Annotated in this window: 47 protein-coding genes; 3 read left to right on the forward strand and 44 right to left on the reverse strand. The window is 71.1% G+C overall.

Features of this window, described 5'->3' with window-relative positions; translation table 11 throughout:
- The coding region (locus IEZ11_RS47115) for a hypothetical protein (protein WP_229713835.1) at positions 1-1551 on the forward strand (1551 nt) is incomplete at its 5' end.
- Between the two features lie 74 nt (positions 1552-1625).
- Here IEZ11_RS47115 and IEZ11_RS47120 read toward each other — a convergent pair.
- From IEZ11_RS47120 to IEZ11_RS47225, 22 genes are all read right to left on the reverse strand, one after another.
- Positions 1626-5042 carry a LysM peptidoglycan-binding domain-containing protein gene (locus IEZ11_RS47120; protein ID WP_189269263.1) on the reverse strand — a complete coding sequence of 1139 codons (3417 nt, stop codon included), beginning with the start codon at positions 5040-5042 and terminating at the stop codon, positions 1626-1628.
- On the reverse strand, positions 5042-5494 hold the full coding sequence (locus tag IEZ11_RS47125) for a TadE/TadG family type IV pilus assembly protein (protein WP_189269264.1): 453 nt from the start codon (positions 5492-5494) through the stop codon (positions 5042-5044). The genes IEZ11_RS47120 and IEZ11_RS47125 overlap by 1 nt, the downstream gene beginning before the upstream one ends.
- Positions 5494-5937: a TadE/TadG family type IV pilus assembly protein gene (locus IEZ11_RS47130; RefSeq protein WP_189269305.1), complete on the reverse strand. Its 444-nt coding sequence runs from the start codon at positions 5935-5937 to the stop codon at positions 5494-5496. The genes IEZ11_RS47125 and IEZ11_RS47130 overlap by 1 nt, the downstream gene beginning before the upstream one ends.
- A gap of 14 nt (positions 5938-5951) precedes the next feature.
- A complete protein-coding gene (locus tag IEZ11_RS47135; RefSeq protein WP_373295074.1) occupies positions 5952-6377 on the reverse strand; it encodes a TadE/TadG family type IV pilus assembly protein in 426 nt (141 codons plus the stop codon).
- A complete protein-coding gene (locus IEZ11_RS47140) occupies positions 6377-6616 on the reverse strand; it encodes a hypothetical protein (RefSeq protein WP_189269266.1) in 240 nt (79 codons plus the stop codon). The genes IEZ11_RS47135 and IEZ11_RS47140 overlap by 1 nt, the downstream gene beginning before the upstream one ends.
- Positions 6617-6658: 42 nt before the next feature.
- Entirely contained in the window at positions 6659-7543 is an 885-nt protein-coding gene (locus IEZ11_RS47145) for a type II secretion system F family protein (protein WP_189269267.1), read from the reverse strand.
- Positions 7540-8493: a type II secretion system F family protein gene (locus IEZ11_RS47150; protein ID WP_189269268.1), complete on the reverse strand. Its 954-nt coding sequence runs from the start codon at positions 8491-8493 to the stop codon at positions 7540-7542. The genes IEZ11_RS47145 and IEZ11_RS47150 overlap by 4 nt, the downstream gene beginning before the upstream one ends.
- Positions 8490-9962, reverse strand: coding sequence for a TadA family conjugal transfer-associated ATPase (locus IEZ11_RS47155; RefSeq protein WP_189269269.1), 1473 nt, complete (start codon positions 9960-9962; stop codon positions 8490-8492). Before IEZ11_RS47155 ends, IEZ11_RS47150 begins: the two co-directional genes overlap by 4 nt.
- Positions 9952-10779, reverse strand: coding sequence for a CpaE/TadZ family protein (locus IEZ11_RS47160; protein ID WP_189269270.1), 828 nt, complete (start codon positions 10777-10779; stop codon positions 9952-9954). The genes IEZ11_RS47155 and IEZ11_RS47160 overlap by 11 nt, the downstream gene beginning before the upstream one ends.
- Positions 10779-11396: an SAF domain-containing protein gene (locus IEZ11_RS47165; RefSeq protein ID WP_229713841.1), complete on the reverse strand. Its 618-nt coding sequence runs from the start codon at positions 11394-11396 to the stop codon at positions 10779-10781. The genes IEZ11_RS47160 and IEZ11_RS47165 overlap by 1 nt, the downstream gene beginning before the upstream one ends.
- A 111-nt stretch (positions 11397-11507) precedes the next feature.
- Complete coding sequence (locus tag IEZ11_RS47170) at positions 11508-12398, reverse strand: ATP/GTP-binding protein (protein ID WP_229713842.1); 891 nt, start codon at positions 12396-12398, stop codon at positions 11508-11510.
- Complete coding sequence (locus IEZ11_RS47175) at positions 12344-12943, reverse strand: hypothetical protein (RefSeq protein ID WP_189269273.1); 600 nt, start codon at positions 12941-12943, stop codon at positions 12344-12346. The genes IEZ11_RS47170 and IEZ11_RS47175 overlap by 55 nt, the downstream gene beginning before the upstream one ends.
- Positions 12944-13724: 781 nt before the next feature.
- A complete protein-coding gene (locus IEZ11_RS47180) occupies positions 13725-14639 on the reverse strand; it encodes a replication-relaxation family protein (RefSeq protein ID WP_189269274.1) in 915 nt (304 codons plus the stop codon).
- Positions 14630-17263 (reverse strand): ATP/GTP-binding protein, encoded by a 2634-nt coding sequence (locus IEZ11_RS47185; RefSeq protein ID WP_189269275.1) that lies wholly within the window; start codon positions 17261-17263, stop codon positions 14630-14632. The genes IEZ11_RS47180 and IEZ11_RS47185 overlap by 10 nt, the downstream gene beginning before the upstream one ends.
- Positions 17239-17619, reverse strand: coding sequence for a hypothetical protein (locus tag IEZ11_RS51600; RefSeq protein WP_229713843.1), 381 nt, complete (start codon positions 17617-17619; stop codon positions 17239-17241). Before IEZ11_RS51600 ends, IEZ11_RS47185 begins: the two co-directional genes overlap by 25 nt.
- 278 nt (positions 17620-17897) lie before the next feature.
- A complete protein-coding gene (locus IEZ11_RS47195) occupies positions 17898-19046 on the reverse strand; it encodes a C40 family peptidase (RefSeq protein ID WP_189269277.1) in 1149 nt (382 codons plus the stop codon).
- Positions 19043-21922 (reverse strand): hypothetical protein, encoded by a 2880-nt coding sequence (locus tag IEZ11_RS47200; RefSeq protein WP_189269278.1) that lies wholly within the window; start codon positions 21920-21922, stop codon positions 19043-19045. The genes IEZ11_RS47195 and IEZ11_RS47200 overlap by 4 nt, the downstream gene beginning before the upstream one ends.
- Position 21923: 1 nt before the next feature.
- A complete protein-coding gene (locus IEZ11_RS47205) occupies positions 21924-22274 on the reverse strand; it encodes a hypothetical protein (protein WP_189269279.1) in 351 nt (116 codons plus the stop codon).
- A complete protein-coding gene (locus IEZ11_RS47210; protein ID WP_189269280.1) occupies positions 22271-24955 on the reverse strand; it encodes an ATP-binding protein in 2685 nt (894 codons plus the stop codon). The genes IEZ11_RS47205 and IEZ11_RS47210 overlap by 4 nt, the downstream gene beginning before the upstream one ends.
- Positions 24952-25524 carry a hypothetical protein gene (locus tag IEZ11_RS47215; RefSeq protein ID WP_189269281.1) on the reverse strand — a complete coding sequence of 191 codons (573 nt, stop codon included), beginning with the start codon at positions 25522-25524 and terminating at the stop codon, positions 24952-24954. The genes IEZ11_RS47210 and IEZ11_RS47215 overlap by 4 nt, the downstream gene beginning before the upstream one ends.
- A complete protein-coding gene (locus tag IEZ11_RS47220; protein WP_189269282.1) occupies positions 25521-25862 on the reverse strand; it encodes a hypothetical protein in 342 nt (113 codons plus the stop codon). The genes IEZ11_RS47215 and IEZ11_RS47220 overlap by 4 nt, the downstream gene beginning before the upstream one ends.
- A complete protein-coding gene (locus tag IEZ11_RS47225; protein ID WP_189269283.1) occupies positions 25859-26788 on the reverse strand; it encodes a conjugal transfer protein in 930 nt (309 codons plus the stop codon). Before IEZ11_RS47225 ends, IEZ11_RS47220 begins: the two co-directional genes overlap by 4 nt.
- 697 nt (positions 26789-27485) lie before the next feature.
- Here IEZ11_RS47225 and IEZ11_RS47230 point away from each other — a divergent pair.
- Positions 27486-28925, forward strand: a complete 1440-nt coding sequence (locus IEZ11_RS47230; protein ID WP_189269284.1) for a hypothetical protein — start codon at positions 27486-27488, stop codon at positions 28923-28925.
- On the forward strand, positions 28922-30376 hold the full coding sequence (locus IEZ11_RS51605; RefSeq protein WP_229713845.1) for a hypothetical protein: 1455 nt from the start codon (positions 28922-28924) through the stop codon (positions 30374-30376). The genes IEZ11_RS47230 and IEZ11_RS51605 overlap by 4 nt, the downstream gene beginning before the upstream one ends.
- A gap of 146 nt (positions 30377-30522) precedes the next feature.
- On the opposite strand, the gene IEZ11_RS47240 is transcribed toward IEZ11_RS51605, so the two are convergent.
- From IEZ11_RS47240 to IEZ11_RS47345, 22 genes are all read right to left on the reverse strand, one after another.
- Positions 30523-31776 (reverse strand): DNA cytosine methyltransferase, encoded by a 1254-nt coding sequence (locus tag IEZ11_RS47240; RefSeq protein ID WP_229713846.1) that lies wholly within the window; start codon positions 31774-31776, stop codon positions 30523-30525.
- Between the two features lies 1 nt (position 31777).
- Positions 31778-32875 carry an adenine nucleotide alpha hydrolase family protein gene (locus IEZ11_RS47245; protein ID WP_189269286.1) on the reverse strand — a complete coding sequence of 366 codons (1098 nt, stop codon included), beginning with the start codon at positions 32873-32875 and terminating at the stop codon, positions 31778-31780.
- A gap of 84 nt (positions 32876-32959) precedes the next feature.
- Positions 32960-33790 (reverse strand): hypothetical protein, encoded by an 831-nt coding sequence (locus IEZ11_RS47250; RefSeq protein WP_189269287.1) that lies wholly within the window; start codon positions 33788-33790, stop codon positions 32960-32962.
- A 254-nt stretch (positions 33791-34044) separates the two neighbouring features.
- Entirely contained in the window at positions 34045-34485 is a 441-nt protein-coding gene (locus tag IEZ11_RS47255; RefSeq protein WP_189269288.1) for a hypothetical protein, read from the reverse strand.
- Between the two features lie 150 nt (positions 34486-34635).
- Positions 34636-34890 (reverse strand): hypothetical protein, encoded by a 255-nt coding sequence (locus tag IEZ11_RS47260; protein ID WP_189269289.1) that lies wholly within the window; start codon positions 34888-34890, stop codon positions 34636-34638.
- A gap of 29 nt (positions 34891-34919) precedes the next feature.
- A complete protein-coding gene (locus tag IEZ11_RS47265; protein ID WP_189269290.1) occupies positions 34920-35852 on the reverse strand; it encodes a hypothetical protein in 933 nt (310 codons plus the stop codon).
- A gap of 249 nt (positions 35853-36101) precedes the next feature.
- Positions 36102-37283: a hypothetical protein gene (locus IEZ11_RS47270; RefSeq protein WP_189269291.1), complete on the reverse strand. Its 1182-nt coding sequence runs from the start codon at positions 37281-37283 to the stop codon at positions 36102-36104.
- Positions 37280-38152 carry a Mom family adenine methylcarbamoylation protein gene (locus IEZ11_RS47275; protein ID WP_189269292.1) on the reverse strand — a complete coding sequence of 291 codons (873 nt, stop codon included), beginning with the start codon at positions 38150-38152 and terminating at the stop codon, positions 37280-37282. Before IEZ11_RS47275 ends, IEZ11_RS47270 begins: the two co-directional genes overlap by 4 nt.
- A gap of 82 nt (positions 38153-38234) precedes the next feature.
- Positions 38235-39227: a deazapurine DNA modification protein DpdA family protein gene (locus tag IEZ11_RS47280; RefSeq protein ID WP_189269293.1), complete on the reverse strand. Its 993-nt coding sequence runs from the start codon at positions 39225-39227 to the stop codon at positions 38235-38237.
- Positions 39228-39340: 113 nt separating this feature from the next.
- Positions 39341-40831 (reverse strand): hypothetical protein, encoded by a 1491-nt coding sequence (locus IEZ11_RS47285; protein ID WP_189269294.1) that lies wholly within the window; start codon positions 40829-40831, stop codon positions 39341-39343.
- Positions 40832-40869: 38 nt separating this feature from the next.
- Positions 40870-41493 carry a hypothetical protein gene (locus IEZ11_RS47290; RefSeq protein WP_189269295.1) on the reverse strand — a complete coding sequence of 208 codons (624 nt, stop codon included), beginning with the start codon at positions 41491-41493 and terminating at the stop codon, positions 40870-40872.
- Positions 41494-41578: 85 nt separating this feature from the next.
- Entirely contained in the window at positions 41579-43147 is a 1569-nt protein-coding gene (locus tag IEZ11_RS47295) for a ParB/RepB/Spo0J family partition protein (RefSeq protein ID WP_189269296.1), read from the reverse strand.
- A 290-nt stretch (positions 43148-43437) separates the two neighbouring features.
- Positions 43438-44682 (reverse strand): DUF6573 family protein, encoded by a 1245-nt coding sequence (locus tag IEZ11_RS51610; RefSeq protein ID WP_229713847.1) that lies wholly within the window; start codon positions 44680-44682, stop codon positions 43438-43440.
- A gap of 92 nt (positions 44683-44774) precedes the next feature.
- On the reverse strand, positions 44775-45386 hold the full coding sequence (locus IEZ11_RS47305; protein ID WP_189269297.1) for a hypothetical protein: 612 nt from the start codon (positions 45384-45386) through the stop codon (positions 44775-44777).
- Between the two features lie 102 nt (positions 45387-45488).
- Positions 45489-46385 carry a class I SAM-dependent methyltransferase gene (locus IEZ11_RS47310; protein WP_189269298.1) on the reverse strand — a complete coding sequence of 299 codons (897 nt, stop codon included), beginning with the start codon at positions 46383-46385 and terminating at the stop codon, positions 45489-45491.
- Between the two features lie 130 nt (positions 46386-46515).
- Positions 46516-47688 carry a hypothetical protein gene (locus tag IEZ11_RS47315; RefSeq protein WP_189269299.1) on the reverse strand — a complete coding sequence of 391 codons (1173 nt, stop codon included), beginning with the start codon at positions 47686-47688 and terminating at the stop codon, positions 46516-46518.
- Between the two features lie 55 nt (positions 47689-47743).
- Positions 47744-48550 carry an LPD29 domain-containing protein gene (locus IEZ11_RS51615; RefSeq protein ID WP_229713849.1) on the reverse strand — a complete coding sequence of 269 codons (807 nt, stop codon included), beginning with the start codon at positions 48548-48550 and terminating at the stop codon, positions 47744-47746.
- A gap of 80 nt (positions 48551-48630) precedes the next feature.
- Positions 48631-48888, reverse strand: a complete 258-nt coding sequence (locus IEZ11_RS47325; protein WP_189269300.1) for a hypothetical protein — start codon at positions 48886-48888, stop codon at positions 48631-48633.
- Positions 48879-53045: a DUF3560 domain-containing protein gene (locus IEZ11_RS47330; RefSeq protein ID WP_189269301.1), complete on the reverse strand. Its 4167-nt coding sequence runs from the start codon at positions 53043-53045 to the stop codon at positions 48879-48881. Before IEZ11_RS47330 ends, IEZ11_RS47325 begins: the two co-directional genes overlap by 10 nt.
- A 125-nt stretch (positions 53046-53170) precedes the next feature.
- The gene (locus IEZ11_RS47335; RefSeq protein ID WP_189269302.1) at positions 53171-53806 is read right to left on the reverse strand and encodes a hypothetical protein; all 636 of its coding nucleotides are present in this window, start codon (positions 53804-53806) and stop codon (positions 53171-53173) included.
- Positions 53807-53920: 114 nt separating this feature from the next.
- A complete protein-coding gene (locus IEZ11_RS47340; protein WP_189269303.1) occupies positions 53921-54205 on the reverse strand; it encodes a hypothetical protein in 285 nt (94 codons plus the stop codon).
- A gap of 38 nt (positions 54206-54243) precedes the next feature.
- Positions 54244-54807: a hypothetical protein gene (locus tag IEZ11_RS47345; protein ID WP_189269304.1), complete on the reverse strand. Its 564-nt coding sequence runs from the start codon at positions 54805-54807 to the stop codon at positions 54244-54246.
- Positions 54808-55580 lie beyond the last annotated feature (773 nt).

The raw sequence follows: 55580 nt of genomic DNA on the forward strand, positions 1-55580 counted from the left end.
GCCGAGCAGACCGCCCGCAGCCTCCCCACCCCGAACGATCAGGCGAGGGTGCTGACCGAGGTGGCAGGAGCGCTCGCCAAGACCAGTGACCATGGACGGGCCGTCGCGCTGGCCACGGACGCCGAGTACATCGCCCGCACCCTCCACGACAAGGTGTGGGTGCTGACCAAGATTGCCAAGGCCCTGGCCAAGGCTGGTGAGCATGGACGGGCCGAGCAGATGGCCTGGACCCTTCCAGGCCGGTACCAGCGGGTGCGGGCGCTGACTGAGGTGGCCGTGGCGCTGGCCAAGGCTGGTGAGCATGGACGGGCCGAGCAGATGGCCTGGACCCTTCAAGACCGGTACCAGCGGGTGCAGGCGCTGACTGAGGTGGCCGAGGCGCTGGCCGTCGCCGGTGACCATGACCGGGCCGTCGCGGTGGCCGACGACGCTGAGCGTCTCGCCCGCACCCTCACCGACCCGGACCGGCAGGTGCGGTCGCTGATCCGCGTGACCCAGGTCGCTGGCCGCGAACGGGCTGAGCAGATCGCCCGCACCCTTCCCGAGCCGTACCAGCGGGTGCGGGCGCTGACTGAGGTGGCCGTGGCGCTGGCCGATGCCGGTGACCATGAACGGGCCATCGTGGTGGCCAACGATGCCGGCCAGATTGCCCGCGCCGAATATGACCCGCACGCGCAGGTGGCGGACCTGGCCAAGGTGTTCGTCGCGCTGGCCAAGGCCGGTGATCATAGACGGGCCGTGGTGGTGGCCAGCGAAGCCGCGGAGCTCGCCCGCACCCTCCCTCGGTTGTACCAGCAGGTGTTCGCACTGACCGCGGTGGCCGTAGCGTTGGCCGAAGCAAGTGATCACGGACAGGCCATCCTGGTGGCCGACGAAGCCGCGGAGCTCGCCCGCGCCCTCTCTGACCCGAACCAACAGGTGCGAGCGCTGGTTGAGTTGGCAGGAGTGCTGGCCGATGCCGGTGATCGTGACCGGGCCGCTGTGGCTGCCGGCAAAGCAGAGCAGATCTCCCGCACCTTCTCGGACTCGTACTCGCGGGCAAGGGCGCTGATTAAGGTGGCCGTGGCGCTGGCCGATGCCGGTGATCACGGCCGGGCCGTGGTGGTGGCCGGTGACGCCGCGGAACTCGCCCGCACCGTACCCGACCCAGACCATCAGGTGCGAGCGCTGACTGAGGTGGCGAGAGTGCTGGCCGATGCTGGTGATCGTGACCGGGCCGTGGTGGTGGCCGGCGATGCCGAGCAGATCGCCTGCACCCTCACCGACAAGGCAACCCAGGCACGGGTGCTGACTGAGGTGGCCAGGCTGCTGGCCCAGGCCGATGGCCATGAACGAGCCGAGCGTCTCGCCCTCTCCCTCACCGACCCGCACCAGCAGGCGCGAGCGCTGACCCAAGTGGCCGGGGAAGTCGGTCTGCCGCGAGCTGAGCACTTGTTGGCGAAGGCATTCGCGCTAGGGCCGTGGACGACGCCCCTGCCCGTGTTGGCAAAGATCTCCCCGCAGGAGGCGCTCCGAGTCGTTGACGCGGTGTACCCAGACGATCCTTCATGAGCCGCGAAGAGCGCCGCCACGGCTCAGACCGTGAATGCGCTTCTACACCCGCCTGTGTATCACTCGTCAGGCAGCTACAGGGCCTTGCGCGCAGCCCCGCCCGAAGCGTTCAGGAGCTCGTGGATGAGCTGCGAGGTCTCGATCTCCAGGGAACAGTCCAACGCGCGGTTGACCTGCTGGACACGGGAGATCGCTGTATGCAGCCCTTGCCGGTTCCCGGCCGCGTGCTCGATCCGTAGCCAGTCCCGGTACAGGAGCTCTGCCGTGTCGTCGACTTCGAGACCGGTCGCGATGGCCTGCCGGGCGGCACTCAGGTCATGGTGCGCACCGGCAGGCGTGCGGTAGGTGGCCACGGTGTGCGCCACGTCGATGATGCGCGTGACCATGTCCTGCAGGTGCGGCTCAGCCCAGGGGAGCGGCTTGCCCCCGAACGGACGGCCGCGGACCAGGGCGAGCGCCTTCTCCAGATCGGTGAGACCTGAGGGTCCCAGCGGCAGAGCGCGTTCGACGAGCTGCAGGAAGCGAGTCCAGTCACAGCGCACCCCGGGAGCGAGCCGGTACGGGTCCTCCCCGGAACTGCGGCGCGGCACGTAGGGGTTGCCGGTGGGGTCGTTGCCCAGGGACCGGCGCAGGCCCTGCATGCGCGCGTTGAGGGTGCTCGTCGACCAGGGGCTGACGGGGTCCATGTCGTAGCACAGTACGTCCGCGCTCCGGCCCGGCCGGAAGAACAGCAGCGCCGCGAGCTGGGCCATCCTCGGGCCGTGGCCGGTGTTGTCGACATCGGTCACTTCGAGGGGACCCAGCACCCTGATTTCTGGGGCATGCAGGTCACGCGTCTCGCACTCAGCCCCGCCGGGCGGCGCGCCGTCAGTGGCAGCAGGGTCGGTGTCGGCTTCGGTGCCCGCGCGGCTCTCGGCGCGCGGGGCCGCGGGCACTGAGGGGGACGGCTCGTGCTCATCCTTAGCCTCCGCCGCCGGCGCGGCGGTGGGCAGGAGACGCAGTCCCGACGGATCGGTGGTAGCGGCGAGCAAGGCAGGGAAGACCTCGCCGCTCACGTCTGCTGCCGCCACCTCGGGGGGAGGTGCGGTCGTCTTGGGATCGGCGGCCGCCGCAGGTGCGAGCGGCTGCACCGTGTTGGCCTCATCCGGGACGTCCTGCCACGGGCCCTCTGCCGGGTGTGCCGGCTGCGCGGACACGTGCAGTGCCGTGGTGATCTGAAGGTATGAGGCGTGCTCCAGGCGCTGCACTGTGATCTCGGTGCCAGCGGAATCGAGATGCTGCGGTTCGCTGACCGAGGCGTTGAGGATCTCCGCGTCCGGGAAGTACGCGGCCGCCGAGCTCGCCGGCGCGATGAGGGTGACGGGGACCGTGCGGGACTTGTCGATGATGTCGGCGAACTGCCAGGCCAAGTCGGCGTCCAGAGATGACGCGCACAGCAGCAGGTAGGGCTGGCGGCTGGTCTCCGGCATCTGATGCGCCTCCAGCAGGCGTTCGCCAACGTCGCGGAGCGCGTGCGCGGCCTGCCGCATGTGGGCAATGCGCGCGGTGGGCAGCAACTGCGGCAGGTCCTCTCCGAAACCGATCGTGACGATCTCGACCTCGCCGGCCCACGGGCTCATCCCGAGTTCCAGAGCGAGCGAGGTGCAGACCTCGGTGATGTGGACCGGATTGCCGTCCAGCAGCAGGGCGGGCAGCCGGGCGAGGTTGAGCAGCAGCAGGTCACCCGCTGCGGTGCTGCCGATCGTGACCAGCCCGGGGTACGGGGCCGGTACGTTGCGAGCGGCGTCCTCGTCCAGGAGGACGGCGCCGGAGTCCAGGACCCACCAGCCGCCTTCTCCGGACGCGAAGGGCGCAGGCGGATCGTGGGCCAGGTCCTCGGGCAGTACCTCGACGGTTCGCGCGCCAATTCGCGCGGCCCGCAGCGGCGGCAGGGCCGCGGACTCGTCCGACGCGAGCTGGTGGGCGAGGGTCCGCAGTGCTACGTCCAGCCGGACGGCTCCGCCCGGTTCGGCGGCCGCCGCCAACGTGGCCTCGGCAGGAGAGGTCTCTGCCGCGATCGCGATCGTCTCGCCGGGCCGGCGGCGGCGGCGCTGCAGTGTCCGCCGCAGAGCGAGAGCACCAGTGACAGCGGCGGCCAGAAGGGCACCGGCACCGAGCGCGGTGCGCAAGTCCAGCGGGCCGTCGGCCGGTGCCGATGTCGGCGACGGTGCGGTTGCGGGGGAGGAGGCCGCAGAGCCCGACTCCGACGCCGGAGGTGATGCGGGTGCGGAGGCGCTGGTGCTGGGCTGAGGCGTCGCGGTTGCCGTTTCCGAGGGGGAGTCCTGCTGCTGCCCGGGCTGTTCAGCTGGCCGACTACTCGGCACGCTGGGAGCCGACGACTTCGGCGCGGTGGTGTGGCCCCCGGGAGTCTGCTCACCCCCGCTGCTCGGCGCCTGCTCGGTGCCCGGCTGCTGGGCGCTCGGGGGAGCGGTCTCCGGGTCCTGGCTGTCGTCTCCCTCTCCGGTGCCCGTGCCGAGGGGCGGCTCGGTCCGATCGGGCTCAGCAACGGGCACGGTGATCTGCTGCCCCGGATAGATCATGTCCGGGTCGGTGATTTCGGGGAGGCCGTGTGGCTGTGGCCTGCCCTTGCTGGCGTCGAACAGCTCTTGCCAGGCGCCGCCGTCGCCGAGTTCGTCCTGCGCGATCTTCGACAGGTAGTCGCCCGCGTGGACCGTGACGACGTGCTCGCCCCCCTCGCCGACGGCCGCAGGCTCCCTGCCGAACTGCGTACGCACCCCTGGCGCCGTCCCCGCGGTGTCGGGCATCTGAAGCTGCCAGCCGGGCTGGAGGAAGCTGTTCGCACGGAAGACCGTCCCGTCAACCATGGTGTGGCCCTCGTTCAGGTCGGCGATCTCCCGCCACCGCTCGCCGTCCCCCAGCTCGTGCTTGGCGATGCCCCACAGGCTCTCCGCAGGCCGCGTCTCGCGCACCGTGTACACCGGTCGCGACGTCGACGTCCTCGCGCCGGCTGGCGAGGACTGCTCGGTCTGGGTGGCCGAAGGGTGGGCTGTCTGGCCGGGGATGCGGGCTGCGGAGGTGGCCGGCGCGGCCTGGGCAGACGAGGCGAGGGCTGAACTCGTGGGCAGCAGCACGAGGATGCTGCCGATCAGAAGGGCGGCGGCGCGCTGGGAGGCGCCCAGGCCGCGCGGGGCGTGCCAGGTCCGGCCGCGCAGCTGGGCGACCAGCTCGCGTACGGCGCAGAACGCGAACTGCGCCCACCCGGTCCAGCCCACCACAACGAGCAGCAGCAGGAACGCCGCGCCGGTGTCCTGCCGGTCGAGCAGGTGCGTGACGTCGTCGTGGGTGGACGCCCAGATGATGGGGGTGACCCAGGCGAGCAGCAGTGGCAGACCGCCGACCGCACAGGCCAGCACCAGCAGACTCACTACGGCCTTGAGTAGCCGGGCCAGGGTGCGGACCGCCGCCGCGGCGGGGGAGGGGGTGGTGCGCATCAATTTCCTTCTGGAGCGGTGACGCCGTGCAGGAGGGTCGCCGTGCCGTGGCCGGTCACCGACAACGAGCCGATCCCGACCGCCGACAGGAACGAGGTGGCGTACGAGCCGGTGACCGTGACCGTGAGGGTCTTGCCGTCGCCGGACACGCTGACCGTGCCGGTGGCGCCGGCGGAGCGCAGGTAGGACTGGGCTGCGGCGGAAGCGGCCTGCGGGTCGACGACGATCGCCTTCCCGCTGATCGCGTCGGCGGGATCGATGGCCTGCCCGCCGGCCCGGGCGGCTTCGCCGGCGACGTAGTCGGCGCGCTCGGTGGCCCGCATCTTGCCGCCGCCGTCGACGGCGACGCCGATGATCCCGATGAGGGCGACGACGCAGATGGCGACGAACACGGTGACAGCGCCCCGGTCGTCGAGCCGAGCCCGGCGAAGGCCGAGTTGAGGGAAGATCATCAGTCACCCCGCTGCCGGTACTGGTCCACCACCGAGGTCGCCGACGCCGTCAGCGTCTTCGCCCCGGGAACGCCGGGAAGCAGGAGGTCGGACAGGTTGACCGTGCAGACCACGGTCGCGGTGACCGTGCCGACCTGCCCCACCGGCACACTGAGGCCGCTCGTGTTGATGCTGACCTGGGTCGACGCGCACGTGATGCCCTGATCATTGAGGGACTCGGCGGCCGCCGCCCGGGCGGCGCTCTGGGCGGCGTCGGCGGTGCGGTGGATGGATGCCTCGCGCGCCGCGTCCTCGGCCGCAGCGTCGATCTTCGCGCCCGAGGTGACGATCCTGCCGCCCGCGATCGCCATACACAGGAGCATGATCAACGCCGGGAGGACGATCGCCGCTTCAATGGCGGCACTGCCCTCGTCGCTGCGCAGCCTGCGTGCCCAACGGGCCACTGATCGCACGTGCTTCACCCTCCGGGGACGGTCCAGCGCTCCACCGGGCCGGACGCCGACTGCGTGATCGTGAGGCCCGGGACACCCGGGATCATCGACAGGGCCGTGCCGGACACCTGGACGCGCACCCGCTGCCCGGTACTGCTCGCGGCGACGCTGTAACCGCTCAGGCTGTCCCCCGCGGTGCGGCCCAGCACGCTGCGCGCCTGGGCGGCGCCGTCGGCGGGGCTCGACTGGTAGGCACGCGCGGCGGTCAGGCCCTCGCGGGCAGCCGTGAGGGCGATCTGCCGTGCGTAGTACCACATGGAGGCCTGGATGACGGCGACGGTGGCGAGCAGCACGAACGGGAACACGATCGCCATCTGGATGGATGTGTCCCCGCGGTCATCATGCCAGCGCCGCCCCTGCCACCAGTCCGTCAGCCGCGTGGGGGGTCTCATCACAGGCCGCTGAGCTTGCCGTTGTACTTGGCGATCACCACGGCGATGGTCCCGGCGATCAGGACGGCGCCGGTGACGGCGGCCACCCAGATGATGACGGTCGTGGTGGAGATGTCGCCACGGTCCGGCCGGCGGGCGGCCTCCTCAAGACCCTCCTGCACGCGCGTAGTCACGCGGAGGACCGCACCGTTGGCGCGTGCCCACACGGCACGGCGGGTGCGGGCTGCGGTGTACTTCATGTTCCGGTACCTCTCTTGAGCGTTGAACGAGTCGGGTTGGTGTCAGACGGTCAGCATGCGGATCACCGCGGGGAAGGCCATCAGCAGCATCACCAGGACGGCCAGGAGGGCCCCCGGGGCGGTCATTTTTTCGCTGGCCGTGTTCGCCTCGGCGGCCTGATCAGCGAGGAGTTCGGCGTTGAGGGCAGCGGTACGGGCCCGCAGCGCCTTGTAGACCGCGGCGCCGTCGGTGGCCGAGCCCCGCATGATGTCGGCGACGTCGTCCAGGACGGGCAGGTTGTACTCGGCGGCCAGTTCGGTGAGCGCCTGGTACGGGGGGATCTTCTCCAGCCGAGCCCGGCGCAGCGCACCCTGCAGATACAGGAAAGGCCAGCCCTCGCCGACCGCGGCGGCCTTCTCCAGTGCCTCGGCGGGGCCGGCGTCGGCGGCCCGCTTGAGCGCGACCAGGTCGAGGTAGGCGGACAGCGCGTGCGCGAATTCCTCCCTCGCCCGCTTGGCCTGGTCCCGCACGGACAGATCCGGGGTGATGAACAGCAGCGCCGCAAGGATGAGCCCGACGACGCCGGGCACGTAGAACGGGAGGCCCACGCCCGCGATGATCCACGGGATCGTCGCGATCACCGGGCAGAGCAGGCCCAGGGCGGCGAGCGCGGTCTTCTTGAGCATGAACTGGCCCGGCCTCTGGCCCAGCAGGGCCAGGTTCGTGGTGGGGACCCGTACGCCCGGCAGACGTTCGAGGCGGGCCAGCAGCCACCGCCCCCACACCTCGTCGCGGTCCAGTTCCGGCTCGGGCATCGTCAGCGTCGCCGGGGCACTCCGCGTGAGGGCCGGGCCCAACGCGGGCTGTGGCTGAAGGAGTTCCCGGATCAGCAGCGCGAAGCCGGCGCCGACCGTACCGCCGGTGAGCACAACGGGGATCAGATTCACGGGATGGCTCCTTCCGGCTCCCGGGCGATGATCGGCAGGTCCGGCTCGGGAGCAGGTGCGGGCAGCCGGACGGCGCTGGCTGGGTCGGTGACCAGGAAGCGGGGGATGCGGCGGAAGTGGCCCAGCTGCCGCATCAGGGCGAGCACGCCGACGAATCCCGCCGTCAGGAAAGCCAGAACGAGCTGTCCTAGGAGCGTGGAGTACGGCTTCGTGTAACTGGGAACGAAGAAGCCCGCGACCACCACGCCGACGGTGATGATGGTCATCCACCGCACCGTCGTCCTCGGTTTGGCCCGGTCGGCCTCGATGGCGCGCTTTCGGGCGACCTCCTCGCGGACGGTGTTCGACAGGTCCTCCAGCGCCTGAGCCAGGCCCGGGCCACGGTCGTTGACCGAGAGGATGAGCGCGGCGGTCACCTTGTCCGCGGTGACGTCGTCCAGTTCGTCGGCGAACGCACGGAGCGCTCCCTCAGGGCGCCACCCCAGGCGCAGCCGGTCGGACAGGCTGACGATCTGGGGGGCCAGTGCGTCCGGTGCCCCCTGACGGCTGGTGATCATCGCCTGTTCCAGGCCCATGCCCAGGCGCAGCAGGCCGGCCAGCCGCTGCGTCCACTCACTCAGGCCCTCCAGCTGCCCGATCCGGTCCTTGGCCATCTGCGCGGGGGTGATCAGCCACGGCACCCCGACGACGGCCGCGCCGAGCAGGGCGCCGCCGACGAAGTTCCCCGAGACGAGCCACACGACCACGAAGACCACGACGGCCGCGATGCTGAGGGTTCGCCGACGCAGCCGGGCGTCCTCGCTCTGAGGGTGCGAACTGTGCAATGCCGCCTGCCAGCGCCGGCGCAGCGGGGCCCGGCGTGGAGCCGTGGTGCCCACGAGACCCGTGATGACGCCGATCAGCCCGCCGACCACGGCCATGCCGCTGAGCAGCGCGAACAGCAGGATCATCGGTGGACCCCCACCTTCAGCGGCAGCGGCGCCGGCCAGGCCCCGTACGGCTGCTGGAGCAGCGACGAGTCGAAGCCGACGCGGCGCAGGTCGTCGATGCACCCTGGGTCCATGCGGGGCACCGCCCGCATCTCGCCGAACTCGGTGCCGGGGGAGAAGACCGAGTTGGTGGCGGGCCGGCCGTTCTCGCCGATCCCGGTGAGCTCCAGGACGTGGGAGACGTAGCGGTGGCGGCGGCCGCCGATCTGCGTCTCGTCGGTCATGTCGACGTACACGATCATGTCGAGGCCGTTGGCTGTCTGCCGGTATGCGAGTTGCTCAGAGAGGTTCTCCTGGGCAAGCGCGTACAACTCGGCGATCCGGTCGAAGATGATGTCCGGGCGCCGCGCGTGGATCGTGCACAGGTTGCCGCCCGACCCGTTCGTCAGCGCCTGCATCATCGCGACGACCTCGGGGCCGCGGACCTCGCCGACGACGATCCGCTCCAGCGACATCCGCAGCGCCGGATGCATCAGGTCCAGGAGCGTGACCTCGCCGGCGCCACGGCCGGTGACGTCCTTCTCCCCGTTGGACTCGCGGCCCACCAGGGAGACGACCTGCCGGTGGTAGCCGTTGGCGTGGGCGAAAATTTCGTCCTCGGTCTGGATGGTCGCGAACCGGGTCTCCGGGTCGAATTCCTTGAGCATCGCCCGCAGCAGCGTGGTCTTCCCGGCCTTCTGCTTCCCCGCGATCATGATGTTCTTCTCGGCGCGGACTGCCGCACCGAGGAACTCCCGCAGGATCGGGTCGATGGTGCCCAGCCGGACCAGGTCGTCGAGATTCGCTTGGGAGACCCGGTGTCGGCGGATGACCGCATAGGTCATCGGCCCGAGCCCGGTGATGGCCTGGAGACGGGAGCCGTCCGGCAAGGACAGCGCGAGGGTGGGGCTCGCGGTGGAGATGGTGCGCTCGCTGTGCCCGGAGCCCCGGGCCAACTCCCTCAGCAGCTCAAGGAGTTCCTCTTCGGAGTCGGCGATCGGGGCGACCTGGCGGCGTTCGCCGTCGCCGTAGTCGAGCCAGACCTCGCGGGGTCCCTGGATGATGATGTCCTCGACCCGGTCGTCATCCAGATACGGCTGGAGCCGGCCGGCGCGGAAGAGGATGTCGTACACGGCGCGGCGCAGGGCCTCGTCCTGCTGCGGCGTCATCGCCGCGGCGTCCGACCACAGCGCGACGGCCTCGGCGATCCAGTTCAGGCAGCGCTGCTCTTCGCTGGCCCGGTCCATGCCGGGCTGGGACTTCAGGAGTTCCTCACGCTGCTTGGCGACCTGGGACGCGATCTCACGGGCCACCCGGTGGTCGACGGTGACCTGCGGCGCCGCCGTCCCGAGGACACCGAGGCTTGCAGCCGCACCGGCAGGCGCAGGCGTGCCGGTGGCCTGGGGCAGTGGTGCCACGGTGGGGTCGGGGTGCAGGGGCCTAGCGTGCACGGGTCACCTCTTCGTCTGCGGCGTGCGGGCCGCGTGGATCGAGGCGGGCCCGGCGCAGCGCTGCCCGCTGGACCAGCGCGGTACTGCCCGCGCGAGCGGCCTTCATCAGCGGCGACTTGGTGAAATGGCGCGGCTGCTCGGTGCCGTCGGACAGCACGCGGGCGTCCTTTGGCGCGTACGGCAGCGTGGCCACCACGGGCACCTGCAGCACGCGCTGTACTTCGCCCGCGGGATACGGTCCTTCGCTGATCATCAGCACGCCGACGTCGCCGACGCGTTCCTCCAGCGCACGGACCCGGCTCTCTGCCGCCTGCAGACAGCGCAGGGTGTTGCGGACCACCACGAACGTGGCGTCGGCCTGCTCGGCCAGTACCCCCGAAGGTCCGTACGCTCCGCGCCGGCCGAGGTCAATCAGGACGTCGTGACCGTGGTCCGCCTCGATGCCGCGGAACATCCGCGCCAGCAGCTTCCACACCTGACCGAGGCTCGCCGACTGCGCGGGATCGGTGATGCCGGGCAGCAGCAGCCGGTCATGCGGGGACTCATTCTTCCCGTCGTCGCTGCTCAGATCGATCAGCTGCCGCCAGAAGGCCTCGCCGAACTCATTCTTGCGCGCGGCGACACTGAGGTTGCGCAGACCGTACCGGTCGCCGAGCGTGCCCTGCAGCAGCCCGTGCAGCACGGCCCCGCCGTCAGGGTCGCACTCGGCCAGGATCATCCGCCGCTCCGCCTCCAGCGGCCACGACAGCAGCAGAGCGAGGGCACTCGTGGTCACGCCCGGTGCTCCGCTGCACCCGGCGAGCGCGATCACTGCCATCAGCTGCCGTCCGGAGCAGCGAGAACCAGGCGCAGGGTGCCGGCCGACTCCCACGCGGCGGCTGTGGGACCCTCGGCGGCGGCCGTGGCCACGTCGACGACCACGATGCCCGTACCAGGAGCGGCGTCCGACGCCTTCACGACCCGGCCGTCGATCGTCCGCGGCGCAGCATCGGAGCCGGTGCCGGTGTCCGTCGTCCCCTGAGCCGGAACGTGCACGAGCTGCACCTTCTGGCCCGGCACCAGAGCGGTAGCCGGGATCTCCTTGGGCTCCAAGCCGATCGGCACCAGCTGCTCGCCTGCCTTCACCAGCGAGTCCTTCGTCACCTGGGAAGGAGCCAGCAGAGAGCCCGGCTTGAGCTCCACGGCGGCCCGCTTGCCCACCACCGACTTCACGTTGTCGGCGCGCACCGCCTTGACTGCCGGGTCCAGGGCGACGGACGCCCTGCCCAGGTCGTCCTCGGTGAGGACCTGGCCGACCTGGACGTCCTTGACGACGGTCACAACGTCCGTGCGGTTGCCGACCTGGAGCAGCAGGACGGCAACTCCGGCGCCTCCGGCGGCGATCAGCGCCAGAGACAGGGCGATGACACCGGGCCGTCGCCTGCGCGCTGACACCCGAGGAGGCGCCACGGGGCCAGCCACGCGTCCTTGCTGGGGGACTCCGTTCGAGCCAGCTGTCTCTGCACGTTCTTGGGTCTTGCTCACCGTTCTGTCCTTCCGGCGGCTTTACCTGACGACCTGTACTTCGCCGACTGCCACCTGCACATTGGTCTGCCGTACCTCAGTGAGCTGGCCGGCCTGTCCGCCGCCCTGCCAGTTGATCGTCCATCTTGAGGTCGCTGTGACCTTGAACTTGCCGTTGGCCGACGAGGTCTTGGAGTACACGTGTCCGCAGGTCGGCGACTGGGCCATGCCCTCGGACGATGTGTAGGGAGTGCCGGGGCCGTTACAGGCCACGGAGGAGCCGTCGCCCATCGACCACACGATCTTCGACACCTTCGCGGTCGCGGTGACGGTGACCCCGCCCGCGGTGGCCGAGGCGGTGTTCGGTCCGAAGGTTGTGACGCTCTGGTTGACCCACATCCACATCGGGACGCCCACGGTGTAGGTTCCGGCCGCGCGGGGGCTGGCGATGTCCGGGCCGAGCAGGGTCATGGAGTCAACGGCGCGCCGCGCCAGCTCCTGAGGGTCGACCTGTGGGGCAGGGGCCTGGCCGGTGGGCACGACAACCCAGCCGTCGTCGGTGCCCCCTCCGGTGTTGATGCACTCCTTGAAGTACAGGTCGTGCGTCTTGGGGTCAGCTCCGTTCCAGGCCGGGTGGTTGGCCGGAGGTTTCGGATCGACCTTGGTGTACTTGCACTGCACCTTGCTGTCGCTGCTGCTTCCGCCCCCGGTGCCGCCGGCCTGCCCGTCGCTGCCACCGGTGTCGCCGCCGACACCGACGCCGACACAGAACTTGATGACATGGCACTTGCCCGCGCCCACATCGGGGTCGCCGTCGGCGTGCGCGATGCCGGCGGACGCGAGTACGAGGGCGCCGCTGACTAAGACGAGACGCCGGGTCAGCAGGTTTGATCTTGAGCGGTCAACTTCGTGACCATCCACTTCGTCCCCCACTTTTCAAGCGTCGCGGTGCTGACGTATTTGGTGAGCCGCGTCGTTGGCAGCGGAACCTTCTTCTTCGAGGCCTTATCGATCAGCGTCCAGTTCGTGGTGTCGACGCAGTCTGCGACCGTGGCCACCGGGATCTTGGCGGCGGTCACTTTGACGACCTTCGGATGGATCACCGGTTTTCCGGTGGTCACCTGTCCGGCCTCCCGCATCGCTGAGAGGTCGCTCTCTATGTCGGACAGAGCCTTGAAGGTGGTGTTCTTCGTCAGGTCGGTGCCTGCCGAGGAGGCCTTGCTGTAGGCCTCGGTCTGCGCGTGCCAGGAACTGGTGTAGGCCGCGAGGACGGCGGTGTCCTCGGATCCGGCGGTGGAAGCCGCGGACGGCGAGGCGGCCGATGGGCTGGAGCTGGGCTTGGACGATGTGTCCGAGTCGCCGCTGCTACAACCGGCCATAGCCACCAGGCTGCTGGTGATGAGCAGCGCGGTTGCGTACTTCCGGGTGTGAACAGCGGCGGTCCTGCGCCCCTTGGAGCGTCGATTCATTGCTGTCACGTGGTCTCCCCGTACGACGCGGTGCGGTAGACCGCTGCCCCTGACCTCCGGCATGCGGCTGCCCAGAACCGCGGCCTGGTCCAGCTGCGGTGATCCGTTTGCGTGATCGCAAGGTTACGCATATGCCAGTCAACTTCCCAGCGTGATGTTTGAGTTGACGTGCGCAACTCAGGACGTAATCGGTCACTTTCGAAACCGGATGTCGCTTTGTAGTTCTGTGGCTTCTTCCGTTACGCCCATCTGTTGTCGGACGTGTTCGTACAGTCGAACGGACCCTGTGGCTCCGTATGTGGTGAGAACGAGATCGCCAAACGGTGGTTCTTCTGGCGGTCTGCCCGAGTGGGCTACTGGCACCGCTCGGGGCCCCGCGGGCTCGACTCGCCCGCGCGGTGGGGGAGTTGCCATCCTCGCGACTTTCGGGGTGGCGGCCATACGGTGATCACGTCACCGTCGAGGGTGACGCGCCGGCCGGGGAAGCGGTCTCGTACGGCCCCCAGATCGGTGAGTGTGAAGTCGCCGCTCCCGCGGAGTACGCACGCCTCTCCGATGTGCGCGACGTCCAGGGTCCGGGTCGGCCATCGGATGTCGGATCCTGCTTCGTGCGTGCGAATGCTGTCGATGTCATGCGACATGTGGCGTGTCCCAACGCAGTTGTCGGGGGCGGTGGTTTCAGAGCCGACGTGGTTGTGCACAAGTAAACTAGATGTTCGCTTGCGCAAATCTCAAGTGGTTTGGGTGCGCGATTGCGAGGCTGTGACAGCCAGAGCCTGAGAACACGCCGTCACAGCTCGGTCCACGACCGGGCCGTGCCACCGGCCAGCGGAACCCACACATCAGAAGTGGGGCCGTAGCCGTCCAGGTCTTCCAGCACGGCTGCCCCCAGCGGCACCTCCCGGGCCAGATCAGCCACGATCGGGTGGTGGGCGACCATGGCCTTGAGGTCGCTGATCCGGTTGTCCATGGTCCGGCGTGAAGCACCGGTCAGCACGACCAGTACCCGGGGGAACACCGGGTACCAGCGCAGCCACCCGGGGTTGCCCGCCTGCCGGCGTCGGCCGACGGGCTGCGGCTCGTACGTCCACAGCCTCGCGTACTCGATCAATTTCGCCGCCAGGCGTTCGCTGCTCATGGTGGAGCGGTCGACCTCGACGAACGCCCGCAGTTTCCGCCGCTGCTGGCCCTCGATGAGGGTGTAGTGCATGACGGCGTCGGCGACGACCCGCTCGCCGTCTCCGATCGAGTGGAACACCTCGGGGGTCCAGTCCAGGTGACCGTGCTCGTCGCCTCGGCGACGGGCATCGGCGACGAAGCCCAGATGCGCACGCAGGACGGTCAGGGTGTGCGGGGTCTTGAGGGAGGCGGCCGTCGCCGAGGTGATCGGGTACGGCGGCCGGCCTCGCAGTGCCGGCCAGTCCCTCGTGAGGCGGGCGCCCCTCGGCGTGAGGTACCAGACCCGGGTGCGGCTGGACTGCGGCAGCACGACGAAGTCGACGAGGCGGTCTGCGAGCAGATCGTTGAGCTGCTCGGAGACCGACTGGCGGGAGCGGTCAGGCCGCAGCAGCACGTGCAACTGGCTGGTGGAGGCCATGCGGTGCTGGGCGAGCGTCGCCATGATCTGGTGCTTGAGCGGTTCGACGGTGCTGGGCGTGAGACCCGGCGTCGCACGCTTCTTGTTCTGGGCGGTGGTCAGTTCCATTCGTTTTCCTTCTCCTTCGACAGGGGGACGGCAGAGCCGTCAGAGGTGTGGTCGGCGAGGAAGGCGATGACGCGGCCGAGCTGTTCGCCGGCCCGGCCGGTGAGCTGGTTCAAGGGGAGGGCCTGGGCGTTCGCCTGGGCGGCCTGCTCCAGCGCGGGGACCTGCTGCGGGCGGGCCTGGGCCGCGAAGACGTCATCGAGATGCGGCCCGCGCAGCTGAATGGGACCGACACGGCGGCCGTGCACGCTCATGGAGACGTAGTGCTCGAACCTGTCCAGGCTGGCCACGCGGTCAGGGCTGGGATCGTCACCCCACTCGGCAGTGACCGGCGCGATCGCCGACTTCGAACCGGCGGTGGTGGCCAGGGTGGAGGCGTTCTGCATCAGAGACAGCCGCACCGCGCTGGGGAGCCGGGGCAGCAGCTGGGTCATGCCGTGGATGTGGACCCTGTACTTGCGCAGGTCCTCGAACATGGCCGCGATGGTTTCCGGGGCCGCGCCGGTCAGGGTGATCAGCTCGTCGAGGTACGGGCGGAAAGGCACCCGCTTGTCTTCCGGAGTGTCACGTCGGGAGCGCGCGGCCCGCAGGAGGTCCCGGGCGAGCAGAGCGGTCAGCAGGCGGTCGGTGGGCCCGTTGCCGCCCGGGCACACCCACACGACCATCCGGGAGTCCATCGCGGTGCGGATGTTGTAGACCCCGGCCGGCTGCCCGAGGAAGGCGCGGGTGACCGGATTAGCTGCGAGGCGGGCGATCGGGTTGAGGACCACGGCGAACGCGTCGGGCGGCAGGGTCGGGAACACCACCTTCCACCATGCGCGGCTCTCCTCGTCCAGCCGACCCGCCACCGCAGCGAGCGCGGCCTTGCGGAAACCCTCGTCGGTGAGCAGGGCCCGCACATGGAAGATCGTGGCCTGGGCGTCGGGCCGGCCGGCCAGGCAGGCCACCTCGTTCACCGCGACCAGTACGCTCAGCGCGGCGGTCAGGATGGTCAGCGCCCGCGGGGCGGTCGCGTCGTCCCAGGCCAGCGCGGAAGCGTAGGCGTCAGCGACCGCCTCGACTACCTCGTGCGCTGCCTGCCCGTGGTGCATCCCGAGCGGATTCCACGAACTCACCCGCGGGTTGGTGCCCAGACCGTTGAGGTCGACCAGCGCGATCCGCTGCATCAGGGTGTCGTGGGCGAGGAACGGCATGGCCCGCGGCCACGAGTCGCGGTGAGGGTCGACGACCATCAGCCCGCCGCCCGCATGCGCCCAGCCGATCGCCTGCGCCAAGGCGCGCTCCGTTTTCCCGCCGCCGGCCCGGCCGACTCCGACTTCGAACAGGGTCTCCTCGGCATAGGTGGCCACCAGCCGCTCCCGGCCGTCCGGGCCCCGGTAGATGCCCTGCAGCAGCAACTCGGGATCGCCGAACGCGAAGGTCGGCAGGTCACCGGCGAGGACCGGCAACCGGCAGTGAGCCGTTGGCGGCTTGAGCAGGCCAGTCAGCTCATCCAGCCGCACCCAGTTCGCGCGGGGCGGCTGGCAGTGCCCCAGGTCCCAGCGGCGCTCGAACCCGCTCCGTGTGGGCCAGTGGTCGGCGCCGAGCCGCCACGGGCCGAGCCGCCAGCCGCGCATGGCCCACCTGGAGCGCCCGCCGAACACATCGAGGGCGGCCTGGAGCTGGGCGAGCCGCGCTTCGGCGCGGCCCTCGGTGTTCGAGGCGCACATCACCAGCAGCTGGACCCGTACGAGGTGGTCGTCCTCAGCGAGCTTGCCCAGCGCCTCGGCGGGCTCCACCCGGCGCGGCACCGGCGGCATCACCAGGCGACGCCCGGCACCGGCGGTCGGCCTGTCCGTGAGCAGCTGCTGCAACTGCCATCCCAACGAGTCCTCGATGCCGGAGGCGTCCTGCCGCAGCCAGCGCGCGGCCCGCTGGGCCTCCCGGCGCTCGGACCGGCGGGCGGCCCCCATCAGCTGCAGACGGCGCGCCCGCAGCGCCCACTTCGGGGCACGCTGGATGTCGAGCCGGATCTCGGCGAGGTCGCCGAGCTCGGCGCGCAGGTCCGCCACGGCGTCGATGAGCGGCTGGAGCGGGTCGGGAGCCAGCGGCACCTCCCGCAGCGGGGCAGTCGGCTTGCCACGCAGGATGAACTCGGCGCGCACGGTGTGCTTGCGCGGCTCATCGACGATCGGACGGGCCCTCATGACCGTGACGTCCGGCCCGAACGGCGTTATCGACAGCAGACGTTCACCACCGGCCGGGCCTTCGACGCGGTAGCGCAGCGGTGCACTGCCGTCCGCACGCAGCCGGATCTGCACGGTCTTCGCCCGGCGCGGCACCCACCACGGCATGGACGTGGACGCGCGCGCGAGCTGGACCCCACGCCGGAAGATGTGCTCCAGGCCGGGATCGAAGTGGCGGGAGGCAACGAGCTCCAGGGCCATCCTCTCGGCCGACGCCTTCGCTGCGAGCCGGCGCACGGCACGTTCGCCCACGCCCCAGCACACGGCGATGACCAGGGCCAGCAGATACCAGTGGTCGTAGAGCCAGTCCGCGGCATTGACCAGACCGGTGACCAGGCCGAGTACCTGACCGGCAGCCGCTTGATCGGCCCGGTTGCTCAGGTACGGGGCTGCGGAGTCCACGTGGACGCTCCCCTCTGCGAAGCAGTTCGCTTGAAGTGCCATTCGGTGATGCGGAGATCGGTGAAGGTGCCGCCGCGGTCCGTGCCTGCCCACACCAGATGGACGACCGCCTTGTCAGGGCTGCCGTCGCGGCGGGCGATCGCGGCCTGGACGCGGAACCGTGCGGTGGAGAACGCCGGGGCGACCGCCTGGCCCGCGTCCGGGAAGAGGCCAGGCCACTGGGCGCGGCCGACTCCGGTGGCGTCCGCACGCAGCAGCGCTCGCCCCGCGGTGAGCAGCTCATGTTCGTCGTGAGCGGGAAGGTCGGCAGGCCAGGCCTTCTCCAGCGAGAGCTGAGCGGCCTGGTCGCTGGCCACACCCTCGCCGTGCGGTGGCAGAGGTGACTCCGCGTCCGGTGGCGGCGACGCGATGCTCGTCGCGGAGGGCGTCGCGGAGGGCGTCGTGCGGACGGACGATGGCCGCACGACGGCGGGCGCTGCGGAAACCGGCGACGAACGCGGCGCGGACGATGCGGTCGACGAAACGACCGGGGCCGCTGCCCCTGGACCATGCGGCATGCCCAGCAGTGCGATGCCGGCGACGGCGAGCACGACGGTGCTCAGCACGAGGAGACGCGGTGGGTGCGGGGGAGTGGTCACAGCAGCCGTGCTCCCCCCGCGTAGCCGGACATCGTGCTGACCGCGTCCAGGCGGACGGTGGTGCCCGGGCGGGCGGCGTTGATCATGCGACCGTTCCCCGCGTAGATACCGACGTGATAGATCGTGGAGTCGTGTCCGGGGGCGTAGGCGAAAAAGACGAGGTCGCCCACCTTGAGGACACCGGTACCGAGGCTGGAGGGGATCCGCTGCCCGACACCGGCCTGCGCGGCCGCGGTCCGCGGCAACTGGACGCCGGCCCTGGCGTAGGCGTACAGGGTCAGGCCCGAGCAGTCGAAGCCCTTGATAGAGGTGCCGCTCTTGCCACTGGGGGAGCAGCAGATCCCGTACGACGGGCCCTGGGCGTTGCCGCCGCCCCACGAGTAGGGGACACCACGCTGGGAGAGCGCCGCCTCGATGACGGTGCGGACCTTCGCGGTGACGTTTGTCAGGTTCGGGTCCTCGGCGGCCGCGGTGTACTGGTCGATCCAGCCCAGCACCGTCGCGACGTACTCACTGGAGTGGTTGTAGTGCAGGATCGCGGCCTTGAGCTGCGTGCGCTGGGTGAGGTCGCGGCCCGTCCCGCACAGGTAGACGGCGGCGCCGAGCGCGGCGTCGTCGGCGTTGTGCGGGTCGGCGACCTTGTCGCCGTTGGCGTCTTCGCCGATCGACGCCCAGGTGGAGGGCAGGAACTGGAAGGGGCCGACCGCACGTTCCCCGGTCGAGGTGCCGTCCCAGCGTCCGTTGTCGGTGTCCGCGACGGGGGTGGTGTTGCCGCCCTGGCCGGAGCCGTTGAGGAGGACTCCGTAGATCTTCGGGCGGATGTCTCCGTTGGCGGCGATGCTGTGGCCGATGGCGTGGTTGGACTCGACCTTGGCGATCCCCGCGAGGATCGGCCAGCGCATGCCCCGGCACTTCGGCACGTACGTTGCGACCTGCTGGATGGCCTTCTTGTAGGCGGCGAGCATCCGCGCGGGGATGTCCGCGGCACTGCCGCCCTGGGCGATCCCGCCGTCGTCCTCGTCCGCCTTCAGTGCCACGTACGCGCTGATCGCGTTCCCCACCGGTGCGGCGCAGCACACGGCGGCGAACAGCAGCAGCACCACCACACAGCCCCAGCGCGCCAGACGGCGCCGGCCCTTCCTCACTCGCTCTCACCGTCCTGCGGCGGCTGCTCCTGCTCCTGGCGCAGGAGCTCGGCGTCGGCTGCGGTCCGGCGCAGCAACTCCTGGAACCGCCTCCTCGCCTCGTCACGCGTGCTGCCGCTCACGTTTCCGCCACCGGGAAGGACCGCCCCGGGCCCGCCGGGTACGGGGCGACGCCGTGGCGCTCCGCCTCGAAGCCGCGTCGGGGACGTCGGCGGGGAGGGCGGCCCGCTGCCCGCTCCTGCCGCGGGCGTGCGAGGCGGCGTCGGCGCTGAGGTGGGAGAGGCAGGAGGCGCCGGGAGGGGGCCGGAGCGGCGGGTGGGCTGGGAAGATCGGCCGGCTGCCGGGGAAGGCGGGGCGGGGGGAGTCGTGGGAGTGGACAGGCGGCGAGTGAACGGGACGGCAGCCCCACGGTCGTCCGTGTGGTCCCGCAACGTCCGGCCGACATGCCGGCCGGTGTCGGCCCAAGCCCTGCCGTCCTCGCGGACGGTGTTGCCCCAGACGTGAACCTGCTGTTGGGCGTCCTGGGTGAACCGCGATCGGCCCTCCCGCGCCGGACGGACCGTGACTGGCAGACCGTAGGTCGCCCCGTACACCGTCCGGCCGCTCCGGTTGAGAATGCGGTACCCGCGGTACCGCACGAGCCGGTTGTGGGCGCGCGTCGCCAGCAGCGTGCGGTCGGAGTTCTGGTCGTGAAGCACCTCGCCCGACCGACGGTTGACGATCTGACCGTCCTCGTTGCGGTAGCGGTCTGCCGGACCGCCAGGCCGCAGCGGACCACCGCCGCCGAGGCCGCCGTTGGGTCCGCCGCCGCCGTCGTCGCCGTCCGTACCGCCGGAGTGTTCGTCGCCGCCCGCCGTGGGCTTGCGCCACTTCGCGAGCTGTTCGTCGTCCGGGCGGCGGCCGATCAGCAGACCGTACGCGCCCCGTAGCCCCAGCCGGGCTCCCAGCCCGCCCACCGCCGCGGCCGCGGTCAGGGGGGCCAGACCGCGTCCTGCTTCCGCTGTGGCGTCGGCGAGGATCCCGCCGGTGTCCACCGGCATGCCCGTGCCGTCGAACAGGGAAGTGAGTGCGCCCATCAGCCGCTGGCGGGTGCCGAGCGTCCCGTACCGGCCGCCGCCGGCGAGCAGGCGCAGCCCGCCGCCGTATCCGCCCAGTGCGGCAGGGGAGTTCATCGCGAGCGCGGCGCCGAGTTCGGAGGTGTCGCCGGGCATGTGGGTGCCGCCGACCTTGGCGTAGCGCATCCGCATGGCCATGCGTCGGCCGAAGGAGGTGATGCCGGTCAGCAGCCGACGGTGTCCGGCCGCCCCCGCGATGGCCAGCACGTCGATGAGCAGGATCCGTTCCACCATCAGGTCGGGACCGTTGGTGACGGTCGCGTCGATGGCGATCCCGAAGGCCGGGATGAACGCGCAGATCGCGACGACGGCCATGATGGCGATGCCCCACAGGGACAGCCACTTCCACACCGACTGCCGGGCCGGGCCGGGCAGCATGCCCGCCACGAACGTGACCCCGCCGACTGCCGCAGCCCCCACGCACACGCCCTGGGTACCCAGCAGCACGATCGCGCTGGACAGCAGCATCCCGCAGATGAACAGCGCGGCGATCAGCAGCAGCAACGCACCGCCGACCCGCCACCACGTGGGCTCCTCGGCGTAGGAGGCACACGCTTTGCCGACGTCCCCGGCGTTCTTCATGTCGGCGAGGAAGGCGGCGAACTCCCGATCATCCTCACTGGTGATCGCTGTGGACGCGCTGAGCAGGTCGCTTCCGGAGGTCAACCCCGGCAGCCCCCCGGTGGTGCCGGCTTCACACAGCTGCTTGCCGGGGCCGTTGATTCCGGCGCAGTTGTCCGTGCTGTCCTCCTCGCAGTACTTCTTCGCGGGGCCGTGGAGCAGAGAGCAGGCGTCCGTTTTCTTGTTCTGCTCCTCGCAGTACTTGCGAGCTGGCTTGGCGAGCGAGTCGCAGTCCGCCGTGCTGCCGCTGTCGTCTACGCTGCCGGAGGCCTTGTATCCGCCGGAGACCCACTTGAGATGGACGGCGTAGGCCTTGAGGTCGGATTTCTTGGCGGGATCGAGGATGCGCCCGTACTCCAGCAGCATGTAGGGCTTGACGATCAAGGCGTTGGTGATCGAGTCCTGCAGGGGCCGGGCCACATCTTCGGCGGAGACGGGGGCTTCGTCTTCCTGCTGCAGGCATTTGAGTTCGGCGTTGCCCGCCATGCCCGCGCACGGGTCAGTACTGGCGACCTTGCCGCCCCAGTCGTAGGAGTTGACGCTCTGCTGGGCGACTTCTGCGGCTACCTGCTGGGCCTGGCCCAGCGGCCCGTCCTGGCCGAGCAGGGTGTCGGGGCGGATGAGAGCGGACGCGGCGATCGCCCCGATGAGGAGAGTGAGGAAGATTTCCCCCAGGCCTCGACCGACCCGCCCCCGCACGATCATGAACCCGGCGAACACGAATGCCCAGGCGAGCAGAAGACCCTTCAACCCGATCGTGTCAACGACGACGCTGTAGTAGGTGTCGGCGATCTTCTGCGCGGGGCGGGCGAGAACCTTCAGCAGGGGAAACCGGAACGCGACCTCGATCGCCCAGCCGGCCAGCCCGACCAGCAGCCGGATCAGGGTGAACAGCCCAGACAAACTGAACGCCAGGGCTTGCCCTTTGAAGTTGATGATCGAGCCGCCCGAGGAGCCGAGGTCGTACCCGTTGATCGGCACCCCCTCGGACGAGGTGATGTTCAGCGGGGCAAGCAGGTCCCCCGTCTCGCTCGTACTGCTGGCCGCATACACGACCTGGGTGTTGACCATCAGGAACACGCCGGTGAGCAAGACGACGAAACCGGCCGAGCGCAGGGTCGCGCGGTCTGGGCGGAACATGTCAGCCCCGCCTCTGCCGTGCGGCGGGCCGCAGCCGCCACACCATCAGGGCCGCCACACCCGCACAGACCGGCACCAGCCGCCATGCTGCACCGGACACGGCATGCCGGTCCGCCGCGGCCTCGGTGGAGGTGCCGCGCTCGCAGTAGGCCTTAGCCGCGCCGACGACCAGGTCACACGGGCCGTGGTGCGCGCCGTCTGCGCTGGCGGCGAACGCCTTCCCGGTATGCGGCCACCACGCGTCCGGCAGGATCACCCCGAGGACGACCGCGCCGATAGCCACGATGATCAAGATGACGATGCTGGCCGCCGCAGCGATGCGCCGGGAGCGGTCCCAGGACGCGGTGGTCATCCGACGTGCTCCTTCGACTCGACATTCACGGCCCCGCCGGCATCGGCGGCGGACGCGGCCGCGCTGGGGCGGCGTCCCGGTGTGGTGGTGACGGACGTGGTGATACGCGCGATGCGGGGGATGGAGACCTTGATGCGGCCGGTGTTCTGCCGGGGGCAGGTCAGCAGGAACTCGCCCTCCCGGCCCCGCTGGCCGACAGGGGACAGCCCCGTGGTCACCAGCCGCACCAACGCCGCGTCGCTCGGGTCGAGCCCGACGAACTCCAGCCCCCGGCGGGCGCGTTCACGGTCCGTGGTGCGGGCGAGGGCGCGGTAGGCCATCAGGCCGCGATCGGGGCCGAGTTCCTCGGCGTCATGGGATCCGGCGAGCAGGCCAGCACCGTGCTTTCGGCCGTCGTGGAGGATCTCGTGGACCAGGGCGGTGCCCTCGGCCGACGAGGTGAGCCAGTACAGCTCGTCCGCCACGACCGCCGTGAACCGTTCCGGGTCCTCAAACGCGGTCTGCCGGGCGATCGCCGCGATCAGGTAGAGCACCGCCCGGCCGATGAGCGCCTCCAGCGGCTGCTGGTGCAGAACCTCGGGCTTGTCGAACGCGGCCTTCGGCGGCAACTTCAGGCCGGTCGTGGTGATCACGATCATGTCGGAGGCGCTGGAGGCGTCCAGCCGCACCGGCGGCAGCGTGGGGTCGAAGACCATGCGGGCCAGCGAGTTGGTGGCGACGACGCGGACGAGGCCGGCGAGGGTCGTCGCGGCGTCCTGCCGTTTTCCTGCCTCGTTTGCGGCCATCTCCTCCAGGACTTCAAGGACGCGGTGCATGGAGGGCGCCGGGCCGGCGGCGGCCTGCTCGACGGCGTGGTGCAGGACCTCGCCGCTGGTACTCATCGGGCCGATGCCGAGCTGCAGAGTGAGATACGACAGGGCGTAGTGGCGGCCTTCCGGGCCATCGAACATCCTCAGCGGGTCGATGCTCACCTCGGCGCGGGCGGCGTCGATGATCTGGGCGCGGCCCCGGGCCGCGGTGCGGGCGAAGCTCGCCCACTCGCGGACCGGGGTGCGGTCGATGCAGATCGCGCAGCCGCCTCGCGCCCACACTGCCTCCGCGATCAGCTTCTGCAGCACGCTCTTACCGGCGCCGAGATCCCCGACGATCCCCATCGAGGCCGAGGCGTCCACCTTGGGCGCGTCCGCCACATTGATCATCACCGGGCGGGTCGTGCCGCTGTCCAGGTCGATACCGAGGAACATCCCGTTCGGGTCACCGACCTCCGCGGTGGTGAAGGCCCCGCCCAGCGCCCAGTCCTCGCTGACCTGGTGCTGGGTGAACTCCCGGACCACCCCGGGCCGTACGGTGCCGGGCAGCCCCAGGGTGAACAGCGCCTCCTGCAGGCCGGCTGGGCGCACCGCCCGGTAGTCCGCACCGCCGAGCAGCGCGGCCAGAGCACGGGCCCGGGCATCGCACACGGCGGCGGTCGGCCCCCACACGGTCAGGACGGTCACCGACTGGACCTCGACCTCGACGGAGGTACGGGACAGACGAGCGTCCAGCTCGCCGAGGTCGCGGGCGGCCTCGGCGAGCGAGGCGGGCATGCCCGTGGGCCGGGCGTCGTACTGGTCGGCCTGGTCGACCAACTCGTTCTTCTTGCGCCGCACCTGGTCGCGGGCCTTCTCCGCGGGCACCAGCGTGAGGTCGACGGTGTAGTCGACGGGGAAGTCGAGCAGCTCCAGCTGCGCGAACAGATCCGCGGCATCCTGGCCGACCGCGGGCGGGCACTCGGCCAGCGCCAGCTGCGCCTGGTAGCCGACACCGGCGTCGGACTCCACCTGCAGCCAGCGCCGCCCCAGCGGCGAGCCGGTGTTCAGCCGCCACCAGGCCGTGCGGCCTGACCGGGTGATCCGGCCTGCACTCTTGAGCTCGTCGGCATCGTCGAGTTCGGGATCGATGCCGCCCTCCTGCAGCCGGACCTGGCCGAGATCGGCGTAGCTGGGGGAGCGCAGGACGCCGCCCCGGATCTGCCCGCCGTACAGGTCGCTGCTCTCGGCCTCGGCGAGCAGCGGCTCGGGCAGGCCGCGGTGGAGCGCGTGCTGGATCATCCACACGATCTCCGCCGGGCTGGCGGGACGGAAGGCGAGGCCGCCGGCGAGCGCGGCCTCCACCCGGGAAGCCTGTTCGCGGTAGGCGTTCACCTCGCGCCGGGCCACCGGCACGGGCGCGATACCCAACATCGGCGCGATCTCGGCCCATGCCGCGCCCACGGACGCCGACACCTGCAGGCCGGTGCCTTCCGTCTGCAGGGGCACGGCCAGCCACAGGGTGCGGCGGTGCATCTCCTGGTCGTCCAGCAGGCTCAGGGCGGCCTCGACGTTCTCCACCCACGGGTGCCGGCCCGTGCCCGGTGCCTGCTCGGCCGGTTCGATGCCCTCGATCATGCGCAGGGCGATCTCACCCGGGTCGACCTGCGCGCACAGCCCGTACAGGCGCGGTGCCCCGGACAGCGAGCGGATCAAGTGGGTGATCTTGGCGAGCTGTTCGTCGCGGACCGCAGCGGGCAGGTAGGTGCCCTGCATGGTGTCCTCACGCTGGCCCTGCGCGTCCGGTCCGGGGTGCAGGCGGTAGAGGGCCCACACGCTGCCGTGCGTCGACCACACGAGGTGCCCGGCGATGTGACGGATCGGAACCCTCACCGGACACCCCCACCCTGCTGCGCGAGCGCGAGCAACTGCTGCACACCCGACACCGGCCCCGCCGGCACTGCGGGTCCTGTCGGCTCCGGACGGCTGTGCGGCGTAGAGGAGCTCCGGGCGCCGGGCAGCTTCAGCGGCGCTCGATGTGCGGGCCGCCGAGCCAGCCCGGCCTCATCCGCACCGGGCACGGGCGCCCCTTCGATGGTGAAACCGCCGAGCAGCGGCTGAGGGGCGCGGTCGCGGGCGGCCCGCCCTCCGATCCGGCCTCCTCGCGGCTGCCAGCCGAGCAGCAGCCAGCCGAGGGCGGCCTGCAGCGGGGCCCGGCCCCGGATCTTCGGCTGGCGTACCGCCCAGATCGCCAGCAGCCACGCGACGATGGGGACGGGCCCCATCCACGTCCACCAGCCGATCGTCTTGATTAGGAGGAAGCCGCCGCCGACGGCGAGTGCGATCTGCGCCGGGGTGTAGGGGCCGAGAGGGATCTTCCAGTCGGCGACCTTGCCCAGCACCCAGGGGTGACGGCGCGCGGCGGTGTAGTAGCGGCCCACCCGGGCCGCGGCCGCGGTCACAGCCAGCCTCCGACGCCCGGAGCGTGGTCACGGGAAACGGGGAGCTCGGACCGGACGAGGCCCGGCGCGGCCGGTGCGCCCTTGGCCGGGTTCTTCACCTCGTCCTCGAACATGTTGGCGAGGCTGTCGCGGGAGTTGTACAGCCCGAGCGCGATGATCATCAGCAACAGGGCGCCGATGCCGGCCTTCAGCGAGAACTTCTGGACCATGACCACGACGACCAGCACCAGGAGACCGGCCTGCAGGCCCTTGGTCGCCCACTCCTTGAACATGTCGATCCAGCTGTTACCGAGGTCGTTGAGCTGCCCCGCGAGCATCAGGGAATGCACCGTGTTCACCGGGCACCTCCGCCCTGGGCGGTCCCGGACTCCAGCGCGGCGACCTCCCACCGGCCCGAGCGGGCCTTGAGAGTGAGTTCGTACGCCAGCGGCCACCGTCCGCCCGCGTCCTGGGCTTCCACCCGGACCAGCACGCGCACCTTCGTGCCGTCGGCCGGCACCTTCTCGGCGGCCGCGGCCTCCTCGACGGCCAAGACCTGCTCGACAGAGACCGCCGTGTACGGGGCGGGGGAGACGGCGGTGAGGTTCACCCCAGGAGCGAAGTAGCGGTCGACCTCTCCGGACCCGGTCAGATAAGCGGCGAGGAACTCGCCGAGCGCAGAGGACAGATCACCGTCCGGAACGCTCACGCCATACGGTGACGCGGGCACCTTGGCCCGGGCCGGGCCGGCCACCACGCCGGGCACACCGGTCACCGCGAACGAGCTACCGGACCGGTCGGCGACCACCGGCACGGCGTAGTAGCGCACCGAGCCGCCGGCGTATTGCGCAGCCACGGTCACCGACCACGCCCCAGTGCCGCGCTGCGCGCTGCGCACCGCCGTCACTGACTGCGGCGCCGACTGCGCATCGGCGCCCGGCTCGGGCAGGTCGACGTCCGGCGCCAGCGCCTGCGCAAGCCGCGCCTGCGCACTCGTCTCGTCGCCCGCGCTACTGCGCAACCAGGCGCCAAGGAACACCTGCGCATAGCCGCTCGGGTTGCCGGCGGCCGCAGTGCGCACCGCGGTGGGCTTGTCCGAAGTGGCCGCCTGGACCGTGGTCGGGGTGGAGGCGACGGCGACGCACAGGGCGATCGGGCCGGCCGCGATGACGGTCCAGACCGCCACACGCGAGAGGCGGACGCGGCGTCGCATCGCCTCCAGGCGGGCGCCCGCCACCATCGGAGCAGCGGCCTCGCTCTGTGAGGCCTGCAGGCCAGGGGACATGTTCAAACTCCCAGGTCAGGACGAATGTTGCTGACCTTGAGAAAACCCGTCGGCCCCGACCCGACCACCGACCACCAGACCCCGACCACGGTCACGATGGGGACACGAAGCCCATGGTCGGGGTCATGGTCGGCCCGACCACAGGCCCGACCACGGGCTGGCAACGAACCGGCGGTCGTGCCCGCCCCGGAGCCCTCGACCCGTCCGCCGCTACGCGGCCGCGGTCCGCGCAGCCGCCGGACTCGCCCCGCAGCCGGATGCCGGTTGCGACGTGGCTCGCGGCCGGTGTTGCGCACAGCCTCCCCGGACCTGCGCAACGAGGATTCATGAGGCGCCACATCAGATGCGCAGCGGGCACGCACTCAGACTGCGCAGGACCCTCGCCCGGTTGCGCAGCCGCCGTGCGCAACGCCCGCCAGAGGGTTGCGCAACCGGACTGCGCACTTTCCGGGAAGCCGCGTTGGAGAAGCGTGGTCGGCCCGACCATGACCCCGACCATGGCAGGTAGAAAGCCTCCGTTGCCGGATCGTGACCGATGGTCGGGGTTCGTGGCCGCCGGACCGGTCGGGGCCGGCGGGTGATCTGTCGGTATGAAACACACGCACCTCCCCTCACCCGGGAACGGAGACGGCCCCCCGCCGGCGGTCCCGGCGTCCTGCCCCGGCTACGGCGCGCGGCCCGCGTCGAGGGCACGGCGGTGAGCCGTTTCGGGGCGGGGGTCCGCCGGGGTGTGATGGCCGCCGACCGGTTCACGCAGATCGCGAACGGACTGTTCCGGGACGGCCGGCTGTCGTTCAAGGCGAAGGGGATCTTCGGGTACGTCAGCACCCACCGGGACGGCTGGCAGATCACCGTCGCCCACCTGATCTCCGCAGGCCCCGACGGACGGGAGGCGGTCCGTGCCGGCCTGAAGGAACTGGAGCGGTACGGCTATCTCGTCCGCGAGCGTCTGCGCCGCCCGGACGGGACGCTCGGCGAGGTCGTCTACGCGATCACCGACCGTCCCGCCGTCGTCGAGGTCTCCGCCCCGGGGGCCACCTCCGCACGTGCGATCGAGAACGTACGCGACGCCGGTTTCGGGGCGGGGGTCCGCCGGGGTGTGATGGCCGCCGATCAGTACACGCAGATCGCGAACGGACTGTTCCGGGACGGCCGGCTGTCGTTCAAGGCGAAGGGGATCTTCGGGTACGTCAGCACCCACCGGGACGGCTGGCAGGTCACCGTCGCCGAGCTCGTGCGCCGGGGCCGCGAAGGCGTCGACGCGGTCACCACCGGACTCAAGCAACTGGAACAGCACGGATTCCTCTACCGCAGCCGCGAGCGCAACCCCGACGGCACGCTCGGCCAAGCGCTGTACGTCATCACCGACCTGCCCGCTCTGGAAAACGCCACGTCACAGCCAGAGTCGGGTTTTCCAGGATTGGCTGAGCCTACGTTGGCTGATCCCGGCACTAAGAACACCAACAGAAAGAAGACCAGGACAGAGAAGACCAGCCCCCTCCCTCCGTGCCGCCGCACCGACGCCGCACGCACATCTGGACGCCCGCACCAGCGGGACACGCCGGCCGTGCAGTCCGCGCCGGCAGCCGATGCGATGCACCCGGGGATCCGGCTGCTCCTCGACCTCGGGGCGGCCCGCCCCGACCTGCTGCTGACCGGGAAGACGCTCACCGATCAAGGCCGCGTCGTGACCGTGATGCTGGAGGCCGGCTGGAGCGCCGACCACTTGCGGCATGTCATCGCCGGCCGGCCCCTGCCCCACCCCGTCCGCACGACGGTCGGCGCGATCATCGCCGCCCGCCTGCGCGCCGCCCAGGCGTATCCGCCGCCGGCCATCGAGGCCGACCCCCGCGACCAGCCCGCCTGGGACACCCCGCCGCTACGGCGGTCTCCCGACTCCGCGGCCGCGCGGACGGTGAGCGAAGCACTGACCTACCGGGCCCTCGTCGAGTGCGCCGGCTGCGGCCGACCCGGGACCGCCCCCGGCGAGGACCTCTGCCCGGCCTGCCTCGGCTGGCCGCTGTGCCACACATGCCCCGGACCCACCCCACGACGCGCCCACCCCCACGGCGACGGCCGCTGCACCACGTGTGCCTCCGCCCTGAGCGATCACCACCTGGAAGGAAGCAACCCGTGACCGACACACTCCACACGGCGCCGCCGACCGCACACCACGACCGCCCCTTCGCCCGCGACGCGGGGCGGTGGGAAAAGGAACGCTCCCGGGCCTGGCGGACCGGACACATCCGCGACGACACCTGCTCGGCCGCCTGCGAGCCCCTGCTCGTTCACGAGCACACCGGGTGGGGTTCTCTCGCGTGGACCGTTCCCGCCGACGGCAGTTCGCGCGCGAACCTCCACCAGGTCGCGGTCCTCGCACCGTCCGCCACCCGCACCCAACGCCTCGCCCTGCGCTGGCTGACCCGGCGTCCCGCCCGACTCATCACCGCCGACGCTCGCCCCGGATCGCCGCGGCTCTCCGCCTGCGCCGTCGCCGTCATCAGCCTGATCATCGGCCTGATCGCCATCAGCCGCGGATTCCCGGTCTCCGTCGGCCTGCCGGCGATGCTCCTGGCCCCGTTGGCCGTCGAGTACCTCCCTGACCGGCTCGACGCCCGGGCTCGCGAACACGTCCGCATGGTCGAAGACGCCGCCGCCTGCCGCTACCTGCAGCGGCTCGGCGCCCTGCACACCGTTCTCGTCCAGGCCGCCGCCCGCAGCGACCGCTACGAACTGCGCCGCTCGGCCGAGATCGGCCACACCCTGCTCTGGGACACCGCCGATCTGCTCCAGACCCAGGACACCCGCTCGGCCTCCGCCTACCTCATCACCCGCGAGCGCCTGATGGTCCAACTCGTTCACCAGGTCACTCAGATCCTCAGGCACACCACGGAGGACGGCCTGGCCGGTGCGAACCCGGACTCCGGCCCTGGGCGGCACGCGGATCCGCACCCGCGGGCCAAGCGGCCAGCAACCGACCCGGCACCTCATCACGCACCCAGCCCACTCCTGCAGGAAGGAACGCCGCTCATGCCGCAGCCCGAGCCCATCCCGGTGATCCGCTCCCTGAATGTCTACTTCCTCTTCGCCCACGAGCCGTACCATCCGGTCGGCGCCCAGGAGATCAACACGACCGTTGTCGCGGCAGCGTCGTTGTTGCACCCCGGCGTGCGGCAGCCCGACGGCGTTCGCATCCACGACCACCTTGTCCGCGGCCGCCGGCCGGGCGAGATCGTGCCGCTGTCCACGCTCACCCACGAACTTGACGGCGGCGCACGCTGGCCGGAGGTCGGCGACTGGGAGGCCGTGACCCGCGACCTGCTTCAGCTCATCCGCGACAACGCATGCGACGCCCTCAGCCTGGGCCTCCCATACATCGCTCGCGCCCTCGTGTGCGCGGGCCCGCACAGCGAGGTCCGCACCATCGACCCCTCGTCCGGAGCGCGCCGCGTATACGGGCCCGCCGACCGGATCGAGGTGCTTGTCGAGGTCGGCAAACACCTGGCCTGGGCGGAAGCGGGATCCCCTCTGTGGCCCGGCCACGGCCTGCTCACTCCACTCGCCGGCACCGGAAAGGAACCCCGGTGACTTCGGGCACGGAGCGTTCCACGGCCCACCGCTGAAGGCATGAAGCAACTTCTGGTGGACACAACACGGCGCCCCAGGCCAACGCCTGGAGCGCCGCAGCGTTTCGTGCCCGCGTACGAGGGCTGCTCACTCGGGGGTCCGGGCCGTCATGACGGCAGAATCTTCAAGGTTTCCAGAGCTGTCCAGGTGGCGACCGTTACGGGTACCGCATCGCCCACCTGGAGTTTCCGAGCGGGCTCCTCACCGGCGAACTCGTGATGCTCGGGGAAGCCTTGGGCATCGGCGTTCTCCTCGACGGTCAGCGGCCGGTACTCGCACTCGTCGATGTCCATGTCCGGGGCGGGACGCGCGAGGTAGTGGTGGGCGCCGCCCTGAGCGGTGACCGTGCCGATCGGAACGTCGAGAGAAGTCGCGCCGCCGTGGTTGCGGCGGGTGACGATGAACGGCTTGCCGCCGAACAGCTTGTGGCCCTCCGCCACGCCGGCACGGGCCGCAGGCGCGTACGCCTCGAACTCGTTGCGGTCCTGCCGGCCGTCGCCGAACCGGTGCCCGCGCACCGTCTCATCGATCACCTCGCCGATGCCCCGGACGACCGGCTCGACGCGCGCATGGCACCGCTGGGTCGGGCATACGTAGTAGTACGAACGCTTCGCCAGGGAGGCGCCGCTCTTGGGCATCCTGCGAAGGTAGGCGCCGATGCGGCGGCCGCGGCCGTTCTGAACGCCCGGCCAGTGCTGGATGCCCCGTACCGGACCGCAGTTCGGGCAGATCGAGACGGGGCGGGGCTGCAGGTCGGGCACTTTGCCGATGTCCTTGCGAACCATCACCCACACGAGCCGGTCGCGGTACTGGGGGACCGGGTCAAGGACGGTGCCGTCCGGCATCTCGACGCTGACGTGGGCTGAGTTCACGCACGCCAGCGTCGTGTAGTAGCCATGACGACCGAGGACGTCCCACACCCCCAGCCAGGCGTCGAAGAGCCGCGGATTGCGGGTGAAGAACCCGGGCACGTTCTCTCCCACGTAGGCCAGTGGCTCGTGGACGTCGACATAGCGGATGGGCTCCCACGCGGTCATGCGCGTCTGCTCCCACCGGCTGGGCCTCCCCTGCGTTCCATCGCCGACGTCGAACTCCAACTGCACGCGGGCCCTGCTGTTGCCGCCGGCAGGGGTTGCTTCCCGGCAGATCGGCGAGCCGGCCAGGACGTCCGCGTAAGGCAGGGTGCGCATGTCGATGGTCTGAATCGCTGCTTCTCGCGTATAGAGGCCCGGGACGTTGGCGCGGGCGGTCCTGATGGCCCACGGATTGTGGTTGGCGCCGAAGAGCGGGGTGTATCCCGCGTTCATGAAGCCGCGGCCGTCGCCCCAGCCTCCGCTGAAAAGGTGGCCAGAGGTGTACACGTCACACCTCCCGGCCCGTAGCCGGGACGGCCGTGCTGCCTGCTGCGCAGCTGTCGCAGCCGCCGGGCAGGGCATCCGCCGCAGAAGCGGGACGGACGTAGCGAGCGCGCTTGGCGGGCTTCTTCAGCGCGGCCTCGACGGCACGCTCCATGGCGTCGAACTCGGGACCCTCGTCCTCGATGACCACCCCGGGATCGGGGGCCTTGGCCCGGCCTGCCCGCTCGATCAACTCGGCCATGCTGGTGTTGGGGTTGAAGGGGACGCCCCGTACCTGCTCGACGAGGGCGTACAGCCCGGCCAGCCGGGGCCTGCGCCGCACGGCGAGCAGGAGGTCCCGCTGGTTGGCGAGGACGCACAGCGAGCACGAGCAGCGGCTGGAGCCCATCCAGTCTCCGGCGCCAGGGCGGGAGTCGTAGCACCACTGGTGAGGAAGGCTCCGCTCGTCCGTCCAGTCCTTCACCTCCTGGGTGGTCACCTGGTGTGCCGGGGACCACTCGTGCACGATCCGGGCCGTGTTCTCGGTGGTCGTACGCAGCGCGGGCCGCTTCTTACGGTCAGGGCTCTCATCGGCCCTGATCCCCAGGACGTTGGCGCAGACCGCCGGACGGCCGAGCCGCTTCTTGTGGTCCCTGACCATGGAGCTGAAGGCGCCGTAGATGGGGCCGGTCTTCCAGTCGCTCCGGCAGGGGAGTACGCCCTTCCACGGCCAGTCACCGCGCTCGGCGATGTAGGTCAGCAGGTCGTAGGGGACCCGTTCGCCCTCCAGTTCTCGGGTCCGGCGGACCTCGATGTGCCGCTTGGGAGGCACACCCAGGGCGCGGCTGTGAAGGGCCGCCAGCTCGCTGCTGCCGGGGTAGCGGATGCCGTCGACGGTGACGGCGGGCCACTCCAAGGGGCCGAGCGAGGCGTGGATCGTGTAGACCCGGTCCTCGACGCCGGCGGCGCGCGCAGCGTCCAGGGCCAGGGCGGCAGCCCGAGGGCCGTCCTTCCCGCCCGAGAGATTGAGGATGTAGATGTCGACCTCGTCCGGGACGAGGTCTGGTACGCGGGCGGCTTCGTGCTCGTCGGGGAACAGGCCGAGCTGCAGACTGCTGCTCATGGAGGAATCTCCTTGGGAGCTGGGGTTGGTGGCCTGTCGGCCGGGCGTTGCCGCGCCCGGCCGACAGGTGATGGAGCAGGTGCCTCAGGCGAGGGGCTGCCGGGGCTCGTCCCGGAGGACGGGCCCGCCGCGGTGCTGGCGGGCGCGCTTGAGTACGGCGGCCGCCAGTGCCGCGGTGTCGGCGGCGCGGGTGTGGACCTTGCGGGGAGAGCGGTAGACCTCGACGGCGCCGTCCCGGACGGCGAGCCACCCGCCGGGGACGGCCTTCGCGTGCCCGGAGCTGTCGCCGCGCTCGTCGACGGGGGTGCCGCTGATGGTGACCTCGGAAGCGTCGGCCAGGGGGACGCGCAGGCACGGTCCCGCCTTCTCGTGGCTGGAGATCCAGCCCAGACCCCCGGTCTCCAGGCCGCCCACGAGCGAGATGGTGCAGTCGTCCGGCAGGTCCGCGAGTCGGACGTCCCGGGTGTAGTGGGTGAGCGTGATGTCGAGGATCCGGAGAGTGGAGACGTCGACATGGACGGCGTGGGCGTGGCCCTGCGTCTGGACGGTCCACTCGTAGAAGTAGCGGACGTCGTCACCGGTGCAGAGCACAGCAGGACCGAAGCCGGTCAGTGAACCGTCCGACAGCGCGCGGGTGAACCTGAAGAACCGCTTCACCTCGTACGCGCCGGCCGGGAGGTTCGGCAGCGGCGTCCGCTCGCCCGAGCCCGGCAGGTCCGCGAAGGTGGTGATGGCGCGGGCCTGGACGAGCGTGTGCTCGGTGAACCCCACCCGGGCAGTTGACGGCTTCGACGACCAGAACTCGTGGTGGTGGCGGGCGGCTGATGCGTGGAGCGCTGTCGAGCGGTGCGCGGACCCGTACCGGTCGTAGACCGTCACCGTCCAGTACACGGTTCGGGCTTCTGTTTTGATCACGTCTGCTCCTGTGTCGGCTGGTGACCGCTCCAGGTTGCCGCCTGGAACTTGAAATCAATTATACTCGCTTTTTGGGGTGGTGCAACCCCCTTAACCGGAAGGGCGTGCAGGTCAGGGCCTTGACGCGGCGGGCCTGTGTCCGACTGAACGCGGCAGCAGTTCAGGCGGCTTGATCACCCGCCCGTTGCTCCGGTCGGACCCGATAGTCCGTCACGGGCCGGCCGCCGCGGAGCTGGGGGGTGAGGTGCAGGCTCTCAGGAATGAGCCAGGGCGTCTGCCCGCAGGTGGGCAAACAAGGCCTGCACCTCCTGCGGGTTATCCCCGTCCGAGGTGAAGGAGAGGATCGCTTGCAAGACGTGGCGGGCGAGGTCGCCGGTCGCCTGGACGTCACCGCCGACGGAGAGGGCCCAGCCGGACACCATGCTCACCGCCACCGTGGTCATGTGCAAGATGAGGCCATTCGACTCCGTCAGAGCCTCTTGCCGGTCGGCCCCGTCCTGATCTGAGATGCCGGTGACGATCAGCACCATGGTCTGCATCCTGCTGACGCCGAACTCGGCGATCAGCGCGGCCAACGGCTGTTCGTCATGCCCACCGCGGACCAGGGCGGCCAGAGCGTCGTTGTCATCGGACCACGCCGCTTCCAACGCGGCAACCACACGCATGACCTGATCCGGGGTCAGCTCTGGCGACATGGCGGCAGCGTAGCCACCCCGGTTCGGCCCCGGACGTGATTCAGAGTCGAAGTCCCTCGAACGAGGCAGGAGACCGGACCGGGATGAGCCCCGCCCCACAACCGACGGCCTTCGGGCATGCCTGAGAGGGTCGCTCTCAGGCAGGGGCAACTACAGCGCGGGCAGTGGCCAGGTTTGGTCGTCGACGCCGAGGATGAGCACGTGGTGTCCGACGGTCCGGATCGTGTCGCCGGTGACCTGCTCGACGTCCAGCCGCAGCCGGACGCGCCCGGCGCCTTCGCCGTTGGCCGCGAGGTCGCGTTCCAGCTCGTCGTCGAGGCGGTCCAGGGCGGCCTCGGCCGCGGCGTAGTCGGCCAGGCCCTGGGCGAGGAGCCGGCGGGTGAGGGTGTCGCGTACCTGAAACATCGGGGCTCGTTCCTCAGCTGGTGGGGTGGTCACGGGGTGGGGCCGGTGAGCTTGGGGCGTGCCGCGCTGACCGCGCGCGACCAGACGTCGGGGCTGCCTCCGTGCTCGCGGGCCAGGGAGGCGGCGAGCCCGCGGACGTCGCCGCGCTCACGCAGGGCCGCCAGGGCGATGTCTGCCCGCCGCTCGGCCTCCGAGGGCTTCGGCGCGGCTGCAGGGTGTTGCGCGCGGGCGGTGCGCACGACGTACTCCCAGGACTGCTGCGGTCCGCCGTACTGCACGCTGAGCTCCGCGGCCAGCCCCGGGTGGTAGCCGCTGTGATCGATCGCCTCGGCGGCATACTGCGCGGCGAGCTGCGTGGCGGTGAGCGGCTCCTCGCCGGCGCGGGCGCTCAGCTCGGCCGCGAGCGCCTCTTCGAGGGCGGAGGGCCGTCCGACGGCCGCCTCGGCCTGTGCACCGGGTCGGCGGCCGGCCTTGCCGAGCTTGTCCCCGGTGCGCCCTCGGTCGAAGTCCTGCAGGTCGCCGATGCGGAAGCCGGCGATCGGGCGGCCGGTGGGGCCCTCGACCGGCTCGTCGACGGGGTTCGGGAAGTAGCCGGGGTTCGCCTGTTGGTACTTGCGGATCACCGAGGCCCCGGCGAAATTCAGCAGAGAAGCGGCCTTGTTGATGGAGACGACCGTGTCGGGGTGGAGCTCGTACAGCTCGGGGTCGGCCTTGAGGACCTTGCTCGCCTTCTCCTCCTGGAACCAGGTGTAGAAGGCGCGGAACTGCTTCTCGTCGTAGAAGTCGGTCCCGTCGATCCGCTCCTTCTCCGGGTGCCGGTGCTTTTTCGGGTGCTCGTCGCGCACCTTGTACCAACGGGCCGCGCTGCCGACACTGGCGCCGGTGAACTCGCGGATCCAGTCGCGGTTGACCACCGCGCGGCCGCCGACGACGCGGCGCTGCGGGTTCAGGGCGTTGGGCATTGCACTCTCCGGTTCGGGTCGCGGCCCTATACTGAGGGCCTACTCCTCTTGTCTGTCCGGTGCTCGCACCGGCGGGCGGGTCGGGTTGGTGTGGTGGTCGGCGGGACGTTCGGCCGGGGTTGCCGCCCTGGGTCGACACCCTCGTGAGAGGGTGCCTTCCGCCGGCCACCGTTTTCTTAACGCTGCTTCGCGTAATCAATATGACGCTCTTGGTGTGTGGCTGTCAATCTTGCCGGCATCCCGGCCCCGTCACGCGCGGTCGCGATGCGCGGCCCACGCGCGTTCGAAATGCGGAACCTGCTTGTCCCGGACGTAGAGCGGGGCGGTCACCATCAGTTCCTCCGTGGTGGGAAGGGCCGGACCGCGCCGTTGCACCCATGCACGCACCCGCCCGTAGCGCTCGTCGACCTCGACCGGGATGTTGTGCCGCTCCGAGATACTGCGCAGCCGCCGGCCGAGTGCGGACGCCCGGCCCACGTCGACCCTTTCCACCGAGCGCAGTGCCCGGCCGCGGCGGGTCGGGTCCGCCTTCGCGGCCGGCAGGATCCGGCGCACGTGATACAGCGCCCACGGGCAGTCGAGCTCCTTCTCGAAGGCCGCGAGAACAGGACGGTCGGCGGGACGGTCTGGATCGAACTTCTCCAGCAGGCTGTCCCGCCCGAAGAGCCGTGCGTTCGGGTTGAGGCTCACCGACGTGTACTCCAGGCGCAGCACCCGTCCGCCGATGTCGGGGTGCGCGCGCATCCGGTCCAGGTGCGCGGCCATGGCGCCCATCGAGATCGGGAAACAGCAGAACGTGCAGTAGGACTTCTCCCAGACCACGCCGAACCGCTCGTACAAGAACGCCTCGCACCGCTCTCGCCCCCACCCCCATTCGATCAGGGGATACAGCCCCTGGCGCAGGGGGTTCTTGCTCGCCCGCCGGTCGCGGAGGCTGCGGGGGACCTCGTCGGCGTTGAACCCCATCACCTGACGGAACGGCCGGTCGCCGATCTCCTGGGCGATCAGCGCGTCGCCGACCTCGCCCTTCGCGTGGAGGCTGCACAGCCGAATGCCTCCCTGCTGGGGAACCGTGCCGTTGGCCTCGTACTCGTCCTCCTCCAGCGACCAGGGCCCGCGCCGGACGATCCGCTCGGGCCGGCGGGAGTCGTCCATGACTACGATCTCCAACGCGCGGCGGGCCCGGGCGACTTGGACCAGCCTTACCTGCTGCTCGCGCAGAACCGGCAGCACATACTGCTCGGCATGGGCGTAGGTGGTCGGCCACTCGCTCCCCGTGATCTGGTGGATCACCATCGTGCGGGCCAGATCGACGCCATGAGCGGACGGGTTCTCCAGCATCTTCACCAGGTACGCGCTGCTGTCGACGCCCAGCCCCCAGTTGATGACCAGCTCGGTGTCCTCGGTGCCGGTTCCGCGATCGGTGGTCATGCCGCACCTCGCTGGTCGGCCTTGGGGTACGGGTAGGAGGTGGCGGTGAGCCGCAGCCCGGTGTACGGCCCGATGTAGGCGGCGTAGCGGTGGTTTCCTCCGTGGGCTACGACCCGCGCGCCGACGGTCTGCAGGGCGTCAGCCAGCCAGGGCCGTCCGGGCTCGTTTTCGCTGCGGGGGCGGGCGCCGAGAGCGACCAGGCGCCGCTCGACCCCTCCGCGGCCCCGCTCGCCGTTGCGGACCTTGGACATCGCGCGGTCGTGGAGGACGGAGCCGTCGGGCAGCAGTGTCAGGTGCCGGGGCCGGGTCTTGCCCAGGTAGTCCATCCCTTTGGCCTGGTAGATCGTCCCGTAGTGGCCGGGAAAGACCAGCTCGGGGCCGTGGGCGGTGAGACGGGCCCTGGGCTCGGGGTCGCTGTGCGCGACGATCCCGCGGACGCCCCGGGCGGCCGCCAGCCGGAAGGCGCGGCCCTGCAGCCACGTCTCCGCGTTGGCCGGTACCTCGTCCAGCAGTACCAGCCGGCTCAGCTCCAGTGACTCCTCGTACGGGGTGAGCCTGGTGAACACCGAGGTGAGGACGGCGGCCTGGGTCGGGATCCCCAGGGCGAGCACTCCCACCAGACTGCTCGCCGGCGGCGCGGCGGTGTCGAAGAGGCCGTAGGCGAAGCGGACGGCGGGCCACGAGCCGCTGTAGTGGTGGGCGCGGACGAAGGCCCGCGCCGTGTGGACCAGGTTGTTCGGCATCTCGCGGACCCGGTAGCGAGCCGGATCGAAGCCGCCCTCACCGGTCGGCCTCCAGCTGTGGCGGCGGTTCCTCCACCGCTGGCAGACGGCGCCGGGATCGAGTGGCGGCTGTTCGTACGCTGACATCACAAGGGTCCTCTCGGGGCGGTGAGTTGGTGTACGGCGCCGGTCCGGGGTTGCCGCCCCGGACCAGCGCGGTCGGCCGTGGTCAGGCCGTGGGGAGCATCAGCTGACGGGGAGCGTGCAGGACGTCCAGGACGCGTTCGCGCCAGCGCATCGCCCAGTGCACGCAGTTGTTGCAGCTCTTGTGCCGGCCCTCGCACTGGGGCAGCGGCTCGTTCCACCGGGCGTCGCGCGACCAGGCGAGGCTGTCGGCGGAGGCCAGGTATCCGGCGCAGGATTCGAGGGCCTTCGTCTTGAGGCCGAAGCCGTGCAGGCGGCGCAGGCCTGCGCCGGCCACGGTCGCGAGGACGGCTTCGACGTCCTTGACCGACGTGCGGCGGCACACGGAGCCGACCCCGACCAGCGGATAGTTCGCGAGCCGTACGCCGCGCTTGTCGTACAGGTCCAGGCAGGCCTCGTAGTCGCCGGGGCGCCAGCCCTGGACGCTCGGGATGATGTCGATGCCGGGGTCCTCGGCCATCAGGTCGATGAAGTTGCCGACGGTGCGGTCGATGTGTTCGCGCACCGACAGACCGGTCTTGGCGACCATGTCCGGCTCGCACATCCAGTCCTGCGGTCCGGCCCAGACCAGACGCCCGATCCCGTCGCGGAACTGGCGCAGTTCGCGGACGTAGGCGTAGGGCCCGATCGTCCAGCCCCCGTGCTCGCCGAGCTCGGAGAACGCGCCCGAGTCGCACACCCAGTCCTCGGCGGCGCGCGGCAGCGTCACCATGCCGGTCAGCACGTTGCGCGAGAGGCACATCGGCACGCCCCAGGTGGACAGCCACCTGGCGCGGTGCCCGCCGAGCCAGAACATGGGCCCCTCGGGCGGCGACTCGCCGGGGTGGAAGCCGAGACCGTACTCGCAGTGGCAGACGCAGCTGCCCATGGTGCAGAACCCGCAGTCCACGCACTGTTCGTGGTAGCAGTGGCCGCAGGCGTAGCGGGTGGCGGGCGTGCAGGTGCACGTCTCGGGATACAGAGTGCCCGCCGCCGGGATCGACGGCTGCCGGGCTGGGGCGGTGAGTACGGCGTTCACGGGTACGTCCCTCGGGTTGGTGAACGGCGCCGGTCCGGGGTTGCCGCCCCGGACCGGCGGTGGGAGTGAATCGGCCGGCGGCCTGGGCTTTGGCCCGGCGGCTGGCGGCCGCGTCAGGTGTCGGTGCTGGGCCGGGAGCTGCGGTCCCAGGGACCGAGGACGGCCCGCGGCTCGCGAGCCCCTCGTCGGCGCTCGCGGCGCGCGGCCAGCAGCAGGTCGAGGATCCGACGGCCCTTGACCTCCGCCTGGTGGCGCAGGGCCGGAGGGATCCGGACGGGGAGCAGTACCCGCTTCGCCCGCAGGTCGATCTCCAGCGTGACCTCGCGCACCAGGGTGTAGGCGTGCTCCCGGCCGGCGTACAGGTTCAACCGGGCTTCCACCCGGTGGTCGACCGGGGTGAGCTGTACGTACTCGTTGCCCCAGGAGTAGTTCTGGACGCCGGGGGAGAGCCGCACGCGCGCGGGCACGGTCCGGCCGGTGGGCACGTCGAGGGTGTTGAGCGGGGCGGTGGGGTCCGGTTCCCGGCGGGTGACGTGTTCGTGGAAGGGGTACCAGCCGGAGCCGTAGAACACGGGTGAGCGGTCCAGGACGTATGCCCAGGCGCCGAGGCCGAGTTCGACACCCCAGGAGTAGCGCGTGTCCTTCGGCGCGACGTGAAGGTCCAGGGACGGGGCCTCACCGGGCGGCGGGGCCGGGGTGAAGTCAGGGGGAGCGGGCAGGTCGGCGGGAGCGAACGTCGTGCGGGTGTTGCCCATCTCGCCCGGGCCGGCGGTGCTGGTGCTGACCACCTTGCGCACCATGCGGGGAACGGCGCGGCCGTGTGGGGTGATCCGCATCGCGACGGCGGAGCCGTCGGCGGAGATCATCTCCTGGAAGTCCCAGTCCGGCTGCGCCGCGCGCAGCTGGAGATGCACCTGTCGCAGCGCCCGGGAGACGCGGCGGCCCAGGGGGTCTTCCGGGTCGGGGCGTCGGTCGGCGGGAAGGACGAGGGCGGCGTCCGGGTGCCATCGGTCGGATTCGACCTGCCACGGCCCGGGCTTCAGCAGCGCGGCGGCTTCCCCAGCGAGTCGCCGGGCGTCGGTCAGTTCGCGCAGGACGGCGGCGGTGAGGCGGGCGGTGGACGGCGCGTCCCACGGGCCGTCCAGGACCAGGCTGAGCCCGCTGCCGGGGCGTCCCAGAGTGACGCCGAGCCGCCTGCCGTCCAGCCAGGCTTCCGCGTGACCGAACTGGACGAACAGCCCGGGCTCGCCCGGGCGTTGGAAGGGCGCACCGGTGGTGAGCAGGCGAGCGACGGCCCCCAGGGACGGGCGGACGTCGCCGGCGTCGGGCAGGGCGGGGGCGTAGCGGGTGACCGCGTCGAGAACGCGGGACGATGCGGGGGTCGGCACGTAGGCGCTGAACCGCGCGGTGCAGATCCGGGCAGGACCGGTCGGCGACGGCGCGGCCAGGGCGGCCCGGAGCGGGCCGTGCAGCTCGCGGGTGCGCAGGGTCAGCCGGTAGCCGCCGGGCAGGTCGGCGTGGGTGCAGCCCCGGCCGCGCAGGCGGTGTTCCACGACGGTGTCGGAGATCGCATAGGTGGGGGAGACGGGTTCGAACGCGGACATGGCGCGGGCCTCCACAGGCGGCGGTGAGCGGGGGGTGGTCAGCGGGCGATGCGGGCCCGGGCGCGGTCGGCCTGGATGTGCACGGCATCGGCGTGGGCGGCGGCGCGGACCTGGTCGGCCCAGTCGGCGGCGCGCCGGGCCAGTTCGGCGAGCCGCAGGAAGGCGGCGTCCTGGTGGCGGCGGGCGAGGGCTGTGAGCCGGGCGTGCTCGGCGGTCAGTTCGTCGGCGGCGTACGCGGCGATCGCCTCGGCGCCGTGACGGCGGGTGATGCGGCCGAAGGGGCAGGCGCCTTCCTCCTGCTCGATGACGGCGACGTCGGCGGCGGGCCAGCCGGTGTCTTCGTCGCGCGGGCCGAGCCGGATGTGCAGCACGCACACCGCGTCCGGGTCGTGCAGGGCGTCGGCGTGGTAGCGCAGGTGAGGCCGGGGCACGGGGCCGGTGGCGCGTTCGGTGTGCGCGCGCCACAGATCAGGGGCCGGGTCCTCGTCCTCCTGGCGCAGGCGGTGAAGGTAGGAGACCAGGGCGGGCAGCTGCCAGGCGGGGGAGCCGAACGGCGCGGCCGGCATGGCGAGCGCGGTCCGGGCGATGAGTCCCGTGTGGTTGCTGACGGCGGCCTGGGCGACGAACAGAGGCGTGCAAAGGGAAAGTTCGGAGCGGAGCATGGCGGGGCCTTCCGGGCGGCGGCGCGCAGAAAGAGACGGGGAGGGGGCCCGGGCCGGACCGGTCAGGTCCGGCCCGGGCGGCGGGTCAGGACGCGGCCTCGGAGTCCCCGGCGCTCGCGGCGCCGTCCGGGGTGTCCTCGGCGGCCTCGTCGTCCTGGCCGTCGGTGTCGGCCGGGTTCGGCTCGCGCTCCTGGTAGGCCACGTCGTCGGCGATGGCCTGTTCGACGGCGGAGAGCGGGTAGCCGATCTCGCCGAGGAACGCCAGCCAGACCCGGGCGTCCTCGCGGATCTCCCTCAGCTCCAGCACGGACGAACGGGCGGCGCTGTCGGTGCGCCAGGTCCGCGCCTCGCTCATCCGCTTCTCGAACGTCGCGGCCAGCACCGCGAAGCTCAGCAGGGTGAGCTTGGCCGGGGTCGCCGACTTGGCGCGCTCGGCGGGCTGGTCGTACCCGGTCAGCTCCTTGACCAGCTCCCGGCGGCCCGCGTCGCCCACCCACTGAGCCACCGGCTTGGGGCAGGTGATCAGCTGCGCGGTGACGAACGCGGCGAGCGGCTTCGGCGCGGTCTTGCGGCCGATGAGGTCCTTCAGCCAGGCGTGCCGGGCTTTCTCGGCGGCGCGGTAGGCCTTGTTGCCCGCCATGACGTACTCCCGCGACGGCTCCGACGCCTTCGTCGTCGCCACCGTGTCGGTGTCCTGCGCGCTGCTGTCGCCGCCGTCCTCCGGCTCCGGGGCGTCCTCCTGGGGCGGGTAGTGGCCGAAGCCGTCGGGGTCGGTGCAGTAGTAGTCCACGTCGCCCGGCTCGCGGGGGTTCTCGGCCCAGGTGGCCATGTGGCCGGGGCAGTCGGCGTGCGTCTCGGCGGTCATGGGCCCGCCGTCCGGGCCGTCAAGCTCGCTGAGCGGCTCGGCGCTCGGCGGCAGTGCGTCGGCGTCCTCGGCCAGCCGCACCCCGGCCGCCGCCAGCTGCGGGCGGACACCGTCACGGGCGCGCTGCTCCTCGCGGTCGTCACGCTCCCACTGCACCTGGAACTCGAAACGGCCCTTGGCGTAGGCCTCCAACAGCCGGTCGACGGCGGCCGGGTCGTCGTCGAACTCACCCAGCACACCCAGGACTTCCAGGTCCAGATCGTACGTACCGGCCTCGGCGAGCGCGGAGCGGGTCCGCTCCCCGACCGACTTGGCGGTCTTCACCGCCTGCGAGACCTCCTTGCGGGAGCGGCCGGTGAGCTGGGCCACCCGCGTCTGCTTCATGCCCGCCTCGACCGCGCCGAACAGGGCGTCGGCCTTCTCCAGGTCGGTCAGGCCCTCGCGGTAGTCGTCGTCGTTCTCCAGGAGCTGGTCAATGAAGTCCTCGCCGGCCTCCCGCAGGGAGGGGTCGAGCACGTAGGCGGGAACCTCGATCAGGTCCCGCTCCTCGTCGGTGTCCTTGGTGGCCCGGGCGGCGGCGCAGCGCCGGTGGCCCATCTTGAGCTCGTAGGCCGTGCCCTCGTCGTCCAGCGGGACGACGACCACCGGGATCTTCACGCCGTTGGCGGCGATGGACTTCAGGAACGTGTCGTTGAGGTTGAGGTCCTTGCGGACGTTGAGCGGGTTGACGCGGATCTGGCCGAGCCGCAGGGTGACCCGCTGCAGCGGTGTTGTTGCGGTGTCGCTCACGGATTGCTCCTCGTGCTGGTCGGGTTGGTGTCGAGCAAGTTGCCGCTTGCTCGTGAAATCAATTATACGCCCTCCCGGGGAAGGGGCAACCCCCTTTCCCTGAGAGGGATAATCGGGCAATCGTGCAGGCCAGGGTGCCTCGCGGTCTCCGCCGCGCAGGGCACGGAGGTGGTCAGAACGGGTCGTCCTTCGGTGGGTTGGTGCCGGATGAGTTGCCGCTCATCCGGGGAACTGCGGCGGTGCGGTCGGCCAGGATCCGAGGGGCGGTGGCGCGCCCCCTCGGATCGCTGTCAGTCCTCGTGCGGCTCCATGATCGTGATCACGGCCTCGCCGTGGTCGCCGGGCCCGATCGCGCACACGAGCTGGATCCGCAGCGCCTTGCGGGTGCGGCCGTCGCGCGGCACCCGCCGCAGGTCGACGGTGACCCGGTCGCTGTCCCCGCCGCCGCGCCGGATCGCCGCCCGGGCCATGGTCAGCACGTCCCACAGGCGGCCGCGCTCGTCCTGCGGCACCTGCCGCTCGCTGTCGCCGTCGTTCCAGGCCACGCAGCCCTCCCACACGGCGCTGGTGAGGGCAACGGGGACCCGGAAGCCGGCCTCACGGGCCAACTCGGCGTCGACGGCCGTGAGGACGCCATCCGTCAGGGCCCGGGCGCGGGTGTAGGCGTGGATGATGTCGTCCGGGTCGGCCAGGGGCACCGACCGCATGGCATCGTCGCTGACTTCGGGATCGCCTGTGACGGCCGCGTCATGCAGGGCGGCGTCGATACGGGACAGCACGTTGTCACTGCTGGCGCGGGCGGTTCGGGGTGAGCCGCGATGCTCCCGTGGCTCCTCCGGGGAGCTGCCGCCGGGGGCGTCGGGGCCGCTGGCCGGTGGGGCGGGCAGCGGCCGGCGCGTGGGGCCGGTGGGCGGCTCGGGGGCGTTCTCCTCGGCCGTCATCGCGGCGTGCACCGTGAGCATCGTTTCCAGGCCCCGGGCCCTTCCGGTGTCCCCGCTGGTCACGGCCTCGGCACGCTCGCGCTCGAACTCGTCCCGGATCTCCTCGTGGCTGAAGCCCTGGGCGAGCCGCACGCGGACGGCCTTGCCCACGAGATCGACCGCCAGGTCGGGCAGGTGACCGAGGCGGTCCCGGCCCGGCATGCCGGATACCGGCCCGCGCTGGACCAGCGTGCGGGCCGCGATGTGGTCGCGTACCCGGGCGGGTTCGGGGGTCCGGTGCGCGGGCGGGCATCCGGGGGCGGCGGTGGGAGCCGCGGGAGCCTCGGCGGCAGTGGCCGGCGTGCTGTCGCCCGGGGCGTCGGGGTCCTCGGCGGTCAGGACGTAGAACCGGTTGGAGTGAACGTGGACGGTCCACTTCTGCCCGGGGGTGTCCTCGGTGAGTCGGGCGCGCGGTGTGCTCTCCCACGCCTCGAATGCCCTGGACGGGTCGACCGGCACCATGTTGCCGCTGTCGGAGTCGTAGGCGCGGCAGGCCCGGGCCGTCGCGCGGATCTCCGCCACGCGGTTGGTCCAGTTCCGGCGGATCGTGGTCATTGTGGGTCCTCCTGTATCGGGTGGTGCCGGATGAGTTGCCGCTCAATCCGGTGAGGGGGCCGGGCGCCGTGGTCGGCGCCCGGCAGGGGCGGTCAGGCCCGGACGGCCGAGTCGGCGGTGCGCAGGGCCGCGCGGGTGGCTTCCAGCAGCGGCACGGAGATGCCGCCCGCTTCCAGGTCGGCGGCGGTCGTGCGGCCTGCCCGCAGGTCGCACGACAGGTTCCCCAGGCAGACCAACAGGGCGCCGAGTTCGTAGCGCAGGCCGTGCGGGGTGACCGTGCGCGCGCCCACGAGGAACCCGTGCCGGTCGTAGGGGGCGGCGTTCACCAGGTCGCGCACGGTCGGGTAGTCGTCGGAGGTGCACCCGCGAAAGCGGGTGGCCCGCAGGAAGGCCACCATGGCGCGGTCCATACGGAAGGTGCCCGGCTTGGTGTGGTCGTCCTCGGCGGCGGCCTCGACCAGCCGGATTACGGGCTTGGTGCCGGTCCAGCCGGAGTTCGACGCGGTGGTGTCCCTGCCGTGGGCCTCGGCGTTCCGCACGTGCGCGAAGGTGCTGTAGATGGTGGTGCCGCCCGGGCTGCGCTCCTCGTGTCCGACGACCTTCTCGACCAGCCAGACCGGCTCCGATCCGGGCCGGTAGGCGGTGAAGTCCTCCCGGTCGAAGACCAGCATTCCGGCGGTGATGTCGTGTCCGTAGGCGCCCATGTGCGGATCCCTGTCTCCTCGGTGGGTCGGTCGGTGCCGGGCGAGTTGCCGCTCACCTACAAAATCAATAATACACCTTCGCGGGCAGTGATCAATGCCCTTTCAGAACAGGGTGTCCCCGCCGTCGCAGGAACGGGACGGCGGCGCGGCCTGGGGCGCCGCGCTGGTCCGCCGGGTGGTCTTCGGCCTGCGCGGGCGGATGGCCACGGCTTCCCGTTCCGCCAGGGCGGCCCGCTCCGCCCTGGCCTCCAACTCGTCCTCGTCGCGGTTGTGCAGCACGATTTCGACGGCCGGTGAGGCGTCGCGCCACTGGTCGCGGAACTCGTCCGTCGGGATCCCGGGGTTGGGGCGGAGCGTGATCCCGGTCTCGCGGTGGAAGCGCTCGTACGCGGCAGAGTCCTGACGGACGAACCCGGTCTCGATGCGGAACGGGGCGGATTCCCTCGGGATGATGAACGCCCCCCGCCGGGCGAGCGTCTCGGCGACCGCGATCACGTGGAACTCGAACAGCGGGCCCCGGTACCCGGGGGCGTCGCCGCTGCGCTTGATCCGCCCGAACGGCGGGTTGCTGATCGCGCAGTCGAAGGGGCCGAGATCCATGCCCGGAACGTCCAGCACGTCAGCACAGATCCACTTCGCCTCCGGCAGGACGCGCCGCCCGACCCGCACGTACTCCGGGTCCTTCTCCACGCACACGATCTCGCGCGGCGGCAAACCCTCCCAGCGCCGGATCCAGTAGTCGCGGGCGTGCCAGGCCAGGCGGCCGATACCCGCGCACAGGTCGATGACACGGTCCCCCGGGATCACGTGGTGGAGTTCGCTGGCGAGCTCGGCCGGCGTGAAGAACGCGCCGTCCAGGGTGCGGCCCATGTTCGCGGACTCGTGGAAGTGGTCGAGAACGAATTCCCGCTCCTCATCGGTCAAGTCACGGGCCATGTCGACCAGTTGGCGCGCTCGGTTGTGCTGCTTGGTCTGCTCCTTGCTGAGCTTTCCGGCCATGGCGTGCCGCCTTTCGGGGTGGTGTGGGGGAGCGGTCCTGGCCTGGTTGCCCGGACCGCTCCAGGGCGGTCGTGCGTGTGATGGGGACGTGGCTACGACGTCCGTGCCGCGCGCCAGCAGGAGGTGTTCGTCAGCTGTCGGTCGGCGGCTGAAAGGCGCTGCACCGGCGTCCCCATCCGCGAGCGGGGTCGTGCTCTGTCGCGTACCGGTCGCACGTCCCGCACCGTGGTCCCCATTCCTGGGGTGGGGCGGTGGGCTCGGCGATGTACACGTCTCCGGACTTCCAGGGGAAACCTCGTGGGGCGAACCGCACGGACTCATCCGGCATGAGCAGCGCCCAGCCGTCCGGCCAGTCGATCGGGCCCGGGCGCGTGGCTTCGGAAACTGCCGCGCGGACGGCTGCTTGCGTCCAGACCTGCGGGAGGCGGCCGTGTCCGGTGACGCGGTACGCGTCGGCCGTGATGTACCGCTCCGGGTGGGTGATGATGACGCCGGATTCGCGGTCCGGCGTGAAGGTGATCGCTGAATGCCTGTTGGTCTGGCGGTAGATGATCGTTTCGTCGTCGGTGATGGTGGCCTGGCTGGAAAGCCAGAATCCGAGTGATCCGCCGAGGAATGCGCGTACCTCGTCGCCGCTGAGGTGAGGCTGACCGTATCCGGGGGCCTCCCGCACGGGGACGCCGGTGTCGTTGTGGTGGATGGTCTGGGTGTAGCGCGCGTACATCCGCGCGGCGCGGACGGCGATGCGTGGGCGGGGCGCGCCGTCGTACCACTGCGGCAGCGGCACAATCTCCAACTCCGTACCCGGCAGAGGACTGCCGGGCAGGATCCAGCCCGCTGCCCTACCCGCGCGGCACATGGCGGGAGCCTCACGCACCCACGCGAGGAATTCGCCGAAACCGCCGGCATACCGGCCGTTGCGCTCGGACACCTCTCCCCAGTAGCTGGAGCCGTACCACACGCACCGGGCGGTGAGTTCCGCGGGCGTGGTCGGCGTGGGGAATGCACCGGTCAGGGTGATCGTGCGTACGTGGACGCCTTCCGCGATGCCCTCGGAGGTGACGGTTACGCCCCACCCGTTCGCCGCCGCTGCCTCGGCCAGCGTGCGTGCCCTCGGGGGCAGATCGGCGACCTCGGTGGCGGACGGTGCGGCGGGACGGGCCGCGGGGGTGCCGGCGGTCTGCTCGGCCCTGGGGCCGGCTCCGCCGTCCGTCTCCCAGGCCTCGACGGTGCCCGGGTCGGTGACGGCGGCGCCCGGGTGTGGGCGGTCGCCGGTGAGCTGAGAGGGGAGGTACGTGGGCATGGGGGCTCCGCTCGGTGGGCCGGGCGCCGGGGCGCCCGGCCGGTCGGGATTCGGTTCAGGCGCTGGGGGTTGCCTCGGGCTGCGCCGTGGTGACCGTCAGGTCCTCGGCGCGCAGGTCGGCGGCGACGGCGGCCAGGAATCCGGTGTCGGCCGCCTGGTCACGGCTGCCGGGGGCGTACCAGTACTGGTTCTTGCGGTGCCACTTGAAGCCGTGGAGCTTGAGCACGTCGGCGGCGCCGTCACCCAGACGCGTACCGGTGACCGTCGTCCCGTCCTCGGCCGTGTGCTGGAGGTTGAGTCCCTCCGCGCCCTCGTCGGCCGCCTCGTGGGCGCTCGCCCGACGGGCGGCCTGGGCGGCGGCCTGCTCCTTGGCGGCGTCCCAGCGCTGGGGCAGGACAACGTCACTGGCGATCTGCCACATCTGCTGCGGGGGCCAGTTCTCCTGGATGACGTGGCCGTCGACGACGCAGGCGGCAAGCATGCCGCCGGTCGGGGGCTCGATGCCGTCGTGGGCCTTGGACCACAGGACGGCGGCAGCCTTCAGAGCGTCGTCGGAAACGTCCCGGTGGGTGTTGATGCCGTCGACCAGCGGCTTACCGGTGACCTTCCGGCCCTTGACGGTGACGGTGACCGTGTTGTCGGTGGACTCGTAGCGGTCCTCCATGCCGTTGAACTGCGAGCCCTGCATGGGGCGGGTGAGCTCTTCGACGTCGGCCGTGCAGGGGCCGTCGGTCCAGTAGACGGAGATCCACGCGGAAGCCGTGCCGGTGCCCTTGCGCACACTGAACTTCACGCCGGGGAACTCGGTCCTGAGGCGGTTCCTGAGCTCGGCGGCCACGTGCTTGGTGTCGATGTAGTCCATGCCTGTTCTCCTGCTGCGAGTTGGTGCCGGTGAGTTGCCGCTCAGCCGGACTTGCGAAATCAATAATACGCTCTTGCTGTTTAGTCGGCAACGAAGACGTCGTGACCGTTGACGGTGATCCGCACCGCGATCGTGCCGTACCGGCTGATCAGGTCGGACGGAACCTCGCCGGTGTCCAGATGGACGGACACCACCAGGCCTGCACCGCGCTCCCAGTAGGCGTAGACCTGAGTTCCGCCGGTCTCCAGACACGGCAACGTTGATCGGTCCTTGCGGCGTCGGTGCAGGAACCGTACGCGTCGGTTCAGGGTGTCCGCGCGGCGCTGGCTCAGTCGCATGGCGGTGCCTCCTCCAGGGGAGCCGGGGCGGTCTGGTCCTGGTGCTCGGCCGGCGCCCTCGCGTCGTCCGCTCGTTCTGCCTCGGCCTCTTCCGGGGTGGGCTCCGGGGTGACGTCGCGCGGGTCGGCGGGGATCGCCTCACCTGCGAGGGCGGCCCGCATCTGCTCGGCCGACATGCGCCCGCTCACCTCGTTGTAGGGGAGCGTGTACGTGCTGCCCTTGTGCCGGGTCTCCGCCGTTGCCGCACGGGTGACCACTCGGCAACCGCCCACCGCGCCCACGGCGCCGCCGTCAAACGCGGCGTGGATGTGCGGCACGGTCACGGTCTTGGCGTTGACCCGGGTCACCTCGTACCAGGACCCCCGCCACCGCGCGAAGTCACCACGGACAAAGTCCGCCTTGCCCCACACCTTGAAGCCGCGCCGCTCCGCCTCCTTGATCGTCTCCGCCCAGTACGTCAGCTCTTCGTCGTACTCGGCCAGAAGGCGCGTCAGCTCCTCCCGGCGTGACTCGGACGGCCCGCGTCGCCACACATCAGCCGTACGGCCCTTGTCGTCAACGCCGTCACGCTCCCGCAGAACGCCGCGCCGCTCCGCCTCCAGCTTCTCGATACGGCGCAGCGTGCGCCCCGGGTTCTTCCGGTACCGCTCGTACGCCTCGGCCGCCGCCGCACGGGATGCCCAGTAACCGGCCCGCTTGTCCTCGGCGATGCTCTTGCGCATCGCGTTGTGCATGCGCTCCTGGTCCCTGCGGGCGCGCTCCTCCGAATTGTGGCCCACCAGGATCGGCTGCCCCATCCAGAACCGTTCGCCGATCTGGTCCGAGGCATCCCGTGCCGACTGCGACGATGCCGCCGCGCGTCCGGCCCGGTCCGCGTACCGCTCCGTCCGTTCCTCGGCCGCATCCACGCGGGCGGCCTCCCGCTCGGCGAACGACATGTCCTCATCGATCACCACAGCGCACGAGAGGCCGAGTGCGCGCACGGCGTCCGCCGCCCGGTTGATCTTCCACCGGTCGGCGCCCTTGTAGCGGCTTCCCCGGATGAAGATCCCCGGGGTTCGCCGGTAGGTCCAGCCCAGCGGGCGCAGCGCTTCCCACACCCCGTCGCCCTTGGTGGAGCCCTCCACGGTGGTGCCGTCTTCGTGGGTGTGCCGAATGACGATGTCCGCCGCCTCGGCGCCCTCCTCCGCCTCTGCGACGTCCCCGGGCAGGGTGAGCGCGCGCAGCGCCGCCGGAGAGTGCCCCATGACCCGTGCGGCGCACTCGGCGCAGCGCGGAGCACAGCCGGGCACGTCCCACAGCAGCACCCCGAACCCGCCACACGTATTTGCCGCCGCGCAGTCACCCCGCCCGGCAGGCTTCGCCCAGGCGGTGGGCATAACTGCCACAGCCGCCGCCACGGGGGCCGGGGTATCGACGCCCGGCACCGCGCCGCCCTCCGCCTCCCACACGCCCACCCCGGACGGGTCGGACACCACGTCAGCCGGGGGCGCCGATACCTCGGCACGGGTTGCCGGCGGGGGGAGCTCTCCACCGTCCCGCGCGAGCGCTCCGCCCTCGCCCTCCCACCCGTCCAGGTCGACAGCATCCGCGTGCGCGTCCGGCCGCGCGTCCTCGGCCAGCGCACCCGGTGCCTTGCACTGCTGGGCAACCGTGGCGTTCACCGCGTGGAGTGTCGCCACGGTGTCCAGCCGGACCCCGTCCACCCATGCGCCCGAGGCGGTCACGTCGTACAGACTGGCCGACCACACCGCGCGCACTTCCCCCGGAACCTTGCCCGTGGCTCGCCCCCCGGCGCGCACGGTCACCGTGGCGCCCTGGCGCTGCATTGCGACGGTCCACCCGTTCGCCGTCGCCGTCTCGGCGAACGCCACGGCGGCCATGGGCAGCCACACACCGGGCGCCGCTTCCGTCTCCGCCACGACCGGCGCACCTGCGTAACCGTCCTGCCAGTCCTCCAACTGAGCGGCCGTCGGTGCCTTGCCCTCCGCCGGGATCTTCGGCGCCTTCCACGGCTGAACCAGGGCCTTGACCGACGCGGACGCCTGGCCCTTCTCGATCCCGCTCGTACGCCCGTGCGTCTTCTTCGAGGGGAGGTCACGGCCGATCAGCGGGCGCTCCTCGTCACGGGCCGACACGGCGTCCGCGAGGAGATCCACGAACGCGCGACGCTCCGCCATGCCCGGCGCGTGTTCCATGTCCGGCGACACCTCAGCGCACGCCGGAAGCTCGAACATCGCCGCCGCTCCGCCATCGGCCGATGCCCACGCCCCACGCCCCGCCGGAACGTCACCGGCTGCCGCACGGGCCAGGAAGTTGCGACCGGCCGCCGCACGCTCCCCGGCCTCCCTGGCTTCCGACTCCAGCGCGGACAGCTCACGCTCACGCCACCGCACCGCATCCCGCGCGCCCTGGCGCCGCTTGTCTTGGGCCCACGACACCTCACGCGCACGCGCGGACCACGCCCCCGCTGTCTCCTCCGCAACCCACACATCCGGCCCCAGCACACCCGCCGACCGGCGTACTTCCTGGTGAAGGTCGTACGCATCCCGCCGCCACGCCGCGCACGTCTCCGCGTGCTCCTCCGCCGCCGTCAGCCGCTGACGCGCCACGGTCAGCGCACGGCGCGCACGCTCCGTCAGCCACGCCCGCGACACCCGCACCGTGCCCTCGTACGGGCCACGGAACGCCACCGGGAACACCCCACCCCCGTTGCCGTGGCAGATCACCGGCAGCACCTCAACCGCGCCCCCGTCGGTCTCCCACCCGTCCACCCCGCCGGGGTCCGACACGACGTCGGGCAACACCGCCGGAGGCTTTACCCCGACCGGCGCGCCCTCGGCCGGACCGGCCTCCGCCGCCGCCTCGCGGGGGGTTGAGTCCGCGGAAGTCGCCACCGCCGGCGTCACGCCGCTACCAGCCGGAGCATCACCGGCCGGAACCGCGGCCGTCTCGGTCGGACCCTCCCACCCCGGGCGGGTGATGCGCAGCAGGAACGCCGACGCCTGGGGCCGCACCCGCCCAGCGACCGCGCGCGGTTCCGGCGCGCGCTCCGCGCACTCCTGAGCCGACGGCACGTCGAGTCCGAACGAGCGCACGACGGCGAGAGAGTCACGCGTTTCCCAACGGGCCGTGTCGACGTCGCCCAGTCCGTACGCGGACTCTGCCCCCTCTGCGCACTCTTCGGCCTCACGGACTGCACCCCGGGCGCTGTCGTACTGCTCGTCCGTCAGCCCGTCCCAATCGATGCGCTGAGCGAACGCACGGACGGTGTCCAGGGCAGCGCGCGCCATGCCGACCAATACGGCCGTCTGCGCGTTCTCCTCGGCCTTCTCCGCCGCCCTCTCCGCATGGATGCCGTACACGCGCGCCGTCTCGGTCGTCGCGCGCAGCACCGCCGCTGGACGCTTCGCGATCACGTACGCGATAGCGGCGCCCGTGACCTCGCCCCACGTACCGCGCACGTCCCCCGTCGGAAGGGTCACGGTGTGGCCGCCGCCCGACTTGAAATGGAAGCGGAACGGGAACCGCTCACCGCAGACGGACAGTTCCGACAGCAGGTCGGAGCGCCGGAACTCCCCCTCGTACCGGTCGCCCAGCGACCGCGCGTGCATCGCTTCCGGCCACTCCTCCGCCGCCCTGCGGGCACGCTCGACGTCGGCCACGGAGGGTGTCCTCCGGGCGCGCTTCCGGGGGGCCGGAGTCTCCGCCGCTCCCTCGGCCGGAACGGGCACCGGAGCATCCGCCGTGGCGGCCTGTGTGGGGGCGGTGGGTGCCTCGGCGGTCACCAGGTTCGCGACGGTGCGCCATGCGATGTCCTGGGCGGCCGCCTGGCCGTAGCGGGTGAGGGTGGCGCCGTCCCAGCGGTGCCCCCGGGCGGTGAGCCGCCACACGCAGCGCAGGACGGTTTCCCCGGCCTCCTGGCGGGCGGTGAGCAGCAGCGCGCAGTATCCGGGCTGCGTCTGGACGGCGGCCGTCCATCCGGCCTCCTCGGCCTGGGCGGTGAGGCGGGCCAGGTTACGGGGGAGGGCCACCCCTCGGGCGTCCACCGCGTGGGGCTGCTCGGCGGGCGGGGCGGTGGGCGCCGGCACTTCGGCAGGGGCCGGCGCCTGGGCGGGGGCGCTCGTGCAGCTGGCGCGGCGCGTGGTCGCGGTCATGTCGGGTCACTCCTGGTCGGGTTGGTGCCGGGTGAGTTGCCGCTCACACCGGGAGGCAGGGCAGGGGGAGGCAGGGTGTTCCCGTCCGGGGCCGGTCGGGCGACCGGCCCCGGACGGGGTGGTGCTCAGTTGCGGCGGTTCCGGGGACGGTTGTCCCGGGGCGCGGTGCGGCTGGCCTCTCGGTCGCCCGTCTCGGGCTGGGGCTCGGGGCGGGGTACTCGCTCGGCCTGGCGGTACTCAAGGCCCGGCTCCGGGGGGAGCGGGGCGCCGGTGGGGTCGGTGCTGTACGCCTGCTGGATCTCCTGGGCGGTCAAGGGCCGAAGCCACTTGTTCCGGACGGTCCAGCCGCGTACCCACTCCGACCCGTCGGGGGCGAAGGTGCGCACGACCAGTGCGCCGGTGGAGCACTCGACCAGGGCGGCCGCGAGTACGACGGTGAGGCGCAGGGCTTCGCCCTGATCGAGCGTCACGGCGTCGCCGATGGCGGTGAGTTCGTGCTCCTCGACGAGTGTGCGTTCCGGGGTGTTGGCGCACGCCACCATGTGGTGGGTGCCGTCCTCCAGGAGGTTCACGACGGCCAGGTACGCATCCGTCGCAAGATCAAGAAAAGCGTGCGCCTTGGCGGCCGTGTCCGCTGCGAACATCGGGGCGGTGCTGTCGGGCGCGGGGGTCCAGCGCATCTCGTCGGCGCTGAACTCCTCGTGTGCTCCCGGGTCCATCCCATCAAGCGTCTGCCGGGTGTGGTCTTGGTACTCGGTCATGTTCCCTGCCTCGGGTGAGTTGGTGGCGGGTGAGTTGCCGCTCAACCGCAGAATCAATAATACGCTCTCGCGGGGGGTGATCGTCAAGGAACAATCACCCCCCAGTGTGGCGACTTACGACGGGTCCACCGGCGTCACGGTGGTACGGAAAGGCATGGCGTTCCCCAGGTAGAACCTGACGCGCCTTGTCTCGCCGGTGCTGCTGCGCTTGCCGTAGATCTCGACGGCGGTCAATTCCTCGTGCTCGTAGAACGCTTCCAACAACATGCCCTCCCAGACCTCCGGCCACGGCTCGCCCTGGCTCGGGGTCCTCGGGCGGGCGAGTGAAGCCAGCTTCCGCGTGGGGCGGCGCTCGACCCTCACGCGCTGCCCTCGGCTGAGCGGTCCCGTGTCAGTCATGCGGTTCCCTTCTTTGGTGGTTGCGGTCCTGGGCGCCGTTACCGCCTTCGGGCTGCCCGCTGCTCCTCGGCGGCCGTCAACAGCTCGGTGACCCCGTGGCGGGCCTGATTGGCCCGTACGCGCTCGGCAACCTGGTCTGCGGACGGCAGTCCGAAACCTCCGTCCCGAGCGAACATGTCGTACGCCTCACGCCACCCGCGCCACTGGCACTCGACGGCGGCACGCGATGCGCACGTGATCGTCAGACCTCCGACGGTTACGGACAGTGCGCCGATTCCACCGGGACTCGCTGCCGTGCTGCGGGCGCGGATCTTGGCGCGGCGGGGCGCGTCATCCAGGATCACGAACGAATTGATCGTGAGTTCTGGTTCGCTCAATTCACCCGGGTCAACCCGCTCGGGAAAAACCTTGTCGAGAATTGCGGCGGCCTCGCACCAGCCTTCCCACCACACACGTGCGGCAGTAGGGTGCCGGAATTCGATGATTGCGTTCGGGATCTTGAGAAGGGGAATGAGCGTCAGGCCGATAGACGCGTCGGTCTCGTGAGGTCCGGGGAGAAGGATCGTGAGTCGGCTTACAGCGTCGACGGTTTCGGTTTTCAAGGGGGCTCCTCGGGTTGGTGATTGAATGCCGATCAGGTTGCCGCCCGACCAACAAAATCAATAATACACTCTCCGGGAGAGGGAAGGACTCGAAACGCCGGAACTTGCGACATCTCTTGCAACAACTCTTGCGTCTACTCCTGCGCCTACTCTTGCAACAACTCTTGCGCGGGCCTCTCGGGAAGAGCAGACATACGCGCAGGTCAACCAAGGATTCCGGGCATGGTCGGGGGTCTGACATCCCCTCTGCTGCCACTTTTCCCGCTGCCGTTTGAAGGATGAGTGAGGAATGGGGGCGGTGCTGGTCGGCGTGGTGGCTTCGGGGTGGGGGGTGGGTGTGTGTGGTTGCGCGTCGCCCGGAGGGCGTCGCGCGGTCGGGTGGTCGGTGTGTGGCGGACTGTCGGGCCTGTGTGGGGTTGGAGCTGGGGGCGAGGCCTGGCAGTGGTCTCCCGCGCTCTCTGGCTTGCTCGTCTTCGTGTCCGTCGTCGTGGTCCTGCCGGAGGCAGGCCGCTCCCTCGGCCCTGCTCTGCAAGGGGAGTTCAGCCAATCCGGGGTTTTCCTTTTCCCGTATTCCGTGGTGTACTTGTCTTCACGGAATACCAATCAAATACCCTCGCCCGTAAGGGAATCCAGGAGGATTCCCCAACCCCCGGACCCATTCACACCATGACGAATCCTCAACTCAACCCCCAACACCCCACCCCCGTAAACAAACCCACCCACTCATTCCCGTACCCGTGTGCCGGAGGCACACGCAATGCCGCTGCTTTTCG

Origin of the sequence: Streptomyces fuscichromogenes, from assembly GCF_014645815.1 — a bacterium.
Classification (GTDB): domain Bacteria; phylum Actinomycetota; class Actinomycetes; order Streptomycetales; family Streptomycetaceae; genus Streptomyces; species Streptomyces fuscichromogenes.

Coding starts and splice junctions, on each gene's coding strand:
- IEZ11_RS47120 (WP_189269263.1), bottom strand. CDS start 5,042: ATGCGCACCACCCCCTCCCCCGCCGCGGCGGCGGTCCGCACCCTGGCC.
- IEZ11_RS47125 (WP_189269264.1), bottom strand. CDS start 5,494: ATGATCTTCCCTCAACTCGGCCTTCGCCGGGCTCGGCTCGACGACCGG.
- IEZ11_RS47135 (WP_373295074.1), bottom strand. CDS start 6,377: ATGAGACCCCCCACGCGGCTGACGGACTGGTGGCAGGGGCGGCGCTGG.
- IEZ11_RS47140 (WP_189269266.1), bottom strand. CDS start 6,616: ATGAAGTACACCGCAGCCCGCACCCGCCGTGCCGTGTGGGCACGCGCC.
- IEZ11_RS47150 (WP_189269268.1), bottom strand. CDS start 8,493: ATGATCCTGCTGTTCGCGCTGCTCAGCGGCATGGCCGTGGTCGGCGGG.
- IEZ11_RS47160 (WP_189269270.1), bottom strand. CDS start 10,779: ATGGCAGTGATCGCGCTCGCCGGGTGCAGCGGAGCACCGGGCGTGACC.
- IEZ11_RS47180 (WP_189269274.1), bottom strand. CDS start 14,639: ATGGAACTGACCACCGCCCAGAACAAGAAGCGTGCGACGCCGGGTCTC.
- IEZ11_RS47200 (WP_189269278.1), bottom strand. CDS start 21,922: ATGTTCCGCCCAGACCGCGCGACCCTGCGCTCGGCCGGTTTCGTCGTC.
- IEZ11_RS47205 (WP_189269279.1), bottom strand. CDS start 22,274: ATGACCACCGCGTCCTGGGACCGCTCCCGGCGCATCGCTGCGGCGGCC.
- IEZ11_RS47225 (WP_189269283.1), bottom strand. CDS start 26,788: ATGTCCCCTGGCCTGCAGGCCTCACAGAGCGAGGCCGCTGCTCCGATG.
- IEZ11_RS47245 (WP_189269286.1), bottom strand. CDS start 32,875: ATGAGCAGCAGTCTGCAGCTCGGCCTGTTCCCCGACGAGCACGAAGCC.
- IEZ11_RS47255 (WP_189269288.1), bottom strand. CDS start 34,485: ATGTCGCCAGAGCTGACCCCGGATCAGGTCATGCGTGTGGTTGCCGCG.
- IEZ11_RS47260 (WP_189269289.1), bottom strand. CDS start 34,890: ATGTTTCAGGTACGCGACACCCTCACCCGCCGGCTCCTCGCCCAGGGC.
- IEZ11_RS47265 (WP_189269290.1), bottom strand. CDS start 35,852: ATGCCCAACGCCCTGAACCCGCAGCGCCGCGTCGTCGGCGGCCGCGCG.
- IEZ11_RS47270 (WP_189269291.1), bottom strand. CDS start 37,283: ATGACCACCGATCGCGGAACCGGCACCGAGGACACCGAGCTGGTCATC.
- IEZ11_RS47275 (WP_189269292.1), bottom strand. CDS start 38,152: ATGTCAGCGTACGAACAGCCGCCACTCGATCCCGGCGCCGTCTGCCAG.
- IEZ11_RS47285 (WP_189269294.1), bottom strand. CDS start 40,831: ATGTCCGCGTTCGAACCCGTCTCCCCCACCTATGCGATCTCCGACACC.
- IEZ11_RS47290 (WP_189269295.1), bottom strand. CDS start 41,493: ATGCTCCGCTCCGAACTTTCCCTTTGCACGCCTCTGTTCGTCGCCCAG.
- IEZ11_RS51610 (WP_229713847.1), bottom strand. CDS start 44,682: ATGACCACGATCCGCCGGAACTGGACCAACCGCGTGGCGGAGATCCGC.
- IEZ11_RS47305 (WP_189269297.1), bottom strand. CDS start 45,386: ATGGGCGCCTACGGACACGACATCACCGCCGGAATGCTGGTCTTCGAC.
- IEZ11_RS47310 (WP_189269298.1), bottom strand. CDS start 46,385: ATGGCCGGAAAGCTCAGCAAGGAGCAGACCAAGCAGCACAACCGAGCG.
- IEZ11_RS47315 (WP_189269299.1), bottom strand. CDS start 47,688: ATGCCCACGTACCTCCCCTCTCAGCTCACCGGCGACCGCCCACACCCG.
- IEZ11_RS51615 (WP_229713849.1), bottom strand. CDS start 48,550: ATGGACTACATCGACACCAAGCACGTGGCCGCCGAGCTCAGGAACCGC.
- IEZ11_RS47325 (WP_189269300.1), bottom strand. CDS start 48,888: ATGCGACTGAGCCAGCGCCGCGCGGACACCCTGAACCGACGCGTACGG.
- IEZ11_RS47330 (WP_189269301.1), bottom strand. CDS start 53,045: ATGACCGCGACCACGCGCCGCGCCAGCTGCACGAGCGCCCCCGCCCAG.
- IEZ11_RS47335 (WP_189269302.1), bottom strand. CDS start 53,806: ATGACCGAGTACCAAGACCACACCCGGCAGACGCTTGATGGGATGGAC.
- IEZ11_RS47340 (WP_189269303.1), bottom strand. CDS start 54,205: ATGACTGACACGGGACCGCTCAGCCGAGGGCAGCGCGTGAGGGTCGAG.